Annotated in this window: 55 protein-coding genes and 1 pseudogene (2 of these 56 only partly in view); 23 read left to right on the top strand and 33 right to left on the bottom strand. The window is 73.0% G+C overall.

Going from position 1 to position 54,751, the window contains the following annotated elements:
* Together ACH4SI_RS09765 and ACH4SI_RS09760 are read left to right on the top strand one after the other, a co-directional pair.
* Positions 1-1,459, top strand: the 3' portion of a protein-coding gene (locus ACH4SI_RS09765) for an alpha/beta hydrolase (protein WP_398294573.1). The gene continues 83 nt to the left of window position 1, outside the view; only the last 1,459 of its 1,542 coding nucleotides appear in the window; the start codon falls outside the window, past its left edge; its stop codon occupies positions 1,457-1,459.
* A 79-nt stretch (positions 1,460-1,538) separates the two neighbouring features.
* On the top strand, positions 1,539-3,173 hold the full coding sequence (locus tag ACH4SI_RS09760; RefSeq protein WP_398294571.1) for an alpha/beta hydrolase: 1,635 nt from the start codon (positions 1,539-1,541) through the stop codon (positions 3,171-3,173).
* Between the two features lie 67 nt (positions 3,174-3,240).
* On the opposite strand, the gene moeZ is transcribed toward ACH4SI_RS09760, so the two are convergent.
* The 7 genes from moeZ to ACH4SI_RS09725 form a co-directional block, all read right to left on the bottom strand.
* A complete protein-coding gene (gene moeZ / locus ACH4SI_RS09755) occupies positions 3,241-4,419 on the bottom strand; it encodes an adenylyltransferase/sulfurtransferase MoeZ (protein ID WP_398294569.1) in 1,179 nt (392 codons plus the stop codon).
* Positions 4,420-4,503: 84 nt separating this feature from the next.
* Positions 4,504-5,265, bottom strand: coding sequence for a spherulation-specific family 4 protein (locus tag ACH4SI_RS09750; protein WP_398295217.1), 762 nt, complete (start codon positions 5,263-5,265; stop codon positions 4,504-4,506).
* Entirely contained in the window at positions 5,262-6,287 is a 1,026-nt protein-coding gene (locus tag ACH4SI_RS09745) for an NAD-dependent epimerase/dehydratase (protein ID WP_398294567.1), read from the bottom strand. The genes ACH4SI_RS09750 and ACH4SI_RS09745 overlap by 4 nt, the downstream gene beginning before the upstream one ends.
* 46 nt (positions 6,288-6,333) lie before the next feature.
* Positions 6,334-7,581 carry a hypothetical protein gene (locus tag ACH4SI_RS09740; RefSeq protein WP_398294565.1) on the bottom strand — a complete coding sequence of 416 codons (1,248 nt, stop codon included), beginning with the start codon at positions 7,579-7,581 and terminating at the stop codon, positions 6,334-6,336.
* Positions 7,578-9,302, bottom strand: a complete 1,725-nt coding sequence (locus ACH4SI_RS09735; protein ID WP_398294563.1) for a DUF3492 domain-containing protein — start codon at positions 9,300-9,302, stop codon at positions 7,578-7,580. Before ACH4SI_RS09735 ends, ACH4SI_RS09740 begins: the two co-directional genes overlap by 4 nt.
* Positions 9,303-9,699: 397 nt before the next feature.
* A complete protein-coding gene (locus tag ACH4SI_RS09730; protein ID WP_398294561.1) occupies positions 9,700-11,121 on the bottom strand; it encodes a DUF3152 domain-containing protein in 1,422 nt (473 codons plus the stop codon).
* Positions 11,114-12,223 carry an alpha/beta fold hydrolase gene (locus tag ACH4SI_RS09725; RefSeq protein WP_398294559.1) on the bottom strand — a complete coding sequence of 370 codons (1,110 nt, stop codon included), beginning with the start codon at positions 12,221-12,223 and terminating at the stop codon, positions 11,114-11,116. Before ACH4SI_RS09725 ends, ACH4SI_RS09730 begins: the two co-directional genes overlap by 8 nt.
* 131 nt (positions 12,224-12,354) lie before the next feature.
* On the opposite strand from ACH4SI_RS09725, the gene ACH4SI_RS09720 reads away from it, so the two are divergent.
* The 4 genes from ACH4SI_RS09720 to ACH4SI_RS09705 all read left to right on the top strand — a co-directional run bounded on the left by ACH4SI_RS09720 (position 12,355) and on the right by ACH4SI_RS09705 (position 14,169).
* Entirely contained in the window at positions 12,355-12,594 is a 240-nt protein-coding gene (locus ACH4SI_RS09720; protein ID WP_398294557.1) for a hypothetical protein, read from the top strand.
* Between the two features lie 135 nt (positions 12,595-12,729).
* A complete protein-coding gene (locus ACH4SI_RS09715) occupies positions 12,730-13,371 on the top strand; it encodes a TetR/AcrR family transcriptional regulator (protein WP_398294555.1) in 642 nt (213 codons plus the stop codon).
* Between the two features lie 115 nt (positions 13,372-13,486).
* A complete protein-coding gene (locus ACH4SI_RS09710; protein ID WP_398294553.1) occupies positions 13,487-13,714 on the top strand; it encodes a DUF3107 domain-containing protein in 228 nt (75 codons plus the stop codon).
* Positions 13,715-13,899: 185 nt separating this feature from the next.
* The gene (locus ACH4SI_RS09705) at positions 13,900-14,169 is read left to right on the top strand and encodes a hypothetical protein (protein WP_398294551.1); all 270 of its coding nucleotides are present in this window, start codon (positions 13,900-13,902) and stop codon (positions 14,167-14,169) included.
* A gap of 214 nt (positions 14,170-14,383) precedes the next feature.
* On the opposite strand, the gene ACH4SI_RS09700 is transcribed toward ACH4SI_RS09705, so the two are convergent.
* Positions 14,384-15,118 (bottom strand): ferritin-like fold-containing protein, encoded by a 735-nt coding sequence (locus tag ACH4SI_RS09700; RefSeq protein WP_391170724.1) that lies wholly within the window; start codon positions 15,116-15,118, stop codon positions 14,384-14,386.
* 462 nt (positions 15,119-15,580) lie between these two features.
* Here ACH4SI_RS09700 and ACH4SI_RS09695 point away from each other — a divergent pair, with 462 nt between their 5' ends.
* Positions 15,581-17,569, top strand: coding sequence for a DEAD/DEAH box helicase (locus ACH4SI_RS09695; protein ID WP_398294548.1), 1,989 nt, complete (start codon positions 15,581-15,583; stop codon positions 17,567-17,569).
* A 557-nt stretch (positions 17,570-18,126) separates the two neighbouring features.
* The gene (locus ACH4SI_RS09690) at positions 18,127-18,990 is read left to right on the top strand and encodes an alpha/beta fold hydrolase (protein ID WP_398294546.1); all 864 of its coding nucleotides are present in this window, start codon (positions 18,127-18,129) and stop codon (positions 18,988-18,990) included.
* Here the strand turns inward: ACH4SI_RS09690 and ACH4SI_RS09685 are convergent.
* On the bottom strand, positions 18,987-19,916 hold the full coding sequence (locus ACH4SI_RS09685) for an NYN domain-containing protein (protein ID WP_398294544.1): 930 nt from the start codon (positions 19,914-19,916) through the stop codon (positions 18,987-18,989). The genes ACH4SI_RS09690 and ACH4SI_RS09685 overlap by 4 nt on opposite strands.
* A gap of 221 nt (positions 19,917-20,137) precedes the next feature.
* Here ACH4SI_RS09685 and ACH4SI_RS09680 point away from each other — a divergent pair, with 221 nt between their 5' ends.
* Positions 20,138-20,293, top strand: a complete 156-nt coding sequence (locus ACH4SI_RS09680; RefSeq protein WP_009715242.1) for a hypothetical protein — start codon at positions 20,138-20,140, stop codon at positions 20,291-20,293.
* A gap of 296 nt (positions 20,294-20,589) precedes the next feature.
* Here ACH4SI_RS09680 and ACH4SI_RS09675 read toward each other — a convergent pair whose 3' ends face one another.
* The 3 genes from ACH4SI_RS09675 to ACH4SI_RS09665 all read right to left on the bottom strand — a co-directional run bounded on the left by ACH4SI_RS09675 (position 20,590) and on the right by ACH4SI_RS09665 (position 22,888).
* Entirely contained in the window at positions 20,590-21,426 is an 837-nt protein-coding gene (locus tag ACH4SI_RS09675; protein ID WP_398294542.1) for a PHP domain-containing protein, read from the bottom strand.
* 153 nt (positions 21,427-21,579) lie between these two features.
* Positions 21,580-22,218, bottom strand: coding sequence for a DUF6758 family protein (locus ACH4SI_RS09670; RefSeq protein WP_398294540.1), 639 nt, complete (start codon positions 22,216-22,218; stop codon positions 21,580-21,582).
* 67 nt (positions 22,219-22,285) lie between these two features.
* Positions 22,286-22,888 carry a suppressor of fused domain protein gene (locus ACH4SI_RS09665; RefSeq protein ID WP_398294538.1) on the bottom strand — a complete coding sequence of 201 codons (603 nt, stop codon included), beginning with the start codon at positions 22,886-22,888 and terminating at the stop codon, positions 22,286-22,288.
* A gap of 459 nt (positions 22,889-23,347) precedes the next feature.
* On the opposite strand from ACH4SI_RS09665, the gene ACH4SI_RS09660 reads away from it, so the two are divergent.
* The gene (locus ACH4SI_RS09660; RefSeq protein WP_398294536.1) at positions 23,348-24,448 is read left to right on the top strand and encodes a magnesium and cobalt transport protein CorA; all 1,101 of its coding nucleotides are present in this window, start codon (positions 23,348-23,350) and stop codon (positions 24,446-24,448) included.
* On the opposite strand, the gene ACH4SI_RS09655 is transcribed toward ACH4SI_RS09660, so the two are convergent.
* Positions 24,426-25,388, bottom strand: a complete 963-nt coding sequence (locus tag ACH4SI_RS09655; RefSeq protein WP_398294534.1) for a DMT family transporter — start codon at positions 25,386-25,388, stop codon at positions 24,426-24,428. The genes ACH4SI_RS09660 and ACH4SI_RS09655 overlap by 23 nt on opposite strands.
* Before the next feature lie 97 nt (positions 25,389-25,485).
* Here ACH4SI_RS09655 and ACH4SI_RS09650 point away from each other — a divergent pair, with 97 nt between their 5' ends.
* The gene (locus ACH4SI_RS09650) at positions 25,486-26,049 is read left to right on the top strand and encodes a hypothetical protein (RefSeq protein WP_398294532.1); all 564 of its coding nucleotides are present in this window, start codon (positions 25,486-25,488) and stop codon (positions 26,047-26,049) included.
* A gap of 109 nt (positions 26,050-26,158) precedes the next feature.
* Here ACH4SI_RS09650 and ACH4SI_RS09645 read toward each other — a convergent pair whose 3' ends face one another.
* Positions 26,159-26,875 carry a hypothetical protein gene (locus ACH4SI_RS09645; RefSeq protein ID WP_398295215.1) on the bottom strand — a complete coding sequence of 239 codons (717 nt, stop codon included), beginning with the start codon at positions 26,873-26,875 and terminating at the stop codon, positions 26,159-26,161.
* Positions 26,876-27,080: 205 nt separating this feature from the next.
* Between ACH4SI_RS09645 and ACH4SI_RS09640 the strand changes: the two genes are divergently transcribed.
* From ACH4SI_RS09640 to ACH4SI_RS09630, 3 genes are read left to right on the top strand one after another with little or no spacing between them, the layout of a single operon-like run.
* Positions 27,081-28,364 (top strand): magnesium transporter MgtE N-terminal domain-containing protein, encoded by a 1,284-nt coding sequence (locus tag ACH4SI_RS09640; RefSeq protein ID WP_398294530.1) that lies wholly within the window; start codon positions 27,081-27,083, stop codon positions 28,362-28,364.
* Positions 28,354-28,857, top strand: coding sequence for a DUF1003 domain-containing protein (locus tag ACH4SI_RS09635; protein WP_398294528.1), 504 nt, complete (start codon positions 28,354-28,356; stop codon positions 28,855-28,857). The genes ACH4SI_RS09640 and ACH4SI_RS09635 overlap by 11 nt, the downstream gene beginning before the upstream one ends.
* A 52-nt stretch (positions 28,858-28,909) precedes the next feature.
* Positions 28,910-30,064 (top strand): Mrp/NBP35 family ATP-binding protein, encoded by a 1,155-nt coding sequence (locus tag ACH4SI_RS09630; protein WP_398294526.1) that lies wholly within the window; start codon positions 28,910-28,912, stop codon positions 30,062-30,064.
* Positions 30,065-30,125: 61 nt separating this feature from the next.
* Here ACH4SI_RS09630 and ACH4SI_RS09625 read toward each other — a convergent pair whose 3' ends face one another.
* From ACH4SI_RS09625 to sigE, 5 genes are all read right to left on the bottom strand, one after another.
* On the bottom strand, positions 30,126-30,785 hold the full coding sequence (locus tag ACH4SI_RS09625) for a hypothetical protein (RefSeq protein ID WP_398294524.1): 660 nt from the start codon (positions 30,783-30,785) through the stop codon (positions 30,126-30,128).
* A gap of 118 nt (positions 30,786-30,903) precedes the next feature.
* Positions 30,904-31,374 (bottom strand): sec-independent translocase, encoded by a 471-nt coding sequence (locus tag ACH4SI_RS09620; protein ID WP_398294522.1) that lies wholly within the window; start codon positions 31,372-31,374, stop codon positions 30,904-30,906.
* A 125-nt stretch (positions 31,375-31,499) separates the two neighbouring features.
* Complete coding sequence (locus tag ACH4SI_RS09615; RefSeq protein WP_398294520.1) at positions 31,500-33,107, bottom strand: trypsin-like peptidase domain-containing protein; 1,608 nt, start codon at positions 33,105-33,107, stop codon at positions 31,500-31,502.
* A gap of 220 nt (positions 33,108-33,327) precedes the next feature.
* Positions 33,328-34,230, bottom strand: coding sequence for a zf-HC2 domain-containing protein (locus ACH4SI_RS09610; protein ID WP_398294518.1), 903 nt, complete (start codon positions 34,228-34,230; stop codon positions 33,328-33,330).
* Positions 34,227-35,030, bottom strand: coding sequence for an RNA polymerase sigma factor SigE (gene sigE / locus ACH4SI_RS09605; RefSeq protein WP_398294516.1), 804 nt, complete (start codon positions 35,028-35,030; stop codon positions 34,227-34,229). Before sigE ends, ACH4SI_RS09610 begins: the two co-directional genes overlap by 4 nt.
* A gap of 131 nt (positions 35,031-35,161) precedes the next feature.
* On the opposite strand from sigE, the gene ACH4SI_RS09600 reads away from it, so the two are divergent.
* A complete protein-coding gene (locus ACH4SI_RS09600; RefSeq protein ID WP_055548063.1) occupies positions 35,162-35,830 on the top strand; it encodes an O-methyltransferase in 669 nt (222 codons plus the stop codon).
* A gap of 103 nt (positions 35,831-35,933) precedes the next feature.
* Here ACH4SI_RS09600 and ACH4SI_RS09595 read toward each other — a convergent pair whose 3' ends face one another.
* On the bottom strand, positions 35,934-36,101 hold the full coding sequence (locus tag ACH4SI_RS09595; protein ID WP_003966491.1) for a DUF3117 domain-containing protein: 168 nt from the start codon (positions 36,099-36,101) through the stop codon (positions 35,934-35,936).
* 225 nt (positions 36,102-36,326) lie between these two features.
* Between ACH4SI_RS09595 and ACH4SI_RS09590 the strand changes: the two genes are divergently transcribed.
* A complete protein-coding gene (locus tag ACH4SI_RS09590; RefSeq protein WP_398294513.1) occupies positions 36,327-37,145 on the top strand; it encodes an enoyl-CoA hydratase-related protein in 819 nt (272 codons plus the stop codon).
* A 26-nt stretch (positions 37,146-37,171) separates the two neighbouring features.
* Here the strand turns inward: ACH4SI_RS09590 and ACH4SI_RS09585 are convergent, their stop codons facing one another.
* Positions 37,172-37,768, bottom strand: coding sequence for a DNA-3-methyladenine glycosylase I (locus ACH4SI_RS09585; protein WP_398294511.1), 597 nt, complete (start codon positions 37,766-37,768; stop codon positions 37,172-37,174).
* Positions 37,765-38,148, bottom strand: coding sequence for a DivIVA domain-containing protein (locus ACH4SI_RS09580; protein ID WP_398294509.1), 384 nt, complete (start codon positions 38,146-38,148; stop codon positions 37,765-37,767). Before ACH4SI_RS09580 ends, ACH4SI_RS09585 begins: the two co-directional genes overlap by 4 nt.
* 136 nt (positions 38,149-38,284) lie before the next feature.
* Here ACH4SI_RS09580 and folP point away from each other — a divergent pair, with 136 nt between their 5' ends.
* Positions 38,285-39,145: a dihydropteroate synthase gene (gene folP / locus ACH4SI_RS09575; protein WP_398294507.1), complete on the top strand. Its 861-nt coding sequence runs from the start codon at positions 38,285-38,287 to the stop codon at positions 39,143-39,145.
* A gap of 33 nt (positions 39,146-39,178) precedes the next feature.
* On the opposite strand, the gene ACH4SI_RS09570 is transcribed toward folP, so the two are convergent.
* A complete protein-coding gene (locus tag ACH4SI_RS09570) occupies positions 39,179-39,925 on the bottom strand; it encodes a TIGR00730 family Rossman fold protein (RefSeq protein ID WP_398294505.1) in 747 nt (248 codons plus the stop codon).
* Positions 39,926-40,085: 160 nt separating this feature from the next.
* Entirely contained in the window at positions 40,086-41,156 is a 1,071-nt protein-coding gene (dapE, locus tag ACH4SI_RS09565; RefSeq protein ID WP_398294503.1) for a succinyl-diaminopimelate desuccinylase, read from the bottom strand.
* A gap of 109 nt (positions 41,157-41,265) precedes the next feature.
* On the opposite strand from dapE, the gene ACH4SI_RS09560 reads away from it, so the two are divergent.
* On the top strand, positions 41,266-42,183 hold the full coding sequence (locus ACH4SI_RS09560; protein ID WP_398294501.1) for a hypothetical protein: 918 nt from the start codon (positions 41,266-41,268) through the stop codon (positions 42,181-42,183).
* Between the two features lie 203 nt (positions 42,184-42,386).
* Positions 42,387-43,022: an ATP-binding protein gene (locus ACH4SI_RS09555; RefSeq protein ID WP_398294499.1), complete on the top strand. Its 636-nt coding sequence runs from the start codon at positions 42,387-42,389 to the stop codon at positions 43,020-43,022.
* A 78-nt stretch (positions 43,023-43,100) separates the two neighbouring features.
* On the opposite strand, the gene dapC is transcribed toward ACH4SI_RS09555, so the two are convergent.
* Entirely contained in the window at positions 43,101-44,222 is a 1,122-nt protein-coding gene (dapC, locus tag ACH4SI_RS09550; RefSeq protein WP_398294497.1) for a succinyldiaminopimelate transaminase, read from the bottom strand.
* Between the two features lie 117 nt (positions 44,223-44,339).
* The gene (gene fdxA, locus ACH4SI_RS09545) at positions 44,340-44,666 is read right to left on the bottom strand and encodes a ferredoxin (RefSeq protein WP_014054705.1); all 327 of its coding nucleotides are present in this window, start codon (positions 44,664-44,666) and stop codon (positions 44,340-44,342) included.
* A 112-nt stretch (positions 44,667-44,778) separates the two neighbouring features.
* On the opposite strand from fdxA, the gene ACH4SI_RS09540 reads away from it, so the two are divergent.
* Together ACH4SI_RS09540 and ACH4SI_RS09535 are read left to right on the top strand one after the other, a co-directional pair.
* Positions 44,779-45,798, top strand: a complete 1,020-nt coding sequence (locus ACH4SI_RS09540; protein ID WP_398294495.1) for a GNAT family N-acetyltransferase — start codon at positions 44,779-44,781, stop codon at positions 45,796-45,798.
* Positions 45,799-45,803: 5 nt separating this feature from the next.
* Positions 45,804-46,658, top strand: coding sequence for a transglutaminase-like domain-containing protein (locus ACH4SI_RS09535; RefSeq protein ID WP_398295213.1), 855 nt, complete (start codon positions 45,804-45,806; stop codon positions 46,656-46,658).
* A 12-nt stretch (positions 46,659-46,670) separates the two neighbouring features.
* Here ACH4SI_RS09535 and ACH4SI_RS09530 read toward each other — a convergent pair whose 3' ends face one another.
* The gene (locus ACH4SI_RS09530; protein WP_398294493.1) at positions 46,671-47,309 is read right to left on the bottom strand and encodes a response regulator; all 639 of its coding nucleotides are present in this window, start codon (positions 47,307-47,309) and stop codon (positions 46,671-46,673) included.
* A 131-nt stretch (positions 47,310-47,440) separates the two neighbouring features.
* Here ACH4SI_RS09530 and ACH4SI_RS09525 point away from each other — a divergent pair.
* Both ACH4SI_RS09525 and ACH4SI_RS09520 read left to right on the top strand, forming a co-directional pair.
* Positions 47,441-47,561, top strand: a pseudogene (locus ACH4SI_RS09525) (XRE family transcriptional regulator); the annotation flags it as partial.
* A gap of 67 nt (positions 47,562-47,628) precedes the next feature.
* Positions 47,629-48,180, top strand: coding sequence for a TetR family transcriptional regulator (locus ACH4SI_RS09520; protein WP_398295210.1), 552 nt, complete (start codon positions 47,629-47,631; stop codon positions 48,178-48,180).
* Between the two features lie 105 nt (positions 48,181-48,285).
* Here ACH4SI_RS09520 and ACH4SI_RS09515 read toward each other — a convergent pair whose 3' ends face one another.
* The 6 genes from ACH4SI_RS09515 to mshB all read right to left on the bottom strand — a co-directional run.
* Positions 48,286-49,497, bottom strand: a complete 1,212-nt coding sequence (locus ACH4SI_RS09515) for a sensor histidine kinase (RefSeq protein ID WP_398294491.1) — start codon at positions 49,495-49,497, stop codon at positions 48,286-48,288.
* A complete protein-coding gene (locus ACH4SI_RS09510; protein WP_398295208.1) occupies positions 49,494-50,237 on the bottom strand; it encodes an ABC transporter permease in 744 nt (247 codons plus the stop codon). The genes ACH4SI_RS09515 and ACH4SI_RS09510 overlap by 4 nt, the downstream gene beginning before the upstream one ends.
* Positions 50,238-50,239: 2 nt before the next feature.
* On the bottom strand, positions 50,240-51,199 hold the full coding sequence (locus ACH4SI_RS09505) for an ABC transporter ATP-binding protein (protein ID WP_398294489.1): 960 nt from the start codon (positions 51,197-51,199) through the stop codon (positions 50,240-50,242).
* A gap of 139 nt (positions 51,200-51,338) precedes the next feature.
* On the bottom strand, positions 51,339-53,135 hold the full coding sequence (locus ACH4SI_RS09500) for a hypothetical protein (RefSeq protein WP_398294487.1): 1,797 nt from the start codon (positions 53,133-53,135) through the stop codon (positions 51,339-51,341).
* 450 nt (positions 53,136-53,585) lie between these two features.
* Positions 53,586-53,954, bottom strand: coding sequence for a DUF6113 family protein (locus ACH4SI_RS09495; protein WP_398294485.1), 369 nt, complete (start codon positions 53,952-53,954; stop codon positions 53,586-53,588).
* Positions 53,951-54,751 carry the 3' portion of an N-acetyl-1-D-myo-inositol-2-amino-2-deoxy-alpha-D-glucopyranoside deacetylase gene (gene mshB, locus ACH4SI_RS09490; protein WP_398294483.1) on the bottom strand. Its footprint extends 90 nt past the window's final position, so 801 of the gene's 891 nt are visible here — the last part of the coding sequence; the start codon falls outside the window, past its right edge; it ends in the stop codon at positions 53,951-53,953. The genes ACH4SI_RS09495 and mshB overlap by 4 nt, the downstream gene beginning before the upstream one ends.

Below are 54,751 nucleotides of genomic sequence, written 5' to 3'. Positions count from 1 at the left end.
CGCCGCCACCGCCGGATGCGGCGGCGACTCCGGCCGGCCGGACACCACCACGGGCCAGAAGCTCCGCTGGGCCGCCTGCCCCGTCCCCTCCGACAGCGAGGACGGGGCGACCACCAAGGCTCCGGGCCGGGAGTGGGAGTGCGCGACCCTGCACGTGCCGCTCGACTACGCGAAGCCGCACGGCGCCACCATCGGCATCGCGATGATCCGCGCCAAGGCCACAGGCCCGGGGAAGCGGATCGGCTCCCTGATCTTCAACTTCGGCGGCCCCGGCGGCTCCGGCGTCACCACGCTCCCCGCTCTCGCGGGCTCCTACAAAAAGCTGCGCACCCGCTACGACCTGGTCAGCTTCGATCCGCGCGGGGTCGGCCGCAGCAAGGGGGTGCACTGTCTCGGCAACCGGCAGCTCGATGCCTTCTACGCGGCCGACGCCACCCCGGACGACTCCGCCGAGGTGACCTCCCTGCTGCACCGGGTCAAGGGCTATGCCGCCGGGTGCGAGAAGCGGTCCGGCACGGTGCTCCCGTACGTCGGCACCACCAACGCCGCCCGCGACATGGAGCTGATGCGCCGCGTCCTCGGCGACCGCAAGCTGTACTACTTCGGCGTCTCCTACGGCACCGAACTGGGCGGCGTCTACGCCCATCTGTACCCCAAGAAGGTGGGCCGGGCGCTCTTCGACGGGGTCGTGGACCCCACCCAGGACCCCGAACAGGGCGCCCTCGGCCAGGCGCAGGGCTTTCAGCTGGCGCTGGGCGACTACCTGAAGGGCTGCCGCGGCACCGCCGCGGCAGGCTGCCCCACCCAAGCCAAGATCCAGGCCCTGCTGAAGCGCCTCGACCAGCATCCGGTGCCGGGCTCCGGCGGCCGCAAACTCACCCAGTCGCTGGCCGACGGAGGCATCGCGCAGTCCCTGTACTCACGGGACTTCTGGCCGTACCTCACCCAGGGGATCGCCGGGGCCCAGCAGGGCGACGGCGGGATCCTGCTGGCCCTCGGCGACTCCATGAACGGGCGCGGCGAGAACGGCGACTACAGCACGCTGCAGTCCTCCCTCAACGCCGTCACCTGCGCCGACTTCAAACAGCGCTACACCGTGGCCGACATCCGGCGGGAGCTGCCCACCTTCCGCAAGGCGTCCCCGGTGTTCGGCGACTTCATGGCGTGGAGCCTCACCCAGTGCACCGGCTGGCCCGTCCGCGGCGCCTGGACCACACCCGACGTCAGCGCCCGCGGCGCCGCCCCCATCCTGGTCGTCGGCAATACCGGCGACCCGGCCACGCCGTACGCGGGGGCGCGGAAGATGGCCGACGAGCTGGGGCCCGGGGTCGGCGTCCAACTCACGTACAAGGGCGAGGGGCACGGGGCGTACGACAGCGGCAGCGCTTGCGTCCGCAACACCGTGAACGCCTATCTGCTGAACGGCCGGGTCCCGGAAAACGGCAAGGTCTGCACCTAGGGGGGCCGCCGCGGCTGTGACCGTATGGAGAACAAGCGCGCACACTCCCGCTCATATCATCCTCATAGGATCACCGACCATGTCGACCATGCCGAGTTCTTTCCGCACCATACGGACCAGGGCGCCCAGGGCGCTGGTCTCCGCGACCGCAGTGGCCGCCCTCATCGCCGTCGCGGGCTGCGACGGCGGCGGAAAGGACCAGGGGAAGGCGTCGGCCACACCCTCGTCCGGCCGCGCCTCCGCCGCCCCGGCCGCGCCCCCGGGTTCCTCCGGCCTGCCCCGCTCGCTCACGGACCAGCAGCCGCGCTGGAAGGGGTGCGAGGCGCCGACCCCGCTCCAGGGCACCGGCAAGGCGCCGGGCGCCGGCTGGGAGTGCGCCGACCTCACGGTGCCGCTGGACTGGGCGAAGCCGGACGGAGAGACTTTTCGCCTCGCCATGATCCGCGCCAAGGCCACAGGCCCGGGGAAGCGGATCGGCTCCCTGGTGTTCAATTTCGGCGGCCCCGGCGGCTCCGGCGTTTCCTCCCTGCCCGGTTTCAGCGGCGATTACCAGAAACTGCGCTCCCGCTATGACCTGGTGAGCTTCGATCCGCGCGGCGTCGGCGAAAGCGACGGCGTGACCTGCCGGAGCGACAAGGAGATCGACGCCGCCGAGGCGGTGGACGGCACTCCGGACGACGCCGCCGAAATCAAGGCGGCGACCGCGGACGCGAAGAAATACATCGACGGCTGCGAGAAGCGTTCCGGAAAGCTCCTCCCGCATGTGGACACCGTCAGCGCCGCCCGCGACATGGACCTCATGCGGCAGGTGCTGGGCGACCGTAAGCTCTCGTATTTCGGCATCTCCTACGGCACCGAACTCGGCGGCGTCTACGCCCATCTGTACCCGCGGCATGTGGCGCGTGCGGTCCTCGACGCCGTGGTCGACCCGTCGGCGGACACCGAACAGGGCTCCCTCGCCCAGGCCAGGGGGTTCCAGCTCGCACTGGACAACTACCTCCGGGACTGCGCCGAGAAGGGGTCCGCCTGCCCGGTGGGCGACGACCCGGAGGCGGGCGACGAGAAGATCGTCACGCTGCTGAGGAAACTCGACAAGAAGCCGCTCGACACCGACAGCGGCCGCAAACTCACTCAAGGCGGGGCGCTCGGCGGCATCGCCGCCGCCCTCTACTCCGAGGACAGCTGGAAATACCTGACGCTGGGTCTTCAGGAAGCGCTGCTGCTCAACAAGGGGAATCTGCTGCTCGCGATGTCGGATTCGATGTCCGGCCGCGACGACAAGGGCCGCTACAGCAATATCAACGCGGCCAATACGGCGGTCAACTGCGTGGATGAGAAGAAGCGCTACACGGTGAGCGACGTGAAGGAGCGGCTGCCGCGGTTCCGCAAGACGTCGAAGGTCTTCGGCGACTATCTGGCCTGGTCCCTGCTCGCCTGCACCGGCTGGCCGGTCGCCGGCAAGGCGGACACCCCGGACGTGAGCGCCAAGGGCTCCCCGCCGGTCCTCGTCATCGGCAACACCGGTGACCCGGCCACCCCCTACGAGGGCGCCCGGACGATGGCCCGCCAACTGGGCCAGGGCGTGGGCGTCGAGGTCACGTACCGGGGACAGGGCCATGGCGCGTACAACAGCGGCAACGCCTGCATGAGGAAGACCGTGAACGACTATCTGCTCGACGGGAAGGTGCCGGCGAGCGGCAAGACCTGCGGGTGAACGGCGAAGGGCCCGGGCCGCTCCGAAAACGGAGCGGGCCGGGCCCTTCTCGCACAGCGGGCCGGGATCAGTAGACCGGCTTGTCGGGCTCGATCTGGTTGACCCAGCCGATCACGCCGCCGCCCACGTGGACGGCGTCCGAGAAGCCCGCGGACTTCAGGACGGCCAGGACTTCCGCGGAGCGGACACCCGTCTTGCAATGCAAGACGATCTTCTTGTCCTGCGGCAGGTCCTGGAGGGCGCCGCCCATCAGGAACTCGTTCTTCGGGATCAGCCGGGCGCCCGGGATCGAGACGATCTCGTACTCGTTCTGCTCGCGGACATCGATGATGTCGATGGCCTCGCCGTCGTCGATCCACTCCTTGAGCTGCTTGGGAGTGATCGTCGAACCGGCCGCCGCCTCCTGGGCCTCGTCCGAGACGACACCGCAGAAGGCCTCGTAGTCGATCAGCTCGGTGACCGTGGCGTTCGGGCCGCAGACCGCGCAGTCCGGGTCCTTGCGGACCTTGACCTGCCGGTAGGTCATCTCCAGGGCGTCGTAGATCATCAGGCGGCCGACCAGCGGGTCGCCGGCCCCGGTGAGCACCTTGATGGCCTCGGTGACCTGGATGGAACCGATGGACGCGCACAGCACGCCCAGGACCCCGCCCTCGGCGCAGGAGGGGACCATGCCGGGCGGCGGGGGCTCCGGGTACAGGCAGCGGTAGCAGGGGCCGTGCTCGGACCAGAAGACGGACGCCTGGCCGTCGAACCGGTAGATCGAACCCCAGATGTACGGCTTGTTCAGCAGCACGCACGCGTCGTTGACCAGGTAACGGGTCGCGAAGTTGTCGGTGCCGTCGACGATCAGGTCGTACTCGGAGAAGATCTCCATCACGTTGTCGGCCTCGAGGCGGCCCTCGTGCAGCACGACGTTCGTGTACGGGTTGATGCCGAGGACGGTGTCCTTCGCGGACTCCGCCTTGGAGCGGCCGATGTCGGCCTGGCTGTGGATGATCTGGCGCTGCAGGTTGGACTCGTCGACCTCGTCGAACTCGACGATGCCGAGCGTGCCCACGCCGGCGGCGGCGAGGTACATCAGGGCGGGCGAGCCGAGTCCGCCCGCGCCCACACAGAGCACCTTGGCGTTCTTCAGCCGCTTCTGGCCCTCCATACCGACATCCGGGATGATCAGATGGCGTGAGTACCTGCGGACCTCGTCGACGGTGAGCTCGGCAGCCGGCTCGACCAGGGGTGGCAGCGACACGGGGACTCCGTAGTGGTAGGAGCGGGCGGTTCGCCCCCGCGTGAGCGGGGAGGTTGTCTTCTCGTAACACTGCCACGCCCCATCTCATTCCATGACACACGGTCCGATGCGCGAGACGAATTCGTCCCAGTGTCCGGGCAGCGTCTCCCAGAGGGCGGCGGAGTCGGCGCGCTGGCCGGGGCGGGTCGTGCGGTCCGTGAAGAAGACCGTGCCCGCCCCCTGCCAGCGGGCGATGCGCAGCGCCTCGTCCAGATGCGGCCGGGGCACCCCGTGCACCAGATGGCAGAACCGTTCGGGCGGATAGCCCGCCGTCCACTCCGCGACCTGGGACCAGCGGTAGTCGGCCCACCGGCCGCGGAAGGTCACCAGCTGGTCGGCGATCTCCGCGTACTCCTCGTACGGATGGGTGTCCTGGCCCAGCACCGTGTACGCCCCGCCGCGCAGTGCGCGCAGCGTGGTGACGATCCGGCGGACCTCCGCCACGCCCGGGCGCTCCGACGGGCAGCGGTCCAGATAGAAGCCGTCGGGGCGGTACCAGTCCAGGTAGCGGCCCGCGTCCGCGACCAGCTCGCCGAAGGGGCGGGTGCCGAACCTCACGTCCAGCCGCCCCAGCACCCGGACGCCCGCGGCCCGCAGCCGGGCCACCGCGGCGGCGCAGTACGGGTCCGGGCAGGCGCCGGGGCCGCGCGCGACGTCCAGCACCGCCCAGTGGACCGGGGTGCCGCGGCGGGTCAGCTCACCCCATTCGACCGGTGCGATCAGGGGGTGCGCCCAGCCCGGCACCCCCAGGCCGAGACCGGCGGCGGGCGGCGGCGCCGGGCTGGGCCTGGACCCCGGCGAGATCAGATGCGACACGCCGCCTCCATCCAGATGTCCGCGAGGGACTCCTCCAGCGGGATCCGGGAGCGCCAGCCGAGCCGGTCGCGCGCGGTGCGCACATCGGCCTGCTGCCAGCTGCCGCAGCCGTCCGGGTAGGGGTACGCGGTGGCGCCGCCGTGCTCCGCCGGTCCGGGGGCGTGACCGGGGGCGTGCGGACCGGGCGCCGGAGCGTGACCGGGGGCGTGCGCCGGGGACGGGATGTGGGCGGCCGGGTGCAGCGGGTTCCGCCCGGGCGGGACGTCGACCTCGTGCAGGGTGCCGCCGAAGCCCGCCACCCGGGCCAGCACGGAGGCCGCCTCGCGCAGCCGGACGGCGCGCCCGGTGCCGATGTTGACGACGCCCTGCGCGGCCGACAGCGAGGCCGCGTGCACCGCCCGCGCCACGTCCCGCACGTCCACGAAGTCCCGCTGCACCCCGAGTCCGCTCAGCTTCAGCTCGCTGTCCCCGGACTGCATCGCGCGCCGCATCGCCTCGGCGAGCCGGCCGAGCGGGGAACCGGCCGGGGTGCCGGGCCCGACGGGTGAGAAGACCCGCAGCACCACCGCGTCCAGACCGGAGCCGAGCACCAGCTCGGTCGCGGCCAGCTTGCTCACGCCGTACGGGCCCCCGGGGCGCGGCACGGCGTCCTCGGCGGTGGAGGAACCGGGCTGCGAGGGCCCGTACTCGGAGGAGCAGCCGATCTGGACGAGCCGGGCGCCGCAGCCGCTGCGGCGCAGCGACTCGCAGACGGTCGCGACGGCCACGGTGTTGTGCCGGGTCAGCTCGCGGGCGCCGCCGCGGGTCGCGCCCGCGCAGTTGATCACCACGCCGGGGTGGACCGCGTTCAGGAAGCGGGTGAGCGCGCCGGGGCTGCCGTTGGACAGGTCGAACCGCACGTCGGCGTCGTCGCCGCGGCCCAGAGCGGTGAGCTGGACGGCGGGGTCGGCCAGCAGATGTTCGGCGACGTAGCGGCCCAGGTAGCCGCCGGAACCGAGCAGCAGGACTCTCATCGTCGCGCCTCCCCGGGGACGGCGTGTGGGGCGGTCGTCTCGTCGCTCATGGATGTGCTCCTCGTCGGGATGGAATCGGGATGGGAGATGACGTGGGGGGCGTGGTGGGGGCGGTGTGGGCCGAGGCGCGGGACAGCGCGGCGCACGCGTACACCAGCAGCGCGAGCGCGGCGGCCCCGCAGGCCACGGCGGGGACGGCGGCCGTGCCGTGGGCGGCGGCCAGCCGCCGCACCGGCTCGCCGAGCACCGCGCCGCCCGGCAGCCGGGCGGCCCCGGCGGCGGCCGGTACGGCCGCCTCGGCCGCACAGGCCACGGCGGTGCCGATGGCCGCGGCGGCGCGGAAGCCGTGCACGGTGAGCAGCCGGGCGAGGAACAGCAGGGCGGCCAGCGCGGCGACGCCGGCCTCGGCGACGGGGTCCGGGGCGGCGCCGGGCACCGTGAGCCGGGCCGTGAGCACCAGCGACGGCAGGGTGAGCAGGAAGGCCACGGCGGTGGCCGCGCACAGCGGACGGACTCCCGCCGCGAACTCGTCAAGACCGCTGCTGGCGGCCAGCCTGCGGCGCGCCCGTACGGCGAACCAGCGGGCGCACCACGCGGCGGGCGCGACGGCGAGGGCGAGGACGACGGCGGCCTCGCACACCGCCGACGGGTCGTACGTCTCCGAACGGCCGAGGAGCCCGGCCGGGAGCCAGTCGCCGCAGGCGGCGCAGGCGAGCAGCCAGCCGGTGCGCAGCGCTCCCGGCAGACCCGCGAACCGGCCCGCGAACCGGCCCGTCCGGCCGCTGTGCCGTCCGCCGGTGGCGAGCGGGCCCCGGCGCAGGCACAGCCACAGCGCGCCCGCCGCCAGCACGGCACCGGCCGCGCCGACGGCGGGGGCCCCGGTCCGGTACGCCCCGACGACGGCCGCCGCGGCCAGCGCGCCGGGCAGCAGCGGGAGCAGCCCGAGGGCCGCCCGCACGCCCCAGGGCCGGACCGGCCCGGTCGCCTCGGGGGGAGCGTCGTCCCCGCCGTCGCGCGGCACCCGGGCGTACAGCTCCTCGGCGAGCGAGAAGACGTCGCGGTGCCGGAAGCGGGCGGCGGTGCGGTCGGTCACCCCGTGGGCCTCGAGCCCGGCGGCGATCTCCAGCGGATCGACGGCCCGGGCGCACAGCTCGCGGTGGCGGTGCATCAGCGCGCGCACCGGATCGACCGATCCGCGCCGCGCCTTCGCGCCCCGCTCATGGGCCGACACCGGGGCGCTGGGCTGTTCGCGGCGTGCCCCGGGCGCGCCCGGCCGCTGGGCGGACCCGGTCATGCGCCCTCCTCGGAGAGGGCGGCCAGGCGCTGCCGCGGCGCCGGTCCGTCCTCGGCCCAGCCGGGAGTGTGCGCGACCCCTCGGCCCGCGGCCCAGCGGCCCGGGATGTGGGCCTCCGCGGGGCGGGCGAACGGAAGGGGCGCACCGTCCGCGCCGACCTCCTCGCGGCGCACCGGGCAGTGCGACATCAGCTCCAGGTAGATGCCCCGGAAGGCGACCACGTTCTGCTCGGCGGTGAAGAGTTCCAGCGCCCGGGCGCGCGCGGCGGCGCCCAGGCGGGCGCGGCGCTCGGGGTCGCGCAACAGCGCGAGGCACGCGTCGGCGAGCGCCCGGGGGTTGCGCGGCGGCACCACCAGGCCGGTGCCGCCGATGGCCTCGCACACGGCGCCCGCGTCCGTCGAGACCGTGGCCCGGCCGCAGAACATCGCCTCGACCAGCCCCACCGGAAAGCCCTCGACCACGCTGGACAGCACGACGACGGCGCCCGCCGCGTACGCGTCCGCCAGGGTGGGCACCTCGGGGTCGCCGACGTGCTCGAAGGAGACCGGATTGTCCCCGGGCGTATGGGCGTTCGCGGCCTCGTCGGGGAAGAGATGGTCGGCCAGGCCGCGGCAGTGGGCCGGGTACCCGTCCCCGGGATCGTCGCCGGGCCGGGTCTCGATGACGCGCAGCCGCGCGTCCGGCTGCCACCGGCGCACCTCGGCGAAGGCGTGCAGCAGCGCGACGACGTCCTTGGCGGGTTCGAGCCGGCCCACCCACACCAGCGTCCGGTCGTCCCCGCCACCGGCCGCCGCGCCCGCCTCGCCGACCTCCGCGAAGCGGGCGGCGTCCATCCCGGGGTAGACGGTGCGCAGCCGCTCCGGATCGGCGCCGCACCGCTCCTGCCAGCGACGGGCGTGGGTATTGCCGGGGGTGATCAGCGCGGCCTGGGCGTACGCCTCGGCGGCCAGCCTCCCCTGGAAGGCGGCCAGCAGGGCGCGGACCGGCCCGGAGCGCCCGGCCGTGGGCCGCAGATAGTGCTCGCGCAGCCGTACGCCGTACTCGGTGACCAGCAGCGGCGTACCGAACCGGCGCTTGGCCAGCAGCCCCGGGAGGGCGGCCACGCCGCCGGAGGTGGCGTGGCACAGGTCCACGCCGGACAGCCCCGGGTCGCGGGCACCGCCGCCGTACCAGTCGAGCGACAGCGGCCGCAGCGCCCGCTCCAGGGCCTCGGTCACGGCCAGCAGATCGGTGACCCGCGCCCGATGGGCGGCGCGCGGCGCGCCGGGGGTGTGGCAGGCGCGCTCCAGGGTGCGGACGGCGTCCTCGGAGCGGAGCGCGGCGGACAGCCCGCCGACGTCGCGGGCGAGGTCGGCGAGGCCGTGGAGACCGCTGGCGAAACGGTCCGCCTGGGCGCGGACCGAGCCGTCCGGGCCGTCCGGGCCGCCCGGCACGCTGATCGCCACCGCCAGGTCCCCGAAGTGCTCGGTGAACCGCCGCCGCTGCCGCCGCCCGTACGACCGCCGCCGCCCGGCCGGCTCGCCCCACAGCGGCGCGGTGCGCACCCGCCGCACCTGCCCGGGCAGCTCCGCCCAGCCCGCGGCCTCCTGACGGGCGTCGCGGCTCAGCGCGTAGACCTCGAAGTCGTGCCAGTCCAGGGCGCGCACCAGCCGGTCGCACCACACCCTCGCCTCACCGGTCGCATACGGGTACCCACCCTCCGTAAGCAGTCCCACGCGCATGAGCGCACCCCCGATCTCCCATGTGGGCAAGCCGTCATGCCGCGGTTCGGCACGTCGGGCAGCGGGAGCACGTTATGCGCGCATGGCCGTGGGGGGGGGGGGGGGGGGGGGGGGGGGGGCCCCGCCCGGGGCCCCCCCCCCCCCCCGCCGGGGGCCCGCCCCCCGCGCTCCCGCCCCCCCCCCCACCCCCGGGGGGCCACCCCGCCCGCCGGGGGGGGGCCCGCTGGGGCCGGGGCCCCAGTTTCGGCGCGCGGGGGGGGGGGGGGGGGGCGGTTGGCCCGCCCCGCCACCGGAAGGGGTGAACGCCCGTGACCTTCCTGGAATTCAGGCGTTGTCAGGCGCTATAACGGGCGCGAGCCCGTGGGAAGGACCGTCCGAGGGCCCTGGGGAACGGCCGTCAGCCCTTGGGGAACGGCCAGGCGTTGGGGCGGCACGTCACGCCGTCCGTCGCCAGGAACTTGGTCTGCTGCATCATCACCGGGGCGAGCGCGCCCTGCTTGGTGCACGTCTCATGGTTGTGCCCGAGCCGGTGCCCGACCTCGTGGTTGATGAGCATCTGGCGGTACGCGTGCATCTTGTCGTCGCCGAACGTCTTGGCGCCCTGCGCCCACCGATAGGCGTTGATCATGACGCGCTCGGTGGACGCCGAGTCGCAGGAGACGTTGTCCTCGGTCGTGTCGAGATTGGACTTCTGGCACCACACCGCGGTGGTGCCGGGGCTCGCCAGGGTGATGACGAAGTCGGGGCGTCCGGACGAGACCCGCTCGAACGTGCGGGTGCCGCCATGGCCCCAACTGCGATCGTCGTTGAGCGTCTTGTGCACCGCCTCGGCGAACAGCGCGCCGTCCAGCGGCAGCCCCTTCTCGACGTCCACCCGGTAGCGCAGGACCTGGCCCTTGCCGGGCGCCTTGTCCTGCCCGGGGACGGTCGTGAAGGAGCCCGAGCCCTTGAGCTTCGGGTCGAGCGGATACAGGGCGGCCATCTTCTGGCTGTACGTGGCGAGTTCGGGAGACCCGGACGAGGCGGACGGGGTGGCCCGGCCGTCCGTACGGGACGACATGCCGCCCCCGTCGCCGCGCTCCGGACCGCCCTTGGACTGCGCCTTGCTGTCGCTCTGCGGGCCGTTCGCCACCTGCCCGGCCACCACGACGGCCAGCACGGTGGTCACGGCCGCCGCGGCGACCCCGGTGAACGTGCGTCCCTTGCCGCCCTTGGCGACCCCTCGCGCGCCCTTGCCCGGGGCGTCGGGGTCATCGATCCCGTCAGCCGCCAGGGCACCGGGACCGCCGGGCTCACCGGCGTCACCGGCGTTCTCACGATCGTCGTCGGCGCCCGCGCCGGGACGGGTACGACGGGGCGGCGGCACCGCTCCGGGCGCGCCGGCGGCGAAGACGTCCTCGCCGTCGGCGTCCGGGGCCTCGGGGGCCTCGGAGCCCTCGAACGCCTCCAGGTACTCCTTGCGCGGCCCGGGCATCAGCCCGCCCGCGCCACCGCCCGGCGCGCCACCGGCAGCGGGCCCGCCGGGGCGCTGCGGGGCGTTCATGGTGGCGGTGCCGAAGGCACTCCAGCCGCCGGTCTGTTCACGGCGCCCGGGGTGCCCAGGGTGTCCGGGCGGCCCCGGGTGTCCACCCCTGGACCGCGCCGGGGGCGAGGCCGGTCCGTAGGACGCCCGCGGGATGCCCTGCGACGGCGTCACGGCCGGGTCCTGGGCGCCGGGCCCGGCGGAGCGCCGCCGACGGCCCGCGCCGGGGCCGGAATCCGCCTCGGCGGACCCGGGGTCCCGGTCCTCCTGGCTGCCCCGTGCGCTGTGTTTACCCACGCGCCGCACCGCTCCCGTCTGTTCCGGGCACCGGTACGCCCCCTGTCTTCCGGCTGTCCCGTCCGTCTCGTGCTTCACGTCCGTCCGGTCGGTCCGATCCGTCTGGTACGTCTTGTTCTTCTGATCCGTCTGCTTCGTCGACGGGTCGCCCGTCGACGTCGTCGAGCAGTTCACGCATGCTTCGCGCCACTGCTTCGGGATACTCCATCATCGCCACATGTCCGGCGTCCAACAGCGTCAACAGGCGCGAGTCGCGGAAGGTTGCGCTCGCCCGCCGGGCCGTCCGGAACGCCACCAGCTGGTCGCGCATCCCGTAGACGAGCAGCGTGGGCGCGAGGACCCGCTCGGCCTGCCGCCACAGCGCGTGCTGGCCGCCGAGGGTGTAGGAGTCGATGAGGCCGCGCGCCGACCGGGCGAGCGCGTCCCAGAAGTACGGGAGGGCGAGCCGCCGCTCGTACTCCTCGACCGCCAGCGCGAAGTCCTCCTGGCCGACCTGCCGGGGGTCGCCGTAGGTGAGCGCCAGCAGCTCCCGGGTGCGCCGCTCGGCGTCCCAGCCGCGGGTCGCGCGGCTGAAGAGGCGGGTCGCCCCGGGGATCGCGAGCAGCCCGGTGGGCACCGCGGTGCGCTGCGGGCGCCGCTCGGGCAGCGCGGGCGAGACGAGGGTGAGACTGCGCACGAGGTCCGGCCGCACGGCCGCGACGCGGATGGCGATCGTGCCGCCCATGGAGTTTCCGGCCAGATGCACGGGTCCGCGGCCGCCCGCGTCGAGGAGGCGGATGACGGCCCGGGCGTGGCCGGTTATGGAGTAGTCGCCGTCGTCGGGCGGCGGGGAGTCGCCGAATCCGGGCAGGTCGGGGGCCTCGATGTCCAGCCGGTCGGCGAGCCGCTCCATCAGCGGCGACCAGTTCTGCGAACAGCCGCCGAGACCGTGGAGGAAAACCGCGGGCGGCAAGCCTGAAACGGCCGGCGGACGGGTACGCACGTTCAGCGTGAGACCGGGCAGGCTGGTAGTACGCAGCTTTTCACCCGCCCCGACCCGCACGGGCCGCGCGGGGGGCACCGCGGCAACGATGCGGGCTTCCGGCGGCTCGGTCGAAGACATGCGGCAATGTTACGAGACGATCACATGGCCGACCGTGTGTTCACCCTCACAGACCACGTAGCGTCCGAAAGTGACCTCTCCTAGGCTCGTTATACACAGAGGCGATCATCTACCTCTGGGAAGGGGAATACATGTCCGTCGATCCGAGCGACCCCGAGACCTTCGCGTACGACCTCGAGAACCTCGAGAACAACGACAGCCCCGCCCCCTACGGCGTAGAGGCCCCCGAGGCGGACGCCGCGGAACAGCACCACGACCTCGTCCCCCACCGCGACGACCGCCGGACCGCGGACGAACCGCTGGAGGCCGACGAGGCCGACCGCGCGGAGCAGGCCCGGGTCGTCGAGGAGAACGAGGAGGACTACCGGTGACCAGCACCCATTGTGGGCTTTTCATAGAGTCCAGTCCGTGAAAATCTCCGGACGGACCGCGCGCGGCCCTGTTACCCAAAAGTACGATGGCGGGCGCGGTGGACACCGTGCTCGCAATATTCAATGGGAGGCGGCGTGACAGCCATCGAGCAGACCGAGGCGCGCCCGCGGGGTACGCGCCTGCCGCGCCGAGCCCGACGCAATCAGCTCCTGGGCGCCGCCCAGGAGGTCTTCGTCGCACAGGGCTATCACGCCGCTGCGATGGACGACATCGCCGAGCGCGCGGGCGTCAGCAAGCCCGTGCTCTACCAGCACTTCCCGGGCAAGCTGGAGCTGTATCTCGCCCTGCTCGACCAGCACTGCGACGCCCTGCTGCAGGCGGTCCGCACCGCGCTCGCCTCGACCACCGAGAACAAGCAGCGGGTGGCCGCCACGATGGACGCCTACTTCGCGTACGTCGAGGAGGAGGGCGGCGCCTTCCGGCTCGTCTTCGAGTCCGACCTGACCAACGAACCCGCCGTGCGCGAGCGCGTGGACCGGGTCTCGCTCCAGTGCGCCGAGGCGATCAGCGAGGTCATCGCGGAGGACACCGGGCTGTCCAAGGACGAGTCCATGCTGCTGGCCGTCGGCCTCGGCGGCGTCTCCCAGGTCGTCGCCCGCTACTGGCTCTCCAGCGGCAGCAACGTCCCCCGGGACACCGCTGTGCAGTTGCTCACCTCGCTCGCCTGGCGCGGTATCGCGGGCTTCCCGCTGCACGGAGCGGAGAGCGGGACTTAAGGCCTGTTCGCTGCGGGCTTGTCCCGCGCCGCCCAGCGGGCCCTGTTCCCGGGCTAATGTGTGCTGCGTACAGCGCGGACGCCGCGCACCAACTGACCGTCGGAGGGACAAGGCCGTGGAGGTCAAGATCGGCGTGCAGCACGCGCCCCGCGAGATCACCTTGGAGAGCGGGCAGTCTGCCGAGGATGTCGAGCGTGCGGTGGCCGACGCGCTCGCTGGCAAGGCCCAGGTGCTGAGCCTGGTGGACGAGCACGGCCGCAAGGTCCTGGTGCCGGCCGACCGTCTCGCCTACATCGAGATCGGCGAGCCGAGCGCCCGCAAGGTCGGCTTCAGCGCTCTCTGAGCGGTTGACGCGATGGCGGCGGGGCCCGGTGGGATTTCTCTCACCGGGCCCCGCCGCCGTTGTGCGCCGGTACGCCGCAGCCCACACCGTCGATCAGGGTTGCCCCCGCTCGGGCCCGGGTAGGACCGGCAGGACCGACGCGTGATCACGCTTCGGTACCGGTCCGCTCACGGGAAGGACGCGACATGATCTTCTGGGAAGCGCTCGGCTCCGTACTGATCGGTCTCGCCGTCGCCTACGGGGCGAGCCACCGACTGCCCCGTCGGCTGCCGCCCACGCCCCTCGTCCTGTCCACCGGCCCCGCAGCCGCGTTCTTCGGCGCGATGATCGCCCACACGGTGCTGGGCTCGGGTTACCCCGTCGTCGTCCTCATGGTCGCGCTCGGCTTCGCCGCGGCCATGCTGTCGCTGCTCATCCGGCCCCGGACCGGCCGCCGCCGGTCGGTCCCGGCCTGAGCGGCCTGAGCGCCGAGCCTTGGCGTACGAGGGCTCCGGGAACCCCGGAGCCCTTTCCCACGGCCCCGCAGCCCGCGCCGGGGGCAAGGCCCTGTCCGGTGAATCCTCGCGGGGCCATGGCGCCCGGCGCCGCATTTCGCCGCGTCGCTGTCACGGCGGTCGGAGCCGCGGCCGGACGGCCGCGGCCTGATCCCCGAAACCCGCCGGACAGGCGTCAGGCGGCCAGGCCCAGCGCCGACATCCGCTTGGTGTGCGCCTCGGTGATCCGCGAGAACATCCGGCCGACCTCGGCCAGGTCGAAGCCGTCGGCCAGTCCGCCCACCAGCATCGTGGACAGCGCGTCACGGTCCGCGACGACCCGCTGCGCCTGCGACAGCGCCTCGCCCATCAACCGCCGGGCCCACAGCGCCAGCCGCCCGCCGACCCGCGGATCGGCCTCGATCGCGGCCCGCACCTTCTCCACCGCGAAGCTCGCGTGGCCGGTGTCGTCCAGCACCTGGAGCACCAGGTCGCGGGTGTCCGAGTCGAGCCGGGCCGCCACCTCGCGGTAGAAGTCACTGGCGATCGAGTCGCCCACGTACGCCTTGACCAGGCCCTCCAGCCAGTCGGATGGCGCGGTCTGGCGGTGGAACCCGTCCAGCGCCGCCGCGAACGGCTCCATCGCCGCCGTCGGCTCCTCGCCGACCGCCGCCAGCCGGTCCCGGAGCCGCTCGAAGTGGTGGAACTCGGCCGACGCCATCTTCGCCAGCTCCGCCTTGTCCTCCAGCGAGGGCGCCAGCTTGGCGTCCTCCGCGAGCCGCTCGAAGGCGGCCAGCTCGCCATAGGCGAGCGCCCCGAGCAGGTCCACCACCGCGGCCCGGTACTGCGGCTCGGCCGCGGCCGTGTCCCAGTCCTGGGCGGCGATCCCGGTCGGGGTCTTCTCGGTCTCAGGCGTATCAGACGTCTCCATGGAGCGCACAATAGTCCGCCGTACGTGCCGAGGAAGGCCCTGGTCAGCCAAGTCCTCCCACGCCCCGGTTCGGGTTGCCCGGTCACAGATGCGCACTTCCGGGGTACAGTGGTATTTGCACCCGTCGAGTATCGGCGGGTCGTTCCACGAATGCGGATGCCCGGTCGGTGGCCCGATCGGCTCCAACACCCGACCGCTCTCCGCGCGGCGCGCATTCTTCATGCGCACGGCAGGAGGGACCCGCTCGCGGCGTGAGCGCTCGAGCGAGGGCAGTGGTCCCGCGCCGAGCCGGCCAGCCAAAGCCGGTGTACCCGGGCGCCGTGCGACCCCCTTCGCCGCCTCGCGTCGCGTCTCACAGAAGAGGCAAGCATCCTGACCACGTTCCGAGAACTCGGGATCCTCCCCGAGACGGCCGAGGCCCTTGAGGCCGTCGGCATCACGTCCCCGTTCCCCATCCAGGAAATGACGCTCCCGGTCGCCCTCTCCGGCTCCGACGTCATCGGTCAGGCCAAGACCGGCACCGGCAAGACGCTGGGCTTCGGCCTCCCGCTGCTGGAGCGCGTCGTCGTCCCCGCCGACATCGAGGCGGGCCGGGCCAAGCCCGACCAGCTGACCGACGCCCCGCAGGCGCTCGTGGTCGTCCCCACCCGCGAGCTGTGCCAGCAGGTCACCAACGATCTGCTCACCGCCGGTAAGGTCCGCGCCGTCCGCGTGCTGTCGATCTACGGCGGCCGCGCGTACGAACCGCAGGTCGAGGCCCTGAAGAAGGGCGTCGACGTGGTCGTCGGCACCCCCGGCCGGCTGCTCGACCTGGCGGGCCAGAAGAAGCTGCGGCTCTCGTCCGTCAAGGCGCTCGTCCTCGACGAGGCCGACGAGATGCTCGACCTGGGCTTCCTGCCCGACGTCGAGAAGATCATCAACCTGCTCCCGGCCAAGCGCCAGACCATGCTGTTCTCGGCCACCATGCCGGGCGCCGTCATCGGTCTCGCCCGCCGCTACATGTCACAGCCCACGCACATCCGCGCCACCGCGCCGGACGACGAGGGCCAGACCGTCGCCAACACCACCCAGCACGTCTTCCGCGCCCACTCCATGGACAAGCCGGAGGTCGTGGCACGCGTGCTGCAGGCCGAGGGCCGCGGGCTCGCGATGATCTTCTGCCGTACGAAGCGGACCGCCGCCGACATCGCCGACCAGCTCTCCCGCCGCGGGTTCGCCTCCGGCGCGGTCCACGGCGACCTCGGCCAGGGCGCCCGCGAGCAGGCGCTGCGCGCCTTCCGCAACGGCAAGGTCGACGTCCTGGTCTGCACCGACGTCGCCGCGCGCGGCATCGACGTCGAGGGCGTCACCCATGTGATCAACTACCAGTCCCCCGAGGACGAGAAGACCTATCTGCACCGCATCGGCCGCACCGGCCGCGCGGGCGCCTCGGGTATCGCCATCACGCTCGTCGACTGGGACGACATCCCGCGCTGGCAGCTGATCAACAAGGCGCTTGACCTGCCGTTCAACGACCCGGAGGAGACCTACTCGACCTCCGCCCACCTGTACGAGCTGCTGAGCATCCCGAAGGGCACCACCGGTGTCCTGCCGCGCGCCGAGCGCACCCGGGCCGGGCTGCGCGCCGAGGAGATCGAGGACCTCGGCGAGACCGGCGGCCGCGGCCGCCGCTCCTCCGCCCCGGAGGAGCGCCCCGAGCGCCGCACCCGCACCCCCCGGGTGCGCCGTCGCACCCGCGGTGGCCAGTCGGTGGACGCCTCGGCTCCGGCCGAGGCCGAGGGCGCCGAGTCCGCGACCGAGCCGCGCCGCCCACGCCGCCGTCGCCGCACCCGGTCCGGTGCGGCGGTCGAGGCCGACGCAGCGGCCGTCACCGCCGTCGACACGGCGGAGGGCCCGGCGGCGGAGGCTCCGGCGGCCGAGGCCGCCGAGGAGACTCCCGCCAAGCCGCGCCGTCGCCGCACCCGCGCCAAGGCGGACGCCGCCGAAACGGCCGTCGCCACGGCCGAGGGCACCCCCGAGGCGGCCGAGGAAGCCCCGGCCAAGCCGCGCCGCCGCACCCGCGCCAAGGCGGACGCCGCCGAAGCCGCGGTCGCCACGGCCGAGGCCGGGACCGAGACGGCCGAGGAGGCCCCGGCCAAGCCGCGCCGCCGCACCCGCGCCAAGGCGTCGGAGACGACCGAGGCCGGGACCGAGGTGGCGGAAGCCGCCGCGACCACGCCGCGCCGTCGCACCCGGGCCAAGGCCGCGACCGCCGAGACGGCCGTCACGACGGCGGAGGGCACCGCGGAGGCCGAGGCCCCCGCCAAGCCGCGCCGCCGCACCCGTACGGCCAAGGCCGCGGAGCCGGCCGCTCAGGCCGACGGCGCCGAGGCCGCAGCCGAGGCGAAGCCCGTCCGCCGCCGCACCCGCACCCGCGCGGCGGCCCAGCCGGAGGCCACACCGGAGGGCTGACGGCACACAGCAGTGCAGACCCGACGGGGCCTGATCCGCGCGACGCGGACCAGGCCCCGGGCGCGTCCAGCCCCCGAAAAGCCGACCCGGTTGCGCCGGCCCCGGGCACGGGTCAGCGCCCAGCGCGCCAGATCCGCGTGCCGTCGGCCCTGGCCGACCCCGGAGTACGGCGGCCGCTGGACGCGCCGCGTCGCCCCGGCGTGGCGTGGCAAGCCTCGGTTGCGCCCCCGAGTGCCACCCGTCGGGCCAGGCCACCCCGAGCGTGTCAGTCCCCGTCTCGCCAGACACCCGGAGTACGTCGGCCCCGGGCACCCCCGTCGGCGGCTCCGCTCACCGACGCGGCCCGCGGCCGGCGCGGCGCGCTCGGTGAGCCGGGGAAGGCTACGCGCCGCCCCGCCGGCGAACCGACCGGGCCCCCGCTTCGCACGGGGCGCCCGCGGGCCCCGCCAGGGCGCGGGACGCGTCCGGCGGGGCCGCGGGCGTCCATCCCGACCCCCGCCGGAGGCACAACGCACCGTTCACGCCCCGTTCTCCGCGGCCTGTATAGCCTCGTCCTCATGAGCAGGCCGCCGTTTCTCACCCTTCCCGTGGGCGCCCGCGCCCATCGCCTGACGACCGCGCGCGGTGAGTTCGCCGTGCATGACGCCCGGCCCGGGCGTGCGCCGAGAGGGACCGTAGTGCTGGTGCCGGGGTTCACCGGGAGCAAGGAGGACTTCATCGCGCTCCTGGAGCCGCTGGCCGACGCCGGTTTCCGGGCGGTCGCGGTCGACGGGCGGGGGCAGCACGAGAGCGACGGGCCACGCGACGAGGCCGCCTACGCGCAGGACGAGCTGGCGCGGGATCTGCTCGCGCAGGCGGCGGCGCTGGCGGACGACGCGGGGCCGGTCCATGTGCTGGGGCACTCTCTGGGCGGGCTGATCGCGCGGGCCGCCGTGCTCCGCGCCCCCGACGCCTTCGCCTCGCTCACGATCATGTGTTCCGGGCCCGCCGCCATCGCACCCCCGCAGCAGGAACGCACCAAACTGCTGATCGACGCGCTGAGCGTGATGGACATGGAGTCGGTATGGCAGGCGATGCGCGACCTCGATCCGCCCGAGGCGGCCGATGAGGTGACTCCGCCCGGCGTACGGGACTTTCTGCACGCCCGCTGGATGGGCACCGTTCCGGAGCAGCTGATGGCCACCGGGCGGCAGCTGAACGGCGAGCCGGACCGGGTCGGGGAGCTGGCCGCGACGGCGCTGCCGAAGCATGTGGTGTCGGGTGAGGTGGACTACGCCTGGCCGGTGCCGCTGATGGACGCGATGGCGGAGCGGCTGTCCGCCCGGCGGACCGTGATCGAGGGCGCGGAGCACTCCCCCAACGCCGAGCGGCCGCACCCCACGGCGGACCAGCTGATCAGGTTCTGGCTGAACGTCGGCTAGTACTGCGCCTGCAGGTGCTCCCAGAAGCCGTCCCGCAGCGCGCGCCGCAGATCGGCGTGGGCGCGCAGGGACAGCCGCAGCATCCCCTCCGCGTCGATCAGCAGCTCCTGGTCGATTGAGCCGGGCAGATAGGGGTGGCCGGGCAGCAGGTCGGCAAGGCTCTCGCGGCCGCGTGCGGAGAGCCACTGGGCGGCGATCTGGGCGCCGATGAAGCGCACCTCGTCGCGGGAGGGCGCGGGCCCGCACAGGGGCGTGTCGCCGTTCGGCTCGTAGCCGGTCGCCCGCCGGGTGACGTACGGCTTGCAGAAGTCGAGGTCGAACGTGCGCTGACTGTCGACCTCCCACAGCAGCGGCTCGGCCTGGTTGCGCCCGTCGAGGGCCTCGATGCCCCACAGGTGGACGCGCGCTCCGTACCCCTGCGCGGCCTCGACGGCGGAGACCAGGTCCTCGTCGCCGCCGATCAGCACGGCGTCGCCGATGGCCCGGTGCCGGGCGAGGGATTCGAGGTCGGAGCGGATGAGTGAGTCGACGCCCTTCTGCTGGTTGTTGGCGTTGAGGTTGCCCAGCCGGACCTTGACGTCGGGCAGCTCGGCGATGCGCTGCTGCTCCGGGGTGTGGATGCGCCGCCGGGCCCCGTCGAACCAGTAGACCCGCAGCAGACGGCTGTCCGGAAAGATCGTCCGGGCCTTGTCGATGAACGCCTCGATGATCCCCTCCGCGTCCAGCTCGAAGGCCCGGCGGTCCTCCGTCCCGGCGACGAGCCGCCCGGCGGCGGCGTAGACATATCCGGCGTCCACGAAGATCGCATGGGTGGAAGGGGTGGTCGCGACCTCGGCGAGCACGCGTTGGAGCAGCTCGTTGGTGCGCTCGACGCCTTCGACGATCGAGGCGAGGTCTGGTTGGCCCGGGGGCATCACGTCGCTCATACGCGGTTCATTCTCCGGGCCCCCGCAGGAAGGGCACAACCGGACTCCGTCTCATCGGCGCCCGACCAGGGAATGCTTAGTCTGGCGAAAAATTTCATTAGCGTAGGGAATGTTTTCAGGGCATGCTTCGTTGAACAGGTTGTGGAACGCGCGGCAGCGACGCCGCGCGTCTCCCGTGCCCAGCAGTTCTCCAGCAGGAGGATCAGACGAAGGGAGAAGCCTTGCAGCGCTTCGAGATCATGCGTCTTGACGATGTCGACGGAAACGCCGTGGACAGCACCGTCGTGGACGCCGCCTCCGTCAACCGGATCGTGCAGCAGGCCGCCGCGATCGGCCAGCGCATCTACATCCGTCCAGCCGAAACCGCCGCCCGGTAGTAGCACCGACGCAGAAGAAACAGACACAGACGTAGACGAAGACGAGTCACCGACGAGGGTGAAGCGTCACCGCAGCCGCCCCCGTACGCCGTCGTACGGGGGCGCTTCGCGTGGGGGTGGGTCCTTCTGGCGGATCTCCGTGGGAGAAGGAGCGGCGTCCGGTGCGTGCTCTCGGCGTGCCGCGCGGAAGCCCTCGTAGCGGAGCTACTTGGGGTTTCGCGCGGTGCGGCGAGCGGGGGCACCTCCCAGCGGTAGCTGGGGGAGCGTGCAGGGCGTCGCGACGCCGCGGAGATCCGTCAGAAGGGCCCTCGCGCCGCCCGGCGCACGATCTCCGCGTAGACCTCGGGGTCGGTGGTGTACTCGCCGAGCCGGCAGGTCTTGCGGCTGCCGTGGTAGTCGCTGGAGCCCGTGGTGAGCAGCCCGTGCTCGGCGGCGATGGCGCGCAGCCGGGCCCGGGTGGCCTCGTCGTGGTCCATGTGGTCGACCTCGATGCCGTCGAGACCGGCCGCGGCCAGCTCCCCGATCGCGCTCTCCGGTACGCACTCACCGCGCTTGAGGGCCAGCGGATGCGCGAAGACGGCGACCCCGCCCGCGCCCTTGACCAGCCGGACCGCGTCGAACGGGTCCAGCTCGTGCTTCTCCACGTACGCCCGGCCGCCGTTCGAGAGCCAGTCCGAGTCGAACGCGTCCGAGACGCTCTTGACGACGCCCGCCTCGACCATCGCGGTCGCGATGTGCGGCCGTCCGACGGCCCCGTCCCCGGCGATCTCCGCCACCCGCTCCCAGGTGACGGGCACGTCCAGCTCGCGCAGCTTCGCCACCATCGCCTTGGCCCGGGGCACCCGGTCGTCCCGCACCAGCTCGCGCTCGCGCGCCAGCTCGGGTTCGGCCGGATCGAAGAGATACGCCAGCATGTGCAGGCTCACCCCGCCCAGCCGGCAGGACAGCTCGGCGCCGGTGACCAGCGTCAGCCCGTCCGGCAGCGCCCCGGCCGCCTCCTCGTGGCCGCCGACCGTGTCGTGATCGGTGAGCGCGACGACGTCCAGCCCGGCCGCCGCGGCATTGCGCACCAGCTCGGCGGGGGTGTCCGTACCGTCCGACGCGGTGGAGTGGGTGTGCAGGTCGATGCGCACGAACGCGGGCTCCCAGCGGTAACAAGGTGAACGGGCGGCCTGCTTCAGGGTAGCCCCGGCCCAGGGCATGCCCGCGTCAGGGGCAACCCGCACGATCCGTACCGCCACCCGGCGTCAGGGCCGCGCGCCTCGCGCCGGACCAGCGGCCCGCCGTCAGGACAGCAGCCGCGGCGACAGCGCACCGCACGGCACCAGGTCCACCTCGGCGCCCGCGTCCCGCAGATCGGTGAGCACCATCTCGTCGTACATCAGCAGCCCGGTCTGCTCGGGCCAGACCACCGCCCACAGCCACAGCCCGCACGCCTCACCCGCGAAGACGGCACGGTCGTCCGGGGTGTCCTCGACATGCCACAGCGGGGTGGGGCGACCTGCGGCCAGCACCTTGACGTGCGGCGGCTTGTCCACCCGCATCCCGGGGCCGGGGTCGGGGCCGGGGATGCCCGCGTACCGCGCGCCGAGCCCCACGCCCAGCTCCTCCGCCACCAGCAGCAGCTCCCCCGGGCCGCCCAGCGGGCCCGGGCCCGAGCAGGCCACGACCGTCGCTCGACCGCCGCTGCGGTCGTCACCGGCGCACGCGACCCCGGTGAACAGCCAGCCGACGGGCAGCGGCCACGGCATCCATACGGGCACCCGGGCACGGTTGGTGACGACCACGAGTGCTTCCACGCTCGGCGGGACGACCGGCTGAACGGGGTCCACCGTGCCGTGCACGCCGCACTGCCAGGAGTCGGCGAAGAGACCGGGCGCGCGCACCCGGCCACCGCACTTCGGGCAACTGGGTTCGCCCCTCATAGGCCCCCACGGTCCTCCCCGCCCGTCCCGACGTCAAGGACGATCACCCGTGTGGAGGGGACGAGGTTTACCCCAGCGGCACACCGGACCTGGCTGGATCACGCAGGTCCGTGCCGTGCCGCAGCCAGCGGTCCTGGAGCGCGCCGGCGCCGTGGACCCGCTTCCACGCCGCCTCGTTCCCGGTCATCGGCAGCAGCGGCAGGAAGCGCACCGGCTCCATCGGCGCGATCAGCTCCAAATCCTCGACCAGACCGCCCGGTTCACCGACCAGTACGGAGGTGAAGGGCGCCCCGGACCACAGCGGGCCACCCAGGTCCAGGGACGCGCCCGGGGCCACCACCACGCCCTCGACCTGCGGCGAGGCGGCCAGCACGGCGAGCGGGCGCAGCACCTCGTCCAGGACGGCGGAGCCGGGTCCTGGGGCGCCTGCGCGCACGGTGAGCACCAGCTCGGCGCGCGGGCCGCGGAGCTGGTCGGCGACGGCGGCGGTGGGGTCGGTCATCGGATGGTCCGACATGCCGAGGGTGGCGTACCGGACGACGTTCCCGTCGGCGCGGAAACGCAGCACCTCGATGCGGTCCGTACCGACGAACGTGACGGCGGCGCGGGCGTCCGGCTCGCCCAGCGCGGTGATCAGCCGGGCCTCGACCAGCTGCAGGACGTCTGACATGCGGTGAGCATAGATCGCGTATCGAACGGGCAAAGCGGCGGCTCATCGGTTCTGCCGACTGATAGCCTTGCTGCCTGCCCAGGGAAATACGTCGTCCCCCAAGGGGGACCGGCCGGAGGAGGTGGGGCTGCGGTGGATCCTAGTCGACCGTGCAGTACCGACAGTTCTCCCGTCGTTTCCCCTTGGTATGCGGCTTCATGATCTGAAACCTTCCGTACCCCACCGCCTCGCGGTGAAACACGCGAAGTTCTCTCGCATCAAGGGCATGTGACGGCAGAGCGCCTTCGTATCGCATCTGTTCTGTTCTCCGCGAACTTCCGTCAGCGTCATCGCACGGAGCGCCGCCCGCTTTGCGGACGTACGTACGTACACCTTACGAGAGTGCCGTACGTCCACCTTCCGGGCGCAGCGCTGCGCCGCGCGCCCACCGCTGACGGCCGGCCCGTGAAGGAGCCCGTCATGTCGATGATCCGTGACCTGCGCGCAGCCGTCCGCCCCGCCCTGCGCCGGACGCACAACACCAGCAACTACGACGCCACCCGCGACCCGTCCGTCACCAGCGCGGTGGTCGACTGCGCCGTCTACCGGGACGGGAAGCGGGTCAGCGACCACGTCAGCCCGGCGCACGCGATGGAGCGGGTGCGCGCCGAGGGCGGGTTCGCCTGGATCGGTCTGCACGAGCCGACCGAGCGCGAGTTCGCGGGCATCGCACAGGAGTTCGGGCTGCACCCGCTGGCCGTCGAGGACGCGGTGCAGGCGCACCAGCGGCCGAAGCTGGAGCGGTACGACGACAGCCTCTTCACCGTCTTCAAGACCATCCACTACGTGGAGCACGCCGAACTCACCGCGACCAGCGAGGTCGTGGAGACCGGCGAGGTGATGTGCTTCACCGGCCACAACTTCATCGTGACCGTGCGGCACGGCGGCCAGGGCTCGCTGCGCGCCCTGCGCCACCGCCTCCAGGAGGACCCGGAGCTGCTGGCCAAGGGCCCCTCGGCGGTGCTGCACGCCATCGCCGACCAGGTCGTGGACGGATATCTCGCGGTCGCCGACGCCGTCCAGGACGACATCGACGAGGTCGAGATCGAGGTCTTCTCGCAGGCCACCTCCCGGCGCGGCGGCGACGCGGGCCGGATCTACCAGCTCAAGCGCGAGGTACTGGAGTTCAAGCGGGCCGTCTCGCCGCTGCTGCGGCCGATGCAGCTGCTGAGCGAGCGTCCGATGCGGCTGGTGGACCCGGACATCCAGAAGTACTTCCGGGACGTCGCGGACCACCTGGCCCGGGTGAACGAGCAGGTCCTGGGCTTCGACGACCTGCTGAACTCGATCCTCCAGGCGAACCTGGCGCAAGCGACGGTCGCCCAGAACGAGGACATGCGCAAGATCACATCCTGGGCGGCGATCTGCGCCGTCCCGACGATGATCGCCGGGATCTACGGCATGAACTTCGACTACATGCCCGAGCTGCACTGGAGGTTCGGCTACCCGATGGTGCTGGCCGTCACGGTGGGGATCTGCGTCACGATCCACCGCGGGTTCAAGCGGAACGGCTGGCTCTAGGCTCTGTCCGGGAGCCGGACGTGCGGTCCGACAGGACGACCAGCGCGAGGCCGCCGACGATCACGGCGAGTGCCGGGTAGGCGGCCACCGGCGGCTGCTGGCCCAGCCACACCGCCGCGATCAGGGCCGCGCCCGGCGCCTCCAGCAGGATCGCGGTCGACGTCACGGTCGGGCCCAGGCCCTTGACCACCCGGTTGATCAGCGTGTGCCCGAGCAGCTGCGCGGTGACCATCAGCAGCACCAGCCGCAGCCAGGTGTCCCCGCTGTAGCCGTGCAGCCGTGCGCCCGCGACCAGGCAGGTCAGCAGCAGGAACACGCTGGTCGTGGAGTAGCAGACGTAGGTGTACGCGGTCGTGCTCGCCACCCGGCGCACCTCCGCCCCCAGCAGCACGTACCCGGCCGCTGCCACGCCGCCCACCAGGGCGAGCGCGTCGCCCGCGAGCGCCTGCGGGGAGGCGGACAGGTCGACTCCGGTGAGGATCACCACGCCGAGAAACGCCAGCACCGTGCCGAGGGTCGCCATCGGGGGCGGGCGGTGGCCGCGCAGCCGCAGCAGCAGCGCGGTCCAGATCGGGGTCGTGGTCACCAGCGCGGTGGAGGAGGCCACGGAGGTCATGTGCAGGCTCGGCAGCCAGGCCCCGAAGTGCACCGCGAGCAGCGCCCCGGAGGCGGCGGAGAGCGCCACCGCCCGGCGCCCCATCCCGCGCAGCTCGCCCCGGTGGCGCCACAGGGCGAGCGGGGTGAGCGCGCCGACCGCCATGGCGTTGCGCCAGAACGCGACGGCGAGGGCGGGGGCCGCGGTCGCGGCGGCCAGCGGGGCGGAGAGCGACACCCCGGCGACGGCGACGGCGAGCAGGGCGGCGTCCAGGGCCGGGCGCGGTGCGGTGGTGGTGGCGGCGGTGGGTGTGCGGATGGAGCGGTCGGGGCGCGTGGTGGGCACGGGCTCAGCGTAAGGTGCGTGCGCGGCGCATGGAACTGTCGTTTCGCTGACTGGGACCCGCGGAGGGCATCGGCCCTGCTGGCCTAGGCTTGTCCGCATGACGCCTCCTACGACTCCGACGCCGCCGGACGCCATGGACCCGATCGACCGCGCCCTGGTCGAGGAGGCGGCCAAGAAGTCCGCCCTGGTGTGGGTGCAGGGCTCCGAGGGCGCCGCCCGCGCGCTGTGGCACATCTGGCACGAGGGCGCCGTCTGCCTCGTCGGGGACGGCCCCGACGAGCAGCCCCTGAAGGGGCTCGGCCTCGTGGACGGCGGCACCGCGACGGTGACCCTGCGCAGCAAGGACAAGGGCGGTCGGCTGATCGGCTGGCCCGCGCGGGTGGTCGAACTCGCCCCGGGCGGCGAGGCGTGGACGGCGGCCGTCGGCGAGCTGAAGGGCAAGCGACTGAACGCGGTGGACGCGGACACGATCGCGGATCGGTGGGCCCGGGAGTGCCGGGTGCTGCGGCTGGAGCCGGTGCTCGACGGGGCGCTGGTGGCGGCGGGGGCGGGGTCGCTCGCGGCGGCGCCCCTGCCGACTCCCGCCGTGACGCGGCGGGAGATTCCGGCGGGGTTGCCGAAGTTGTTGGTGCGGGGGAAGCGGGGGCGCAGGGCGGATTGACCGGGGCTCCGCCCCGGACCCCGCTCCCCAAGCGCCGGAGGGGCTGGGTGGTGGGGCGTGCTGGGAGTTGCCCGCTCCTCGGTCGCCGGAAGGGCCGGGTTGCGTCCCGTTACGTCCCCGTCGGGATCTGCTGGCCGTAGTCGACCACGTGATCCTTGTCCGGTGCGGCCAGCTTGAAGTCCTTGTTCCAGTCCTCGAGCCGGATCACCCCCGCGCCCCCCGCCCGCTGGAGCCGTAGCGGGTACGGGCGGCCCTTCAGGGAGACGTCGAGGGAACCGCCGTCGCCCCCCTTGCCGCCGAGGATGCGGATCGTACGGACGCCACCGACGTCACCCCGGTCGCCCGCGCTGATCGTGCCGTGCAGGCCGAGCAGCCCGTCCAGCATGACGCTCTTGTCCGTGAAGCCGCTGAGCCGTTTGTACGCGGGGTCCCCCGACGGCACCTTCACGTACTTGTCGTCGAGCTTGTTCGCGGCGGCCGCGTCGCCCTTGTGCCCCCCGCTGCCCTGGTGGTGCCCCCAGAAGCCCGCGTCCGCCTTGAGGTACAGCTCCTCGCCCACCCGCAGCAGCTCGTACCTGGTGCCCTTGGTGGAGACGACGCCGGTGCCGCCGTCGCCCTTCAGCTTCATGTCGACCTTGTAGGTGCGGCCCTTGGAGACGAGGCTGCCGGACAGATGGACGGCGTCCGCGCTCCCGGCCGCCGTCCGGGCCTTGCTCTGGATCTTGGTGGCGGGGAGCTTGCCCACGCCGTTGGTCCCCGCGTCGGGGTCCGCCTTCTCCCCTTCGCCACCGCATGCGGTGAGCGTCGCGGCCAATCCCGCGCACATCACCGCGACGAGAGCCGTGTTCCGGATGCGCACGTCCGCTCTGCCTCCTGATGCCGGTCCGGTGCAGTACGGCAGCGTACCGGTGCCGTACGGAAGCGTGTGCAGGGTGCCCGGGGCCGCTCGTCCGGCGGCGGGGCAGAACGGGGCAGGCTAGCCTGAACCCGTTGAATACGCGCGCACGCGTAGCGGGAAGGAGGCGCATGACATGCCGGCAGGCGCCTCACGGATCTATGTCTCGCATCTGGCCGGCGTCGCCGTCTTCGACCCGAACGGCGACCAGGTCGGGCGGGTCCGCGACCTGGTGGCGATGCTGCGGCTGGCCGGCCGGCCGCCACGGGTCCTCGGGCTGGTCGTCGAAGTGGTCACCCGGCGCCGCATCTTCCTGCCCATGACGCGGGTGACCGGCGTGGAGTCGGGCCAGGTCATCACCACCGGCGTGGTCAACATGCGGCGCTTCGAGCAGCGCCCCACCGAGACGCTCGTCCTCGGCGAACTGCTGGACCGCACGGTGCGGGTGGTGGAGACGGGCGAGCAGGTCACGGTCCTGGACGTGGGGATGGCCCAGCTGCCCGCGCGCCGCGAATGGGAGATCGACAAGGTCTTCGTGCGCCGCGGCAAGAGCGGTGCGCTGCGGCGCCGTGGCGAGACGCTGACCGTGGACTGGTCGGCCGTCACCGGATTCTCGCTGGAGGAGCACGGACAGGGCGCGGAGAACCTGCTGGCCACCTTCGAGCAGCTGCGCCCCGCCGACCTCGCCAACGTCCTGCACCACCTCTCCGCCAAGCGCCGCGGCGAGGTCGCGGCGGCGCTGGACGACGAACGGCTCGCGGACGTCCTGGAGGAGCTGCCCGACGACGACCAGGTGGAGATCCTCGGCAAGCTCGAGGAGGAGCGCGCGGCCGACGTCCTGGAGGCGATGGACCCGGACGACGCGGCCGACCTGCTGTCGGAGCTGCCCGAACGGGACAAGGAGCGGCTGCTGGCCCTGATGCGCCCCAGGGACGCGGCCGACATGCGGCGGCTGATGTCGTACGAGGAGGGCTCGGCGGGCGGGCTGATGACGACCGAGCCGATCGTGCTGCGGCCGGACGCCACGGTCGCGGACGCGCTCGCGCGCGTGCGCAACCAGGACCTCACCCCGGCGCTCGCCGCCCAGGTGTACGTGTGCCGCCCGCCCGATGAGACGCCCACCGGGCGCTACCTGGGCACCATCCACTTCCAACGGCTGCTGCGTGACCCGCCGTTCACCCTCGTCGGCTCGGCCGCGGACACCGATCTGCGGCCGCTGCGCCCGGACACCCCGCTGCCCGTGGTCGCCGGCCATCTGGCGACGTACAACCTGCTGGCGGCCCCCGTCGTGGACGAGGGTGGATCGCTGCTGGGCGCGGTGACCGTGGACGACGTCCTCGACCATATGCTGCCCCCCGACTGGCGCGAGCGCGAGCTGCACGGCGGGGTACCGGTCCCGGAGGTGGGCGATGGACGGTGACGGCGGCCGTCTCGACCGGCCCAAGGAGCGCCGCCGCAGTCCGCTGCCGCGCTGGGACCCGGAGGCGTTCGGCAGGACGTCGGAGCGGATCGCCCGCTTCCTGGGCACCGGCCGCTTCATCGCATGGATGACGGTCTTCGTCATCGCCTGGCTGGCCTGGAACACCCTGGCCCCGCGCCCGCTGCGGTTCGACCCGTTCCCTTTCATCTTCCTGACGCTGATGCTGTCGCTCCAGGCGTCGTACTCGGCGCCGCTGATCCTGCTCTCCCAGTACCGGCAGGCCGACCGCGACCGCGTCAACTACGAACAGGACCGGGCGCGGGACGAGCGGTCGATCGCCGACACCGAGTTCCTGACCCGGGAGATCGCGTCGCTGCGCTCCGGGCTCGGCGAGGTCGCGACGAGGGACTGGATCCGCTCCGAGTTCGAGGGACTGGTCCGGGAGCCGGACGGGCGACGGTCCGCGCCGGCGCGTGAGGAACGCGACCGCTGACGGGACGGGACGGGCTTACCCGCGCGTACCCGCGGCGCCGTACCATCTCCGTATGGCTACCGACACTGTCCCGGCACCGAGCGAAGGCGCGGTGCGCGCCGCACTCGCCACGGTCAACGACCCGGAGATCCACAAGCCGATCACCGACCTCGGCATGGTCAAATCCGTCGAGATCGCGGCGGACGGCGCGGTCGCGGTGGTGGTGTATCTCACGGTCTCCGGCTGTCCGATGCGGGAGACGATCACCAGCCGGGTGAAGGACGCGGTCGGCCAGGTCGCCGGGGTGACCGGGGTCTCGGTCGAGCTGGACGTGATGAGCGACGAGCAGCGGCGCGAGCTGACCGCCTCGCTCCGCGGCGGCCAGGCCGAGCGCGAGGTGCCCTTCGCCAAGCCCGGCTCGCTGACCCGGGTGTACGCGGTGGCCTCCGGCAAGGGCGGCGTCGGCAAGTCGTCGGTGACGGTCAACCTGGCCGCCGCGATGGCCGACGACGGGCTCAAGGTCGGTGTCGTGGACGCCGACATCTACGGCCACTCGGTGCCGCGCATGCTGGGCGCCGACGGGCGGCCCACCCAGGTCGAGGACATGATCATGCCGCCGTCGGCGAACGGCGTGAAGGTGATCTCGATCGGGATGTTCACCCCGGGCAACACCCCGGTGGTGTGGCGCGGACCGATGCTGCACCGCGCCCTCCAGCAGTTCCTGGCCGACGTCTACTGGGGTGACCTCGACGTCCTGCTGCTGGACCTGCCGCCGGGCACCGGCGACATCGCGATCTCCGTCGCCCAGCTCGTGCCGGGCGCCGAGATCCTGGTGGTGACGACGCCTCAGCAGGCCGCCGCCGAGGTGGCCGAGCGGGCGGGCTCGATCGCCGTCCAGACCCACCAGAAGATCGTCGGCGTCGTGGAGAACATGTCCGGGCTGCCCTGCCCGCACTGCGACGAGATGGTCGACGTCTTCGGCACCGGCGGCGGGCAGAAGGTCGCCGAGGGACTGTCCCGGACCACCGGGACGACGGTGCCGGTGCTGGGCTCCATCCCGATCGACGTACGGCTGCGCGAGGGCGGCGACGACGGCAAGCCGGTCGTGCTGTCCGACCCCGACTCCCCCGCCGGCAGCGCGCTGCGGGCGATCGCGGGCAAGATCGGCGGGCGGCAGCGGGGCCTCGCGGGCATGTCGCTGGGCGTCACGCCGCGCAACAAGTTCTGAGGGCCGCGGCAGGGGCGGCCCCGCGGGGCCGCCCCTGCCGTGTCCACACGATCTGCGCGATCTACGCGTCGTAGCCGGTGATGTCCTTGATCACCGAGAAGCCCAGGCCGTAGGCGCTCATCCCGCGCCCGTACGCCCCGATGTGCACGCTCTCGCCCGCCGATCCGGCCAGCACCCAGCCGTACTCCGACTCGCGGTAGTGGAAGTCGGTCGGCACGCCGTCCACCGGCAGCGACAGCGGGGACCACTCCTCGCCGTCCAGGGCATCCGCCAGCTCCCAGGCGATCGCGGTCTGCTGGTCCAGCCAGTCCTGGCGCAGCCCCCGCTCCATGCGGGTCGGCCAGGTACATGACAGCAGGCCCGCGCCGGCCAGCCAGGCGGCCGAGGCGACCGAGGTGGCCTCCAGCTTGCCGGTGCCGTCCGCGCTGTCCCGTACGGGGCGGCCGCCGACCGTCACCACCGCCGTGAAGCGCTGCTGGTCCATGGGGGTCTCGACGCGCAGCGACGGCTCCTCGCCGTGCCCGGTCGAGCCGTACTCCACCCGGCCGTCGGCGGCCACACCCACCTGCATGAGCCAGCGCGGCCCGGTGAACGCCTCGTCAAGGCCGTACCAGGGGAAGGCGGCCATCAGATAGCCGTCGACGCTCCGCCGGGCCTCAGCGGGCATCCCCTGCGTCGCACCGTCCACCCCTTGCACCCCTAGCCGACTCGTCGTGCCCATGTGCGCGGAGCCTCCTCGTTGCCCTTCGTCGTGGGCGGCCCGCCCCCCTTCGGGCGACCTCACCCCGGACAAAGGGAGGATAGCCATACGGGTCAACCAGCCCGGGCATACGGTGGGATCAAGTGGCGTCGGAGTCGAAAGGCGGACGGTCCTCACGAGACTGATCATCGCGCTTGCGCAGCAGGTCAGGGGTGCCGGAATCGCCCTTGGACAGGGACGGCGGAGTGGCGCCGGAGCCCCCTGAAGAGCCGTGTGCGACGTCACTCTCCCGGCCGTTCACGGAGTCGGCGACCTCGGCCATCTCCTTGCGGAGGTCGAACCCGTTCTGGATCTCCTTGAGGCCCAGCTCATCGTTGTCGAGCACATGCTTGCGCACGAAGGTCCTGGGGTTCAGGTCCTCGAACTCGAAGTCCTTGAACTCGGGCCCCAGCTCGGAGCGGATGTCCTCCTTGGCGCTGTCGGAGAACTCCCGGATCTTGCGGATGAACTGCGACACGTCCCGGATGACCTTCGGAAGCTTGTCCGGGCCGAAGATGAGCACCGCAAGGACAACGAGCGCGACGAGCTCGAGAGGTCCTATGTCCAACACCTTGCAGCTCCTAGAAGACGTCCGAAAGCCTGACTCGGCCACTCAATACCGTACCGGTCGGCAGGGTCGGCGCGGGAGACGCCCGGGCCAACATCGGGGGCCGACGGGTGTCCGCCAGGCCTGTCCTAGCCGTCACTGCTCGCCGAGCCCAGCGTCAGCTCCACGGTGCGCTCGTCGCCGTCCCGCTTCACGGTCAGCCGGAGCCGGTCGCCGGGGCGGTGGCTGCGGATCTTGACGATCAGCTCCTGGCCGCTGTGCACCCGGACGCCGTCCACCTCGGTGATCACGTCACCGGCCTTGATCCCCGCCTTGTCGCCCGGGCCGTCCGGGGTGACCGGCGGGCCCTCGGCACCCTTGCCGTTCACCCGGGCACCGTCGCCCGTGTACTCCATGTTGAGCGTGACGCCGATCACGGGGTGGGTGGCCTTGCCGGTGTTGATCAGCTCCTCGGCGACCCGCTTGCCCTGGTTGATCGGGATCGCGAAGCCCAGGCCGATGGAGCCGCCCTGGCCGCCCAGCCCACCGCCGCCGCCGTCGTCGGCAGCCCGGATGGCGCTGTTGATCCCGATGACCCGCGCCTTGCCGTCGACCAGCGGGCCGCCGGAGTTGCCCGGGTTGATCGGGGCGTCGGTCTGGAGCGCGTCGACGTAGGAGATGTCGCTGCCGTCCTCCTTCTCGCCGCCCGCGGTGATCGGGCGCTCCTTGGCGCTGATGATCCCGGAGGTGACCGTGCCCGCCAGGTCGAACGGGGCGCCGATCGCCACCACCGGGTCGCCGACCCGGACGGAGTCGGAGTTGCCCAGCGGCAGCGGACGCAGCCCGGAGACGCCCTCGACCCGGATGACCGCCAAGTCGTACCCGGCGTCCCGTCCGATCAGCTTGGCGCGGGCGGTCTGGCCGCCGTTGAACGTCACCGATATGTCGCCCTCGGAGCCGGCGGGCGCCACGACATGGTTGTTGGTGAGGATGTGGCCCTGCTTGTCGAGGACGAACCCGGTGCCGGTGCCCTCCTCGGAACTGCCGCTGACATGGATGGTCACCACGCCCGGCAGGGCGCGGGAGGCGATGCCCGCGATGCTGCCCGGGGACCGGGTGCCCTTTTCCAGCGGGGCCTGCGGAAGCTTGACGTCGACGCCCCCGGTGGCCCGGTCCCGCTCGACGTACGCGCCGATCCCGCCGCCCAGGCACCCCGCGACCAGCGCGATCAGCAGGACGGCGACGAACGCGCGGCGGCGGGAGACCACCTTGCGCTCGGCGGGCTGCGGGGCCACGGTCCAGGGGTCGTAGCTCTGCCACTGGGCCGGCACCGGGGCACCCTCGGGGTGCGGAACGGGCGGCGGCAGCTGGGTGCCGTGCGGAGGAGTCACCACCCCGGGCTGCGGAATCCCGGGCTGTGGAGCGGCGTGCGGTGCGGGCTGCGGGACGGCGCCGGGCGGCAGGTGGGTGCCGTGCGCCGGGGTCGTGCCCGGGTGCTGTACGGGCGGGGCGGGGGCCCAGGGCCCGGGGCCGCCGTAGGGCGGGGTGCTGTACGGATCGGGCTCGTGCAGCGGCCGCCCGGCGCCCGCCGGGGCCCCGTCCGCCGGCTCGCGGCCGTCCCCGGCGCCGGATGGCGGCGCCGTGTCCGCTGCCGTCTCCTCCGAGGGCTCCGCGCCGTCCGTCTGCCGGTCGCCGGGTCGTGCGACCGGACGGCTCCACCACTTCGGCTTGGGCCCGGGGGCCTTCCGCTCGTCCATGATCTCCCCAAGTTCCCGCAAGCGATCGCCAACCGCGCCGCCCGGGTCATACGTCACCGCGACTCTTCGGCTCGCCCGCGGCCACCGTCGGGGGTGCCCCCGACAGGGCAGGGCTGCCCGACAGCGATTCAATCAGTCCGCCCGGGCCCGCGTGGCGGAACGAGCGGAACGACCGGACGTGTGAGCGATTTGGCGCGGAATCCCCGGGTTGCGAATGCCCCTAGGGCGGGGGTGTGCTGAAGCCGAGGTAGGGGGTGCGCGACGCGGCGGGCTGGGTCGGGCCCTCCATCTGGGTCGGCGCGGGCGCCGCCGGGGTGGAGTTCGGGACCCGCAGCAGGTCCGTGACCGACAAGGCCGGCTGTATCAGCGGGTTCACCGCGGCGCCGGAGGGGGTCAGCACCGGGTGGCTCGGGGTCGCGCTCGGGGAGGGGAGCGCGGCGGGGCGCGTCTCGGTGGTGGCCAGCAGGCCGATGTCGCGGCCGGTCCGCTCGCGGGCGCCCGTGCCGACGGTGTCGACGTCGACCGGGGTGACCGCGCTGTCCGAGCCGTCCGTCCGGGGGCCGGGGTCGACCGCCGCCTCCAGCGGCAGGGCGGCGCCGAGCGCGAAGGCGGCCAGGGAGACCGCGCCCGCGGCCGCGAAGGCGAAGCGGCGGCGCGGCGCGGGACGCTCGACCTCATGGATCCGGAAGCCGCGCTCCCGCTGACTGGAGACCGCGGCGACCGGGTCCACCGCCACCGCGGGCAGGTAGGCGAACGTCTCCCGTCTGCGCTCCGACGCCCGCACGTCCGGGGTGTCGCCCCGTACGTCCCGGGCGCCGCCGCGCAGGCCGAGGACGCCCGGGTCCGCGAAGGGGGAACCGCTTCCCGGGCCGTCGTCACCGCCGACGGCCGGGAGGCCCTGCAGACGGGCGAGGAAGCCCTCGGACGGCGCCGGGGGCGCCGTCTCGGCGAAAACGCTCTTCAGCCGCCGCTGCGCGTCGGCCTCCGCCTTGCACTTACAGCACGTCGCCAGGTGTGCGAGCACGCGCTCACGCGCGTCATGCCCGAGTTCGCCGTCGACCAGAGCCGCAAGGCGGTCGCCGAGATGCTGCTCGGCGGGGGACGGACCGCCTGATCGGGTCACGCGATCCCGACCTCCCCACTCAGCCGCGGTCCGGAGACCCGCGGCGCGACAGCGGCGACCTCGCGCTGCTGCTCGGCGCGCGCGCCCGCCGGGGCGCGGTGCTGCAGCGCCTTGCGCAGATGGGAGCGGCCACGGTGGATCCGGCTGCGCACGGTGCCCAGCTTGACGCCGAGCGTCGCGGCGATCTCCTCGTACGACAGGCCCTCGATGTCACAGAGCACGACGGCCGCGCGGAACTCCGGCGCGAGGGTGTCGAGCGCCTGCTGCACGTCGGCGTCGAAGTGGGTGTCGTTGAAGTGCTGCTGGGGAGAGGGCTCACGGCTGGGGAGCCGCTCGGCCGCGTCCTCGGCCAGGGCGTCGAAGCGGATGCGCTGCCGACGGCGGACCATGTCGAGGAAGAGATTGGTGGTGATGCGGTGCAGCCAGCCCTCGAAGGTGCCCGGGGTGTACGTCGACAGCGAGCGGAAGACGCGGACGAACACCTCCTGGGTGAGGTCCTCGGCGTCATGCTGGTTACCGGTGAGGCGGTAGGCGAGGCGGTACACCCGTGCGCTGTGCGTGCTGACGATCTCCTCCCAGGTGGGAGGCGTCCACGCCGGGGAATCCCCTTCCGCACCGAACGACGCGGTGGTGGCAAAGGTCGCGGTGGTGGAGTCGGCGGAACGGGAACGGTCAGCGGTGTCGGTCACGGATCTCGGCTCGCCCGCTGACCTGCGAAAGCGCCGTAGCACTCGCCGGTCACCGGCCGCAGCCGCACCTCCCCTGTCGGCTCTGGTGGTGTCCAGTAGAGCCCCTACCATATCCACCTCGCCCGTTAGCTCCGGATAAGTATTTTTGACCTGCATTTGGCCGTGATCCATATGGTCCCCCCTTCTCTCCTCAACGCCTGGTCCCATCTGCGGGTTCCCGTGCGCAGCGGATACAGTCACCGTTGCGCCAACTACGGGGACAGGAGAGGGTCATTACCGGCAACCGGCAGACGAGCTGGGCGTTCGCCGACGCGTTTGTCGCCGAGGACGAAGCCCTTCACTGGGCCCGTGACCGGGCCCGGGAAGCAGGGCTGCGCTCGGTGTCCGCGGGCACCGGCGCGGCGCTGCGGCTTCTCGCTGCCGCCGCGGACGCCAAGGCCGTCGCCGAGATCGGCACCGGGACCGGCGTCTCCGGTATCCACCTGCTGCACGGAATGCGCCCCGACGGCGTGCTGACCACCGTCGACACCGAACCCGAGATGCAGCAGTTCGCCCGGCAGGCGTTCCGGGCCGCGGGCTTCGCCGGAAACCGGGCGCGCTTCATCCCCGGCCGCGCCCTGGACGTCCTCCCCCGGCTCGCCGACGGCGGCTACGACCTGGTGTTCTGCGACGGTGACCGGCTGGAGTGCCTGGACTACCTGGAGGAGGCGCTGCGGCTGCTGCGGCCGGGCGGCCTCGTCTGTTTCGAGGGCGTCTTCGCCAACGGGCGGACCGTGGACTCCGCCGCCCAGCCCGCCGAGGTGCTGCGGCTGCGTGAGCTGCTGCGCACCGTGCGCGAGTCCACCGTGCTCCAGTCCTCGCTGCTCCCGGTCGGGGACGGCCTGCTGTGCGCGGTCAACCGCGGCGGCTGAGGCCGCACCTCCGCACGGCCCCGGACCTCACAGCACCGCCCCGGCGTCCGGTACCTCGTACCGGACGCCGGGGCGGAGCTCGGGTGATGGTGGGGCCGGTGGCTCAGCCGACAACCTTCTTCAGTGCGTCGCCGAGCGCGTCGGCCTCGTCGGGTGTCAGCTCGACGACGAGCCGACCGCCGCCTTCGAGCGGAACGCGCATGACGATGCCCCGCCCCTCCTTGGTCACCTCGAGCGGGCCGTCGCCCGTCCGCGGCTTCATGGCCGCCATGCTCGTTCCCCTTCCTGAAACCAGCTCATCGCAGCCGACAACCCAGGCGTCACCGGCATCGAACACGTTGCTTCTCTGTCATTATCCCGCATGCCATGACCCGATGACCAACATCGGTCGGCACCCCCCGTGCAAGGCGCTCCCCCAAAACCACTCAATTCGGGGAGGCGATCGCGATAACGTACGCCCGCCGCGACCGAACATCTGCCCACGGGAGGGCCGCATATGACCGACACCGTGCTCTACGAGCAGGCCGACGGGCTCGCGACGATCACTCTGAATCGTCCCGACGCCATGAACGCGCTCAACATCGACACCAAGGTGGCACTGCGTGACGCGCTGCTCCAGGCCGCCGAGGATCCGGCGGTCCGGGCCGTCCTGCTCACCGGCACCGGGCGCGCGTTCTGCGTCGGGCAGGACCTCAAGGAGCATATCGGGCTGCTGGCCGCCGACCGCGAGGCGCCCGCCCGGGGCGAGCAGGGCGAGGGCTCGACGATGACCACCGTCTCGCTGCACTACAACCCGATCGTGACCGCGATCGCCGGGATGCCGAAGCCGGTGGTCGCGGCGGTGAACGGGGTCGCGGCCGGGGCCGGGGCGGGCTTCGCCTTCGCCGCCGACTACCGGATCGTGGCCGACACCGCCTCGTTCAACACCTCGTTCGCGGGCGTCGCGCTCACCGCCGACTCCGGCGTCTCCTGGACCCTACAGCGCCTGATCGGCCACGGCCGCGCCGCCGACCTGCTGCTCTTCCCGCGCGGCGTCAGCGCGGCGGAGGCGCTGGAGCTGGGCATCGCCAACCGGGTCGTCCCCGCCGCGGAGCTGCCCGCCGAGGCGGTGGCGGTTGCCCGCCGACTGGCCGAGGGCCCGACCGCGGCCTACGCGGCGATCAAGGAATCCCTCGCGTACGCGTCCTGCCACAGCCTCACCGACTCCCTGACCAAGGAGGACGAGCTGCAGCGCCGGGCGGGCGCCTCGGAGGACCACCGCACCGCGGTGGACGCCTTCGTCCAGAAGCAGCAGCCGAGGTTCACCGGCCGCTGACCCGCATCGACGCGACCGGCCCGGGCTCAGACGCGGTCGCGGACGTGGCAGTCGGCCAGGTGGTCGTTGACCAGGCCGCACGCCTGCATCAGCGCGTAGGCCGTGGTGGGCCCGACGAAGCGGAAGCCGCGCTTCTTCAGCGCTTTGCTGAGCGCCGTGGACTCCGGGGTGATCGCCGGGACGTCGGCGAAGGTGCGCGGGACCGGGCGGGTGGCGGGGTCGGGGGCGTGGGACCAGATCAGCTCGTCCAGCTCGCCCTCGGCCAGCTCCGCCGCGGCCCGGGCGTTGCCGATCGTGGCCGCGATCTTGGCCCGGTTGCGGATGATGCCGGGGTCGGCGAGCAGCCGCTGCTCGTCGGCCTCGGTGAACTCCGCGACCGCCTTGATCCGGAAGTCGGCGAAGGCGGCCCGGAACCCCTCCCGGCGGCGCAGGATCGTGATCCAGGACAGCCCGGACTGGAACGCCTCCAGGCAGATCCGCTCGTACAGCGCGTCGTCGCCGCGGACCGGGCGCCCCCACTCCGTGTCGTGGTACACCCGGTAGTCCGCCATGGACTCGGACTCCAGCCCCCACGGACAGCGCGCCAGGCCGTCCGCTCCGGCAACCGTCCCCTGACCGCTCACGATCCGCTCCCCTCGAAGTCCGCCGGGTACTCCGGCGGGTAGTCCCCCAGGCCCTCGGCCGGCTTGCCGTCCCCGAATCCCGGGGGCCGCGCGCCCGCCAGGGCCGCCTCCAGCTCCGCGATCCGGGCGTCCCGCTCGGCCAGCTCGGCGCCGAGCCGCCCCAGCACGTCGTCCACGTCCGCCATCCGGTAGCCGCGCAGCGTCATCGGCAGCCGCAGCGCCTCGATGTCCTCCCGGTCCAGCGGGCGGTCGGCGGGCAGCGGGTCGTCCAGCCGGTCGGGCGGCGCCTCGGACAGCTGGCCCCCGTCACCGCCGCCGACGACGGCGAGGGTGACTGCGCCGACCACGACGACCAGCGTGATCAGCAAGAACAGAAACACGGTGATCGTTCTCCTCGGCTAGGGCGGTCGGCCATGACGTCGCGCGCGACGCCGGCCCCCGTCAACTGTCTGACCCGATCGTGCCATGCCCCACTGACAGTTATCGTCGCTGCCGGACACCTGAGAGGAAGTACGCATGCTGCGGCTGGGCCGACGCGAGTTCGACGAGAACGAGCGAGTAATCATGGCGATCGTCAACCGGACACCCGACTCGTTCTACGACCAGGGTGCGACATTCCGCGACGAGCCCGCGCTCACCCGCGTCGAGCAGGCCGTCGCGGACGGCGCGGCGATCATCGACATCGGCGGGGTGAAGGCCGGTCCCGGGGACGAGGTGAGCGCCGCCGAGGAGGCGCGGCGCACGGTCGGCTTCGTGGCCGAGGTGCGGCGGCGCCATCCGGACGTGGTGATCAGCGTGGACACCTGGCGGCACGAGGTCGGCGAGGCGGTCTGCGCGGCGGGCGCGGACGTGCTCAACGACGCCTGGGGCGGGGTCGACCCCAAGCTGGCCGAGGTCGCCGCCCGGTACGGCGCCGGGCTGGTCTGTACGCACGCGGGCGGGGCCGACCCGCGCACCCGGCCGCACCGGATCGGCTACGACGACGTGGTGGCGGACATCCTGCGGGTCACCCTGGGGCTCGCGGAGCGCGCGGCCGAGCTGGGCGTCCGGCGCGACGGGATCATGATCGACCCGGGTCATGACTTCGGGAAGAACACCCGCCACTCGCTGGAGGCCACCCGGCGGCTCGGGGAGCTGAGGGAGACCGGCTGGCCGGTGCTGGTCTCGCTGTCCAACAAGGACTTCGTGGGCGAGACGCTGGACCGCCCGGTCAAGGAGCGGGTGATCGGCACGCTCGCGACGACCGCGGTCTCCGCCTGGCTGGGCGCCCAGGTCTACCGGGTGCACGAGGTGGCCGAAACCCGTCAGGTGCTGGACATGGTGTCGTCCATCGCGGGCCACCGGCCCCCGGCGGTCGCCCGCCGGGGACTGGCCTGATGAGGCACCGGCCCGATCACGCCCCGGGGGCGGTCAGCCGGACTCCTTGGTCACCAGGTCGACCACCTCGTCGATGTCGTCGGTGAGGTGGAACAGCTCCAGGTCCTGCGGGGACGCCTTGCCCTCGGCGATCAGCGTGTTCTCCAGCCAGTCGACCAGGCCGCCCCAGTAGGAGCTGCCGTAGAGGACGATCGGGAACTGGGTCACCTTCTTCGTCTGCACCAGGGTCAGAGCCTCGAAGCATTCGTCGAGGGTGCCGAGTCCGCCCGGCAGAACGACAAATCCTTGAGCATACTTGACAAACATTGTTTTTCGGACAAAGAAGTAGCGGAAGTTCACGCCGATGTCGACGTACGGATTCAGCCCCTGTTCGTACGGCAGTTCGATGCCGAGGCCGACGGAGACGCCGCCCGCCTCGACCGCGCCGCGGTTGGCGGCCTCCATCGCGCCGGGACCGCCACCGGTGATCACCCCGAACCCGGCCTCGGCCAGGGCCCGCCCGATCTTCACCCCGGCCTCGTACTCCGGTGACCCCTCGGGCGTGCGGGCGGAGCCGAACACGCTCACCGCCCGTCCGAGTTCGGCCAGCGTGCCGAAGCCCTCGACGAACTCCGACTGGATGCGCATGACCCGGAACGGGTCCTCGTGCACCCAGTGGGTGGCCCCCTGGGTGTCCAGCAGCCGCTGATCGGTCGTGCCCGGCCGCATCTGGTGGCGACGGCGCACGACCGGGCCCAGACGCTGCTCGTGCAGCGCTCGCTCTTCCTCGGCGTTGCCCATCTGTGTGCTCCCTTCGCCAAGATCTGCCAAAGATCTGTCGTTCAGCGTAGGCCCACCGGGCGGCGAAAAGCCGAAATCCGCGCCACGCTCATCTGTTCTCTGATCTGCGGAGAAGCGGACGACGGCGTTCGACCCCGGGGTCTCGGTGGCCCGAGGCGGCTCAGGCGGTCAGCCAGACCCGCAGCCGCTCCTCGGCCTCCAGGATCAGCGCGGTGTCCACGTGCTCCTCGCGGGTGTGGGCCAGCTTCGGGTCGCCCGGGCCGTAATTGACGGCGGGCACGCCGAGCGACGAGAAGCGGGCGACGTCGGTCCAGCCGAACTTGGGGGCCGCCTCGCCGCCGATCGCCGCCACGAAGGCGGCGGCCGACGGGTGGGAGAGACCGGGCAGGGCGCCGGGCGCGGAGTCGGTGGCGGTCACGTCGAAGCCGTCGAAGACCTCGCGGACGTGGGCGAGCGCCTCCGCCTCGGAACGGTCAGGGGCGAAGCGGTAGTTCACGGTCACGGTGCAGGCGTCGGGGATGACGTTGCCCGCGATCCCGCCCTCGATGCCCACCGCGTTCAGCCCCTCGCGGTAGGTGAGCCCGTCGATGTCCACGTGCCGCGGCCGGTATCCGGCCAGCCGGTCGAGGATCGGGGCGGCCTTGTGGATGGCGTTCTCGCCGAGCCAGCTGCGCGCGGAGTGGGAGCGGTGCCCGCCCGTGGTCACCCGCACCCGCAGGGTGCCCTGGCAGCCGCCCTCGACCTTGCCCTCGGTGCCCTCCAGCAGCACGGCGAAGTCGGCGGCCAGCCACTCCGGGTGGTGCTCGGCCAGCCGCTTCAGGCCGTTCAGCTCCGCGGCGACCTCCTCGTGGTCGTAGAAGACGAAGGTGAGATCGCGGTTGGGCTCGGGCACGGTCGCGGCGACGCGCAGCTGCACGGCGACGCCGGACTTCATGTCGGAGGTGCCGCAGCCCCACAGCGTGCCGTCCTCGTCCAGCCGGGACGGCACGTTGTCGGCGATCGGCACGGTGTCGAGGTGCCCGGCCAGCACGACCCGTTCGGCACGCCCCAGGTTCGTGCGGGCGACGACGGCGTCCCCGTCCCGGTCGACGGTCAGGTGCGGCAGGGCGCGCAGGGCCTGCTCGACGGCGTCGGCGAGCGCCTTCTCGTCGCCGCTGACCGAGGGGAAGTCGACGAGCCAGGCGGTGAGCCGGGCCGCGTCCAGGGACAGGTCGAGTGCTGGGTGTTCCATACCCGCGACCCTAGCCGTTCCGTTCCGGCGGCCCTCTCCCGGACTCGGGCGCGTGGCCTTCCCCACCCCCTGGCCCTGTGCGGCACCGGCGTCCGAGCCACCCAGTAACGTGTGCCGCGTGCCCCGGTCCGTCTTCTCCAGCCGTCCCCGCCTGCTCCGAGCCGCGGTCGCGTGTGCCGTACTGCTGGGGCTCGCCGCGTACGTATCGGTCCATGTGCTGACCGGTGGCAGCGGGCCGCCGCGCTGCGTCGCGCGGGCGGAGGGCGGCGATGTGCTGCTCGACCCCGAACAGGCCGTGAACGCCGCCACGATCGAGGCCGTGGCCGCCTCCCGCGGGCTCCCGGAACGGGCCGTCACCATCGCGCTCGCCACCGCGCTCCAGGAGTCGGGGCTGCGCAACATCACCCACGGCGACCGGGATTCGCTCGGCCTGTTCCAGCAACGCCCGTCGCAGGGCTGGGGGACGGCACGGCAGATCCAGGATCCGGTGTACGCGGCCGCGAAGTTCTACGACCACCTGGTGAAGGTGCCCGGTTACTCGCGGCTGCCGCTCACGGTGGCCGCGCAGCGGGTGCAGTACAGCGGTTTCCCGCAGGCGTACGCGAAGCACGAGACGGAGGCCGTGGTGCTGACCGCCACCCTCACCGGGCGTGCGGCGGCCGCCTTCAGCTGCCCGGGCCCGCCGGACGACGGCAAGACGGGCGATCCGGCGCGTGTCCAGGCGGCGCTGAAGCGGGAGTTCGGGGCGGACGTCCGGTCGCGGCCGGCCGCGGCGGGACAGGGCGGCGGCAGGCACGCGGCGACCCCGCGGGAGGTGCTGGTGCCGGTGGCCGACACCTCGGCCCGGGGCGGCCGGACGGAGCGCGCCTGGGAGCTGGCGTATTGGGCGGTGGCTCACTCGGACGAGTTACGCATCGAACGGGTCTCTTACGGCAAGCACGTATGGAGCGCGCGGAATTCAGGGGACGGCTGGCGCACGTCCGACAAGAGTTCCGGGTCGGACATACGGCTCGCCCTCACGCGATAACGGGATAGATCGTCGCAGCTCAGCACGGTTGACGGGGCGTTGAGCTGTCGTTGTGGACGCATGTTTTGTGCGTAAACGGATAATGCGACGCATTATCAATTCTTTACCTTGACGTACCGCAACCTTCGGGCGGCTCACGCGGTATTCACTGCGTCCGATCGCTGGACACTTCACGCCATATGTCCCCCCGTCAAAGGAGAACCATGTCCCTCCCTCTCACGCGTCGGATCGCCCGGACCGCGCTGCTGGTCGCAGCGAGCGCGACCCCCGTGGTCGGTGCCGCCGGCGCCGCGAGTGCGGCGGATCCGGCCCTTCCGCACACTCCCAAGCTGGGCGGGCTGAGCGCGCTGGACCCCTCCTCCGTCGGTGAGCTGGCCGACAGCGCCTCGCAGCAGGCCGGGCGGACCGTCAAGGAGCTTCTCCCGGCGAAGGTCACTCCGGCGCAGACCGCCCCGGCCACGTCCGCGCCCGCCAAGCCCGCCAAGCCCGCCACGGCGGCGAAGGCCGCCCCGGCCAAGAGCCAGGCCGTGGCCCACGCCGCCGAGGACAGCAAGGGGAAGGGCAAGGGCGGCGCCCACGCCAAGGGCAAGGGCGGTCTGCACGCCAAGGGCAAGATGGCGGGCATGAGCAAGGGCCTGGCCAAGGGCAAGGGCCTCCACGCCAAGGGCGCCCCGGTGCGCCCCGCCCCGGCTCCGCTCCCGGCGCCCGCCACGGCCCCGGCACCGGCTCCGGTCGCCGCCCCGGCGCCGCAGCAGGCCGCCCCCAGCACCCCGCAGCAGACCGACGAGCTGCCGATCAAGGGCCTGCCCTCGATGAAGGGCCTCCCGCTGCTGGGCTGATCGGCTGATGAGCCGATGGGCTGAAACGCCGGGTGCCCCCGGCCGCCACGGCGGCCGGGGGCACCCTCGCGGTCGTCGTCAGGCGGCCAGGCGGCGGACCGCGGCCGCCACGCGCTCGTCCGTCGCGGTGAACGCGACGCGGACGTACCCCCCGCCCGCCGGGCCGTAGAACTCGCCGGGCGCCACCAGGATGCCCAGCTCGGCCAGCGCGCCGACGGTGTCCCAGCACGGCTCGTCGCGGGTCGCCCACAGGTACAGCGACGCCTCGCTGTGCTCGATGCGGAAGCCGTACCCCTCCAGCGCACCGCGCAGCGCGGCCCGCCGCGCCTCGTAAGCCGCGCGCTGCTCCGCGACGTGCTTGTCGTCGCCGAGCGCGGCGACCGTCGCGGCCTGCACCGGCGCGGGCACGATCATCCCGCCGTGCTTGCGGATCTTCAGCAGTTCGCCGAGCACGCTCTCGTCACCGGCGAGGAACGCCGCGCGGTAGCCCGCCAGGTTGGACCGCTTGGACAGCGAGTGGACCGCGACCAGCCCGTCGAAGCGCCCGCCGGAGATCTCCGGGTGCAGGACGGACATCGGGTCCGCCTCCCAGCCCAGCTCCAGATAGCACTCGTCGCTGACCAGCAGCACCCCGTGCGCCCTGGCCCACTCGACCGCGGCCCGCAGCTCGTCCTTCGACAGCACGCGGCCGGTGGGGTTGGACGGCGAGTTCAGCCACAGCAGCTTCAGCCCCGCCGGGTCCAGCTCCGTCCCCGCGGCGCCGGCCGCAAATGTCTCCGCGTCGTACGGCACCGGTTCGGCGCCCGCGAGCCGCGCGCCCACCTCGTACGTCGGGTAGGCGAGCCGCGGGAAGGCGACCTTGTCGCCGGGGCCGAGACCGAGCTGCGTCGGCAGCCAGGCCACCAGCTCCTTCGAACCGACCACGGGCAGCACCTGGGTGTGGGTGACGCCCTCCGCGCCCAGCCGCCGCTCGACCCAGCCGGTCAGCGCGTCCCGCAGCGCGGGGGTGCCCCAGACGGTCGGATAGCCGGGGCTGTCCGCGGCGCCGGCCAGCGCGGTGCGGATCAGCTCGGGGACCGGGTCGACGGGGGTGCCCACCGAGAGGTCGACGATGCCGTCCGGATGGGCGGCGGCGGTCGCCTTGTACGGTTCGAGCCGGTCCCAGGGGAAGACCGGGAGGCGGGCGGAGACGGGTGGCACGGGGTGGCTCGCTTTCTTCGGAACATCCCGGGGTGGAAGCCCGGGAACAGCCCGGTCCCGCAGGCCACATGCCATACGGGACCGAAGGCCGCGCCGGGGCTCAATGCCCGGGCAGGGTCACTCGTCGTGCTCCTGCGGCGGAAGCGCGGCGATGAAGGGGTGGTCGCGCTCGATCAGGCCGAGCTTGCTCGCACCGCCGGGCGAACCGAGCTCGTCGAAGAACTCGACGTTCGCCTTGTAGTAGTCCTTCCACTCTTCCGGAGTGTCGTCCTCGTAGAAGATCGCCTCGACCGGGCAGACCGGCTCACAGGCCCCGCAGTCGACGCATTCGTCCGGGTGGATGTACAAGGACCGCTGGCCCTCGTAGATACAGTCGACGGGGCACTCCTCGATGCACGCCTTGTCCTTCAGGTCGACACAAGGCTGCGCGATGACGTAGGTCACGCTGTCGTTCCTCCTCTTAGGGCTGTATCGCGCGGGAGCGCGGCGTCGTCGATGCCCGCACCTAGTATCTCCGTTCCTGGGCACCAGACGCACATGAGGGGTTGGCAGAGCAGTGGATTTCACCACCGGCGGACGGCTCGAGGTCCGTATCACCCCCGCTGACGTGCAGAAACGAGTGTCGGTGAGGATGCTTACGGACGACTTGAGCGGCCCGGACAAGTTCACCGACGTGGTCGGCGTTCTCACATCGTGGACCGAAGGTGTGCTGCACATCACTCGACGCACCGGGGAGTCCGTCCGGATCGAGGAGTCGTCGCTGGTCGCGGGCAAGGTGGTGCCCGCCGCACCGGCCCGCCGCCGGGGCCCGGCGGCGAACGCGCGCGAGCTGGACCGGGTCGCCGCGCGCGGCTGGCCACCCGCGACGAGCGAGCGGCTGGGCGACTGGGAGCTGCGCGCGTCCGGCGGGTTCACCCGCCGCGCCAACTCCGTCCTGCCGCTCGGCGACCCCGGCTGCGGGCTCGACGAGGCGCTGCGCCGGGTGACCGCATGGTACGCCGAGCGCGGGCTGCCCGCGTACATCCAGGTCAGCACGGGCGCCGAGGGCACCCAGGAGGTGCTGGCCGCGGAGCTTGAGGCGCGCGGCTGGATCCGGGAGGTCTCCGCGCAGGTGCGCATCGCGGCCCTGGCCCCGATCGCCGACCAGGACGCCGACGTCTCGGCGGTGACGCTCTCCCGGCGGATCGACGACGACTGGCTGGCCCGCTACCAGCGCTCCTCCCGGCCCACCCCCGAGGCGCTGTCGGTGCTCTCCGGCGGCCCGTCGGTGTGGTTCGCGACGATACGCGGCGGCGAGTCGGCAGAAGAGGCCCCGGACGCGATCGGGCGCTGTGTGGTGGACGGCCGCTGGGCCGGGTTCGCGGCGATGGAGACCGCCCCGGAGCGGCGCCGGCAGGGCCTGGCCCGGGCCGTGATGACCGCGCTGGCCCGCACCGCCCTGGACGAGGGCGCCTCGGCCGCGTACCTCCAGGTCGAGACGGACAACGGCGACGCCCACGCCCTCTACGACGGCATGGGGTTCACCCTCCACCACAGCTACCACCACTGGCGCGCGCCCAGCACCGACAGTGCGTGAACGACATGGACGACAAGAACGACATGAACGACGCCGACGAGACGTCACCGCGCCGGAGGTTCGCCGACGCGGCCCGCGAGGAGCGTCCCGACCTGGCCCTGCTGTGCCTGCTGATGGGCATGGAGGCCGACGACGGGCTGGACGAGGCCGGAATCGACGAGGCGCAGATCGAACTCGACCGGCTGGCCGGTGAGGTCCCGTTCGCCCCCGGCGGCCCCGCCGCCTGGGCCGACGCGCTCGCCCGGGTCCTCGGCGAGCGGTACGGCTTCCGGGGCTCCGCGGCCGACTACCGGCGGCTGGAGTCCTCGCTGCTGCACCAGGTGCTGCGGCGCCGCCGGGGGCTGCCGATCCTGCTGTCCCTGGTGTGGATGGAGGTCGCGCGGCGGGCGGGCGCACCGGTGTACGGGGTCGCGCTGCCGGGCCACTTCGTGGTCGGCTTCGGCGATCCGTACGGGGAGCATGTGCTGGCCGACCCGTTCGACGGCGGCCGGAGGCTGTCCGGCCAGGACGCGGCGCTGCTGGTGTCGGGGGTGACCGGCGAACCGCCGGAGCCGTCGGTGCTGGGCCCGGCCGATCCGCTGGACATCATGCTGCGCATCCTCAACAACGTCCGCGCCTGGGCCGCCGCCCGCCCCGAACGCACCGACGTCCAGCTGTGGGCTGTCGAGCTGGCGCTGCTGCTGCCCAGCCACCCCGCGCGGCTGCGCTACGAGCGGGCGCAGCTGCTGGTGGAGCGCGGCGACTTCCTCACGGGGGCGCGGGAGCTGGAGAGTTACGCGGAGGTGGTGGCCATGATGGAGCCGGAGGCGGCGGAGGCGGTACGGCGCCAGGCGCACGCGGCCCGGGCGCGGCTCAACTGACCGAGCGTCCGGTCAAAGCCAGCCCTTGTCGCGGGCGATGCGGACCGCGTCGGCCCGGTTGCGGGCGGCGGTCTTCTGGATGGCCGTGGAGAGGTAGTTGCGGACCGTGCCCTGCGACAGGCCCAGCGCCCGGGCCAGCTCGGCGTTGGTCGACCCGTCCGCGGAGGCGCCCAGCACCTCGCGCTCCCGTGCGGTCAGCGGGCTGGGCCCGTCCACCAGCGCCGCCGCGGCCAGCGTCGGGTCGATGACCCGCTCCTCGCGCAGCACCCGCCGTATCGCGTCCGCGAGCTGGGCGGCGGGGGCGTCCTTGACCAGGAAGGCGTCCGCGCCGGACTCCATGGCCCGGCGCAGATAGCCGGGGCGGCCGAAGGTCGTGAGGATCACGATCCGTACCCCGGGCAGCGCCCGGTGCAGCGCGGCGGCGGCCTCGATGCCGCTCAGCCCCGGCATCTCGATGTCCAGCAGCGCGACATCGGGCCGGTGGTCCCGGGCCGCGTCCACGACCTCGTCGCCGCGGGCCACCTGGGCGACGACCTCGATCTCGTCCTCAAGACCGAGCAGCGCGGCCAGCGCCTCCCGCACCATGGACTGGTCCTCGGCGAGGAGGACTCTTATACCTCTTATGGGGCGGTGCCCGTCGGGGTCGGCCATGGAGCCAGCGTATGGCCTGCGAACAGCACGGACACGAGCAGGGAGAGGGCTACGCTCCCGTGCCATGGCTGAGGCGTTCGTCGGTGACGATGGGCACCACCGCCCATGCGGCGGCCGACGCCGGACTTCCGCGACCGGATCTGTCGATCGTAGCTGCACACGCCGCTGAACGAGGCGGACACCGCGGGGAAGCTGGAATGGCCGGCGTCGCCGGAGGGCCGGCGCGGGGCGATGTACCCCATGGCGGGATAGCGGCGGTGCTACGAAGACGGAACGTACGCGCGGCAGGCAACGTGATGCGGATGCCACGCGGGCCGCGCTGCTCGGCGCTGCCCGCGAACTGTTCGCCCGCCACGGATATGAGGCTGTGACCGTTCGGGACATAGGAGAGCATGCCGGCGTCGACGCCTCCCTGATCGCGCGGTATTTCGGCAGCAAGGCTGCCTTGTACCGGGCGGCGGTGGACGAGGACAGCCTGAACGTGAACGTGTCGCCCGAGACGCTCGACCTGGGGGCCTTCACCGTGGAGGCGCTGCACCGAGCCGACCGTAGAGGCGCGCCGGGCCCTGTCGTCCAGGCCCTCCTCTCCCGGAGCGACGTCGCCGAAGCGCGTACCACCGCGGCAGACGAAGTACGCACCCGCCTGATATCTCCGCTCGCCAACCGACTCGCGGCCGAGGGAGCCGACGATCCCGTCGGCCGGGCCGAGGTCCTGATCTCCTGCTTGATCGGCGTCATCGCCCTGCGCACGAGCAGCAGCTTCGAGCGGCTGTCGGCGATGAGACCTGAAGAGATCGGTGCCATCCTCGAGGCCGCCGCGCAAACGCACATCGAGCCCGCACAGCGTGTGCCCGGCTCCGCCGCCAAGTAAGCCCAAAAGGTGTTGCGGGCAATGACGTCGGCCTTGGCGACCAGGACCGGTCGACCGTAAGCGCCGATGTCCCATTCCGTCGACCGCGTATCGGGCGGCGGCCGGTCAGGGCTCGGGGGCGGGCTCCACGGCGAGATCCGCGCTCCGGGAGAGCGGGGCGAGGGCGCGGAGGGTGAAGCCGCCGTGGTCGTTCGGGCCGGTCTCCAGGCGGCCGTCGGCCAGCTGGAGCCGCTCGGCGAGGCCGGTCAGTCCGTTGCCGTGCGGGCCGGTCGCGCCGCGGCCGTCGTCGGTGACGGTCAGGCACAGCTCGTCGCCCACCTCGGTGAGGGCCACGGTGCAGCGGCGCGCCCCGCTGTGCCGGACCACGTTGGTGACCGCCTCGCGCAGCGCCCAGGCCAGCGCGCCCTCCTGGTCGGGCGGCAGGTCCGGGTGGTGGGCGCCGGCCCGGTGCAGGTCGGCGACGATGCCCGCGGCGGCGAGCGCGGTGCGGGCCCCGGCCAGCTCGGCCTCCAGGGTGGGGCGGCGGAAGCCGCTCACCGCCTCCCGCACGTCCACCAGGGCCTGCCGGCCGACCCGTTCGATGTCGGCGACCTGCTGCGCCGCCTGTTCGGGCTTGCCGGGCAGCATCCGCCCGGCCAGTTCGCTCTTGAGCGTGATCAGCGAGAGCGAGTGGCCCAGCAGGTCGTGGAGATCGCGGGCGAGCCGCAGCCGCTCCTCGTTGGCGGCGAGCTGGGCGACGGTGGCGCGGGCCTCGCGCAGCGCCCGGGTGGTACGGACCATCTGCCCCACCGCGCTCATCGCGAAGCCGCCGAGCAGGGAGGGGACGACCAGGGCGGACATGAGGTCGTGCGAGCTGCGGACCAGCAGGCCGGCGCCCACCATGGCGACGGTGTTCAGCGGGATCGCCCACCGGGCGAGCCGCGGCGGCAGGACCGCGCCGAAGGCGACGGAGACATAGACGGCGAGCACCAGCCAGGCGTCGCCCAGGGTGACCGTGAGGACGGCGGCGAGCGCGCAGATCGCCCCCAGCGGCCGGTTGATGGCAGTCTGGTCCAGGTTCCGGCCGGTGTACCGGAACACCAGCAGCAGATAGATGGTGACGAAGACCAGTAGGCCGAGCGCGCCGAACACGGTGGCGGGGACGGTGTGGTGGCCCTCCGCGAGGTCGCTCACCGGCGCGCCCAGGTAGGCCATCCAGATCCCGATCCACAACAGCTTGATCAGGGCCTGCCGCCGGTTCTCGGGACTCCGGCCGATGGCCGGAGCGTTCGTGTCGTCGTCGGCCGCCGCGTTGCGCCACCAGGTCGGCCGGTTCATGTCGTGCGGGTGTCCTTGCGGTACAGCCAGGCCGCAGCGCCCACGAAGAGGACCAGATAGCCGGCGAGCAGTGCCACGTCCTTGGCGTGCGGGGCGTTGCCCACCTCGATGGCCTGGCCGAGCGCGGCGTAGGCGTGGGTGGGCAGCCAGTCGCCGATGTTCCGCACCCACTGCGGGTAGGAGGCCATCGGCATCCACAGGCCGCCGAGGATCGACAGACCGAAGTAGATGATCATCGTCAGGGGCCGCACCGCGTCACCGGTGGCCAGATAGCCGATGGCCACGCCCAGGGCGGCGAAGACGAGCGAGCCCGCCCAGATGGCGCCGGTCAGCGCGAGCCACTGCCAGGCGGCGTCCAGCCGCACGCCCTTGGCGGTGGCGGCCACGACGAAGACGATCACGATGGAGGGCAGGGTGGAGACCGCGGCCGAGGCGATCTTGGCCGCCACATAGCCGCGTCCGGGCAGCGAGGTGAGCCGCAGCTGCCGCACCCAGCCGCCTTCGCGCTCCTTGGCGATCTGCTCGCTGTTGCCCATCAGGGCGGCGGTCAACGCGCCGAAGGAGGCCATCGCGACCATGTAGTAGAGCGGCATCGACAGAGCGGTGCCGGGGGTGATGTCCGTCTTCTTCGAGCCGCCCGCGATCATCAGGAAGAGCAGCGACGGGTAGATGACCGTGAAGAACATGAACCTCTTGTTGCGCAGTGCGCGGACGATCTCCAGCTTGGCCAGGGTCGTCATCGTCACGCCTCCTCGGGTGTCGTGGCAGCGTCGGTGATGGCGAGGAACGCCTGTTCCAGGCCGAGCCCGGCGACCTCCAGGCCGCGCGGATAGAGCCCGAGTCCGTACATCGCGTGCACGGTCGCGTCCGCGTCGGCGGACCGCATCCGTACCGTACGCCCCGATACGTCGAGGCCGGTCAGGGCGGGGAGGGCGCGCAGCGCCGCCTCGTCGGGCGGGCCGTCCAGGGTGAAGGAGATCCGCCGGGCCCCGGCCATCTCCTTGATCTCGGCGGACGAGCCGTCCGCCAGCACCCGGCCGCGGTGCAGCACGATCACCCGGTCGGCTATCTCGTCGGCCTCTTCGAGGTAGTGGGTGGCGAACAGGATGGTGCGGCCCTGCCGGGCCTGGTCGCGCATCGAGCCCCAGAAGGACTGCCGGGACGAGACGTCCATCCCGGTCGTCGGCTCATCCAGCACGATCAGGTCGGAGGCGCCCGCGGTGGCGAACGCGAAGCGCAGCCGCTGCTCCTGGCCGCCGGAGAGCTTGCTCACCTTGCGGCCGGCGATCTCTGTGAGGTCCGCCCGCTCCAGGACCTCGTCGACCGGGTGGCCTTGGGGGTGCAGATCGCAGGCGAGCCGCACCAGCTCGCGCACGGTGACTTCCTGCATGAGGCTGCCGCTCTGCAGCATCGCGCCGACCCGACCGCGGGCGATGGCCTGCTGCGGGGTGGTGCCGAAGACCTCGACGCGGCCGCTGTCCGGGGTGCGCAGTCCGAGCAGCAGATCGAGGGTGGAGGACTTGCCCGCGCCGTTGGGTCCCAGCAGGGCGACGGTCTCGCCCGGGTGGAGGTGGAGGTCGAGGCTGTCCACGGCGCGCACGGTGCCGTAGCTCTTGCTGACGCCGGTGAAGACGACCACCGGCGGGGAGGCCGCGGTGTCGGCCCGCTCGCCGGTGGCGGAGAGTGCGGTGGTCGCTGTCATGGCCCCAGCTTCGCCGAGTGGGGCCGTCCGGCGGCAGTGTCTGTGGTCGTGAGCTGGAGATGACAGATGTCATGGGTGAAGGTCACGGCCCCCGCCCGGCGGTGCCGGGCGGGGGCCGTCTCGGACCTGGCGTTCGTCTCTAGTTCGGCGAGGTGTCGATGACCTGGGTCCGCTCTGCGGTCGACGTGCCCAGCAGCGCGGTCCGCATGGCGATGGCCACTTCCTGCGGGGTGACCGCCTTCTTGCTGCCGTCGGCGCGCTCGATCAGCACCCCGTCGAAGGTCTGGCCGTAGAGCCTCTTGATCGCGGCGAGGTCGAAGTGCGGCTGGAGCTTGCCGCCGATCGGCCGCATGGAGAGGATCTGCGGCAGCGAACGGTCCGGGCCGAACTGGATGGAGTGCGCGTCATCCGTCTTGATCGTCACCAGACCGGACATCGCGGGCTTGGCGAAGGACTTCATCTTCGCGTCCACCTCCGACTTGCTGATCGTCGGCCGCTTGGCGACGACCGGCAGGTCGACCGGCTTGTCCTTGCCGGTCTCGGCCCGCTCGCGGTACGCGTCGGAGACGGCCGCGACCGCCTTGTCGATGTCGAGGCCCCGGCCCTCCCTGCCGTAGACGGGGACGGCCCTGCCCGGCTTGAACGTGATCGTGCCCTCGCGCGCCGTGCCCGAGTTGCCCGCGAGCCGCCCCAGGGCGTCCCGGAGCTTCTCCTCGTCGACCGTCACGGCGGGCTCGGCCTCGTGCGTGCCGCCGAAGAGCGAGCCGATGACCGTCACCGGGTTGTAGTCGCGGCCCGCGACGTCCCGCACGGTGGCCTCGGTGTCCAGGGCCAGGCCCGCGACGGACGGCTTGATCTCCTTCTGGTCGCCGTCGACGGTCACCTTCAGCGGGGCGCCGGTGCGGCCGCCCAGCTCGGTGTCCAGCTTGTCGATGGCCACCTGCTTGGAGGAGCCGCCGATGTCGACGCCGAGGACGGTGGTGCCGTTGGGCACGTCCGCGTGGTTCATCACCAGGCCCGCGGTGTACGCGACACCGGCCGCGGCCACCACCAGGGCGCCCAGCATGACGAGCTTGGAGCGGCCCTTCTTCTTCGCCTTGCCCGCCTTGGGCGCCGGGCTGCTCGGCGGGGCGCTGTCCCCGGTGGGCGGTCCGGCCGGGCCGGGACCTGCGGGCGGACCGGAGGTGCCGTCGGCCGGCGGGACCACGGGCACCCCGCTGACCAGGGTGTCGCTGGATGCCTGCTCCGACCCGCTGGGCGAGGTGAACTCGGGGTCGCGGAAGAGCGACGGCGAGTGGTCGGCGTCCGCGCCGAGACCGCCCAGGCCGGGCTGCACGGTCGGGCTCGCGCCCGTGGTGGCGCCGAGGCTGCCGAGCGGCGAGCCGCCGGGCGGGGTCGGGGGCTGCCCGGCCGCGCCGTTCAGCGGGCCGACGCCCGAGCCCCGGGGCGTGCCCGGGCCGGGCGGCGCCAGCAGGTCCTCGTCCCGCGTCGGGGCGCCGGGCATCCGCATCTCGCCGGTGACCGGGCCGGTCGTCGGGCCGCTGGGCTCCGGCGCTCCGGGGTGGCCGGCGCCCGGGGTGTCCGTGAAGTACGGCAGGTCGGCCTGCGTTCCGCCGCCCAGGTTCGGCGCGGGGAACTGCTGGGTGGTCTCCGGTGCCGGGGGCAGCGGGGTGGCCTGGGTCGTCGAGGAGCCCTTGGGGCGGCGGGGCGGCGCGAACCAGTCGCTGGTCTTGTCGCCGTCGCCCTTGCCGCCCTTGCCGCTCTTCTCGCGGCTCTCGCGGTCCTTGACGCCGTCGGCGCGTCCCTCGGCCGCCGCGGCGCCCAGCTCCGGGCTGCGGACGGCCTCGGGCCGGGGCGTGGCTCCGGTGTCCTCGTCCCCGTCGTCCTCACCGGAGCGGGGGCCGGGCACACCGTCCTCGGCGACGGTCTTGCGCATGACGACCGGCGGAATGGGTCGCGAACCCGGGATGTTGATCCGGATGCGGGTCGTCAGGGTGGTTTCGGTCTTCGGATCCTCCGGCTTGGCCGCGGCATGCGCCTCACCGTCACCGACGCCACCCTGAAGGGTCTCCGGCGACGGGGACAGGCGGGATCCGTACGGCGGGGTGCCCGATGGATAGGCGGCACCGCCGCTACCCCCCTGGGCCCCGGAGGACGAACTGTCAGATTCACGGCTCAAAGCAGGTTCTCCCAGTTAGCTCCGCCGCCCGTCAGACCTCGCGCGGGCGGCTCGGCGGCGCGCACCACCATACTGGGCGCCGCGCTCGCGTACGTGGCGGCCGCCCTGCGGCCGCACCCTGTGCATCCCTTGAGCGTCGGCGGAGGAGCGTCCGGTGCCCCGGGAACTTCGCGCCCTTCCCGGGGACGTCACGCCGTAAACGTCATGTCACTTACCAAGTCGGGCGGCGAGTGCGCCCGGTTGCGAGACCACCGGCAGGGTGGCACACATCACACCGATGAACATGCCGCCCAGCAGGAAGACATACGACCCCAGGCCCGCGCCGAAGAGGAAGTCCCCTTCCGGGCGCGCGCTCGTGAGCAGCAGGACCGTGAGCGTCCACGTCCCGGCGGGCAGACCGCCGCCCAGCCGCCGGTCGGTCGCCTTGACGCCGCCGTAGCACGCGGCCGCGACACCGAGCAGCGCGAGCAGCAACCCGCCGGGGAACCAGAGCCCTTGGACCACCGCGCCCGCGATGGCGACCAGAGCCCCGAGGACGGCGAGCAGCGCGAATCCCGCGAGACGGGTGACCGTCATGCCGTCACCCCCGCGAACAGGTCGTCCTCGAGCCCCGCTCCCGGCCCGCCCTTGACGCCCTTGACCAGCCGGTAGTGCTCGCGGACGAACAGCGGCTGGCCCAGGTCGTTGGAGAGCGCGAAGAAGGGTCCGTCCACCGCGATCTGGGTGGCGTGCGCGCGCATCGCGGCGGTCTTGGCGTCCGCGTACGCGGTGCCGTCGATCACCGCCGAGACCTCCGTGTCCGCCACCACGCCCGGGACGTCGTCGGCGGTGGCGACGCCGGGGAAGGGGCCCTCGCCCGCCGCCCGCAGTCTCGCGAAGCCCTCCTCGAGGGCCGAGCGCGGCACGCAGTTCCAGTAGATCTTGCCGACCTCGTGCGGATCGCCCAGGTCGCGGCGGTAGACCGGCTCCGCGGCCAGCTCCGCCGCGCGCATGGCGACGCGGTGCGCCTGGATGTGGTCGGGGTGCCCGTAGCCGCCGTTGGCGTCGTACGCCACCAGGACCTGCGGCCGGATCTCGCGGATCACGGCCACCAGATGGGAGGCGGCCTCGTCGAGGTCGGCCCGCCAGAAGCAGTCGGGACGGTCGTTCTGCGGGGCGCCCATCATGCCCGAGTCGCGATATCTGCCCGGACCGCCCAGGAAGCGGTGGTCCTGGACGCCCAACGCCTTCATGGCCGCGGCGAGTTCACCGATCCGGTGGGTGCCGAGGGTGTCGTCGCGGTCGGCGGCGAGGTGTGCCAGGTCGACCGGGATGATCTCGCCCTCTTCACCGAGGGTGCAGGTCACCAGCGTGACGTGGGCACCCTCGGCCGC

Source organism: Streptomyces sp. NPDC021212, from assembly GCF_044332925.1.
In the GTDB taxonomy this organism is placed as follows: domain Bacteria; phylum Actinomycetota; class Actinomycetes; order Streptomycetales; family Streptomycetaceae; genus Streptomyces.
Note: the sequence above shows the minus strand (reverse complement) of the source record. Positions and strands in the feature narration are given on the sequence as shown.

What these genes read in the sequence shown, in the direction of transcription:
- ACH4SI_RS09670 (WP_398294540.1), bottom strand. Translation starts at nt 22,218, where the DNA reads ATGAGGGGCGAACCCAGTTGCCCGAAGTGCGGTGGCCGGGTGCGCGCG.
- ACH4SI_RS09640 (WP_398294530.1), top strand. Translation starts at nt 27,081, where the DNA reads ATGCCGGCAGGCGCCTCACGGATCTATGTCTCGCATCTGGCCGGCGTC.
- ACH4SI_RS09745 (WP_398294567.1), bottom strand. Translation starts at nt 6,287, where the DNA reads ATGAGAGTCCTGCTGCTCGGTTCCGGCGGCTACCTGGGCCGCTACGTC.
- ACH4SI_RS09720 (WP_398294557.1), top strand. Translation starts at nt 12,355, where the DNA reads ATGTCCGTCGATCCGAGCGACCCCGAGACCTTCGCGTACGACCTCGAG.
- ACH4SI_RS09505 (WP_398294489.1), bottom strand. Translation starts at nt 51,199, where the DNA reads ATGACAGCGACCACCGCACTCTCCGCCACCGGCGAGCGGGCCGACACC.
- ACH4SI_RS09705 (WP_398294551.1), top strand. Translation starts at nt 13,900, where the DNA reads ATGATCTTCTGGGAAGCGCTCGGCTCCGTACTGATCGGTCTCGCCGTC.
- ACH4SI_RS09595 (WP_003966491.1), bottom strand. Translation starts at nt 36,101, where the DNA reads ATGGCGGCCATGAAGCCGCGGACGGGCGACGGCCCGCTCGAGGTGACC.
- ACH4SI_RS09650 (WP_398294532.1), top strand. Translation starts at nt 25,486, where the DNA reads ATGACGCCTCCTACGACTCCGACGCCGCCGGACGCCATGGACCCGATC.
- ACH4SI_RS09635 (WP_398294528.1), top strand. Translation starts at nt 28,354, where the DNA reads ATGGACGGTGACGGCGGCCGTCTCGACCGGCCCAAGGAGCGCCGCCGC.
- ACH4SI_RS09625 (WP_398294524.1), bottom strand. Translation starts at nt 30,785, where the DNA reads ATGGGCACGACGAGTCGGCTAGGGGTGCAAGGGGTGGACGGTGCGACG.
- ACH4SI_RS09500 (WP_398294487.1), bottom strand. Translation starts at nt 53,135, where the DNA reads ATGCGCAAGACCGTCGCCGAGGACGGTGTGCCCGGCCCCCGCTCCGGT.
- ACH4SI_RS09700 (WP_391170724.1), bottom strand. Translation starts at nt 15,118, where the DNA reads ATGGAGACGTCTGATACGCCTGAGACCGAGAAGACCCCGACCGGGATC.
- ACH4SI_RS09735 (WP_398294563.1), bottom strand. Translation starts at nt 9,302, where the DNA reads ATGCGCGTGGGACTGCTTACGGAGGGTGGGTACCCGTATGCGACCGGT.
- folP (WP_398294507.1), top strand. Translation starts at nt 38,285, where the DNA reads ATGCTGCGGCTGGGCCGACGCGAGTTCGACGAGAACGAGCGAGTAATC.
- ACH4SI_RS09690 (WP_398294546.1), top strand. Translation starts at nt 18,127, where the DNA reads ATGAGCAGGCCGCCGTTTCTCACCCTTCCCGTGGGCGCCCGCGCCCAT.
- ACH4SI_RS09645 (WP_398295215.1), bottom strand. Translation starts at nt 26,875, where the DNA reads ATGTGCGCGGGATTGGCCGCGACGCTCACCGCATGCGGTGGCGAAGGG.
- ACH4SI_RS09665 (WP_398294538.1), bottom strand. Translation starts at nt 22,888, where the DNA reads ATGTCAGACGTCCTGCAGCTGGTCGAGGCCCGGCTGATCACCGCGCTG.
- ACH4SI_RS09515 (WP_398294491.1), bottom strand. Translation starts at nt 49,497, where the DNA reads ATGAACCGGCCGACCTGGTGGCGCAACGCGGCGGCCGACGACGACACG.
- ACH4SI_RS09555 (WP_398294499.1), top strand. Translation starts at nt 42,387, where the DNA reads ATGTCCCTCCCTCTCACGCGTCGGATCGCCCGGACCGCGCTGCTGGTC.
- ACH4SI_RS09630 (WP_398294526.1), top strand. Translation starts at nt 28,910, where the DNA reads ATGGCTACCGACACTGTCCCGGCACCGAGCGAAGGCGCGGTGCGCGCC.
- ACH4SI_RS09685 (WP_398294544.1), bottom strand. Translation starts at nt 19,916, where the DNA reads ATGAGCGACGTGATGCCCCCGGGCCAACCAGACCTCGCCTCGATCGTC.
- ACH4SI_RS09495 (WP_398294485.1), bottom strand. Translation starts at nt 53,954, where the DNA reads ATGACGGTCACCCGTCTCGCGGGATTCGCGCTGCTCGCCGTCCTCGGG.
- dapE (WP_398294503.1), bottom strand. Translation starts at nt 41,156, where the DNA reads ATGGAACACCCAGCACTCGACCTGTCCCTGGACGCGGCCCGGCTCACC.
- ACH4SI_RS09740 (WP_398294565.1), bottom strand. Translation starts at nt 7,581, where the DNA reads ATGACCGGGTCCGCCCAGCGGCCGGGCGCGCCCGGGGCACGCCGCGAA.
- ACH4SI_RS09535 (WP_398295213.1), top strand. Translation starts at nt 45,804, where the DNA reads ATGGACGACAAGAACGACATGAACGACGCCGACGAGACGTCACCGCGC.
- sigE (WP_398294516.1), bottom strand. Translation starts at nt 35,030, where the DNA reads ATGGTAGGGGCTCTACTGGACACCACCAGAGCCGACAGGGGAGGTGCG.
- ACH4SI_RS09615 (WP_398294520.1), bottom strand. Translation starts at nt 33,107, where the DNA reads ATGGACGAGCGGAAGGCCCCCGGGCCCAAGCCGAAGTGGTGGAGCCGT.
- ACH4SI_RS09695 (WP_398294548.1), top strand. Translation starts at nt 15,581, where the DNA reads ATGACGCTCCCGGTCGCCCTCTCCGGCTCCGACGTCATCGGTCAGGCC.
- ACH4SI_RS09530 (WP_398294493.1), bottom strand. Translation starts at nt 47,309, where the DNA reads ATGGCCGACCCCGACGGGCACCGCCCCATAAGAGGTATAAGAGTCCTC.
- ACH4SI_RS09725 (WP_398294559.1), bottom strand. Translation starts at nt 12,223, where the DNA reads ATGTCTTCGACCGAGCCGCCGGAAGCCCGCATCGTTGCCGCGGTGCCC.
- ACH4SI_RS09660 (WP_398294536.1), top strand. Translation starts at nt 23,348, where the DNA reads ATGTCGATGATCCGTGACCTGCGCGCAGCCGTCCGCCCCGCCCTGCGC.
- ACH4SI_RS09760 (WP_398294571.1), top strand. Translation starts at nt 1,539, where the DNA reads ATGTCGACCATGCCGAGTTCTTTCCGCACCATACGGACCAGGGCGCCC.
- ACH4SI_RS09510 (WP_398295208.1), bottom strand. Translation starts at nt 50,237, where the DNA reads ATGACGACCCTGGCCAAGCTGGAGATCGTCCGCGCACTGCGCAACAAG.
- ACH4SI_RS09570 (WP_398294505.1), bottom strand. Translation starts at nt 39,925, where the DNA reads ATGGGCAACGCCGAGGAAGAGCGAGCGCTGCACGAGCAGCGTCTGGGC.
- ACH4SI_RS09590 (WP_398294513.1), top strand. Translation starts at nt 36,327, where the DNA reads ATGACCGACACCGTGCTCTACGAGCAGGCCGACGGGCTCGCGACGATC.